Genomic DNA, 43,521 nt, shown 5'->3' with positions numbered 1-43,521 from the left:
GAAGTTGTCCAGCAGCGACCAGAGGAAGTAGCCCCGTACATCCGCCCCGTCGGCCATCGCCCGGTGCGCCGCCGACAGATGCCCGTGCAGGAAGCGGATCCGGTCCGGGTCGTGCACGACGCCCGCCGCGTCCGGCGTGTCCTCGTACGCCGCGCCGTTCTCGGTGATCACCAGCGGTACGTCGGGCGCCTCGCGGGTGAAGCGCATCAGCACGTCGTACAGCCCGGTCGGATCGACCGACCAGCCCATCTCCGTGACCTCGCCCGGCGGCTGATGGAACGTCACGGACTCGGCGCCCGGCCACGGGGACTTCTCGCCCGCGCCGTGCGCGTGGCCGTGGCTGTCGCGGCGGGCGGCGTCCGCGCCGGCGCCCGTCGCTGCCGACACCAGATGCGGCGTGTAGTAGTTGATGCCCAGCCAGTCCAGCGGCTGGTTGATCGTCGCCGGGTCGTCCGCCTTCACGAACGACCAGTCCGTGATCCGGGCGGTGTCCTTGAACAGGTCCTCCGGGTACGCGCCCGCCAGCATCGGCCCGGTGAAGATCCGGTTCGCCAGCGCGTCGATACGGCGGCGCGCGTCCAGATCCTCCGGCGACTGCGAACGGGCCCGCACCGCAGCCGCGTTGTGGCAGACGGTCACCTGCGCGCGTCTGGGCAGCACGGTGCGCAGCGCCTGCGTGGCCAGACCGTGGCCGAGGTTGAGATGGTGCGCGGCCTTCAGCGCGAGCACCGGATCCGTCCGGCCCGGCGCGTGCACCCCGGAGGCGTACCCCAGAAACGCGCTGCACCAGGGCTCGTTGAGGGTGACCCAGCGGTCGACGCGGTCGCCGAGCGCGTCACCGAGGATCCGCGCGTACTCCGCGAACCTGAACGCCGTCTCACGCACCGGCCAGCCGCCCGCCGTCTCCAGATCGTGCGGCAGGTCCCAGTGGTAGAGGGTCAGGACGGGCCGGATGCCGCGCTCCAGCAGGTCGTCGACGAGCTTGCGGTAGAAGTCCAGACCGCGCTGCACGGCCGGGCCGCGCCCGATGGGCTGGACACGCGACCAGGAGACCGAGAAGCGGTACGCGTTCACCCCGAGGTCCGCCATGAGGCGCACGTCCTCGGCCCGGCGGTTGATGTGGTCGGCGGCGGTGTCGCCGGTGTCGCCGTTCTCGACCTTGCCGGGGGTGTGGCTGAAGGTGTCCCAGATCGACGGGGTACGGCCGATGTCCCGCGCGCCGCCCTCGATCTGGTAGGCGGCGGTGGCGGTGCCCCATATGAAGTCGGACGGGAAACTGAGGGACATGGGTGCGCTCCGGTCGGGGAGTGGGCGGGTCGGCCGCGGGTCGGCGACCGGGAGAAACGCGCGGTCAGCCCTTGACCGCACCAGTCATGATGCCACCGACGATGTGCTTGCCGAAGATCACGAAGGCCAGCAGCAGCGGCAGCGTACCGAGCAGGGCGCCGGCCATGATCACCGACTGGTCGGGGATGTAGCCGCGCCCGAGCCCCGTGAGGGCCACCTGCACGGTGGGGTTGCCGTTCTGTGTGAGCGCGATGATCGGCCAGAAGAAATCGTTCCAGGCCAGCACGAAGGTCAGCATCCCCAGCACCGCCATCGCCGGCCGCGCAGCCGGGAAGACGACATGCCACACGACCCGCCAACTGCTCGCACCGTCCACCCGCGCCGCCTCGACCAGCTCGGTCGGCAGCGCCTGGAGCAGATACTGCCGCATGAAGAACACCCCGAACGCGCTGACCAGCGTCGGCAGGACGACGGACTGGAGCCGGTCGGTCCAGGACAGCTCGGCGATCAGCATGTACAGCGGTACGACGCCGAGCTGCGGCGGCACCATCATCGTGCCGATCACCAGCAGCAGAAGCAGATTCTTCAGCCGGAAGCGGAGCTTGGCGAAGGCGAAGCCCGCGAGCGTCGAGAACAGCACCGTCCCGGCGGCCACCGTGCCCGCCACCAGGACCGTGTTGAACAGCGCCGTACCCATGTTGGCGTCGGTCCAGGCGATCCGGAGGTTACGCAGCAGGTTGCCGCCGAACCAGAAGGGCGGGGGAGTCTGCGCCAGCCGCGTCGTGTTGCGGGACGCGGCGATCGCCGTCCATACGAGGGGGAACAGCGAGCCGGCGGCGAACAGCGCCAGTACGGCGTGGCCGATCCAGCCCGCGCGGCGCCCCGGGGTCACGCCCGACATCACGAACTCCTCCGCAGCCGGCGCGCGACGAGCCAGTTCACCGCGCCGATGATCAGCAGGATCAGGAACATCGCCCAGGCGATCGCCGAGGCCCGGCCGAGATGCAGATTCACCCAGCCCTGCTCGTACAGATACAGCCCCAGCGTCTGGAACTGATGGTCGGCGCCGCCCGTCGCGCCCGCGCCGCCGTTGAACAGCAGCGGCTCACCGAAGAGCTGGGTCGCGCCGATCGTCGAGACCACACAGGTGAAGAGGATCGTGGGCCGCAGCGACGGGATCGTCACATGCAGGAACTGCTGATGCGGCGAGGCCCCGTCGAGGGCCGCCGACTCGTACAGCTCGTGGGGGATCGACTGCATCGCCGCCAGATAGATCAGCGCGTTGTAGCCCGTCCACCGCCACACCACGATGGTGGAGACCGCCAGTTGGGACGTCCACGCGCCGTTCTGCCAGTCGACCGCGTCCAACCCGGCCAGACCCAGCGCCCAGTTGATCATTCCGTGGTCGCGGCCGAAGAGCAGCACGAAGACCAGCGTGGCCGCCGCGACACTCGTGGCGTACGGAGTGAGGACGGCCACCCGGAAGAACATCGAGCCGCGCAGCCGCTGGTTGAGCAGATGCGCGACGCCCAGCGCGATCAGCAGCTGCGGGACGGTCGACAGCAGCCCGATGGTCACGGTGTTCGTCAGCGCGTTCCAGAAGAACTCGTCGCCGAGCAGCCGGGAGAAGTTGCGCAGCCCCACCCACTCCATCTCGTCGGGCGCGGTGAGTTCGACCCGGTGCAGCGACGCCCAGCCGGTGTAGAGGAGCGGGAAGAGCCCGAAGACGCCGAAGAAGAGGAAGAACGGGGCGACGAACGCGTACGGGCTCCATCGCAGGTCCCAGCGGTGCAAGCGGCTACGACGTGGCTTGCGCCCGCCTTCGGCCGGTTCCGGGACCGGCGCACCCTCCCACCGGGAGGGCGCCACCGTCGTCGTGTCGCCCGCCATGTCGCTCACTGGTCCAGCGCGTTGTCGATCGCCTTCACCGCGGCGTCCCAGCCCTGCTTCGACGACCGCCCCTTCTGGTCGACCTGGAGCATGCCGACGTCCGCCAGGTTCTGGGCGATGACCAGGTCCTTCGGACCGACGATCTGGACCGGCACGCCCCGCGCCGCGCCCGCGAAGATCCGCCCTATGGGCGCGTTGCCGAAGTACGCGTGCCGGGCGCCGGAGACGGCCGGCAGGTCGTACGCCGCCTTGGCGCTCGGGAAGCTGCCGCGCCTCTCGAACAGCTTCGCCTGCTGCTCGGGCGCGGTCAGCCAGGCGACCAGCCTGGCCGCCGCCGCCGTGTTCCGCCCGGCCGCGGGCACGGTCAGGAACGAACCGCCCCAGTTGCTCGGCCGGGGCGCCGCGGCCACGTCCCACTTGCCCTTCCCCGCCGCGCCCGCCTTGTCCTGGATGTAGCCGAGCATCCAGGCCGGACAGGAGACGGTGGCGAACCGCGCGTTGGCGAAGCCCTGGTCCCAGGCGGGCGTGAACTGCTGGAGCCTGCCGGTCAGCCCGGCGCGGGCGAACTCGGCCGCGGTGTCCCAGGCCCGCCGTACGGCCGGGTTGGTCTTGTAGACGACCTTGCCCTTCGCGTCGTAGAACCGCGTCTCGTTCCCGCCGGTGATCGCCGCCATCACCCCGGCCGCCGAGTCGACGAAGACCGTCCCCTTGGGCGCCCGCGCCTGGTACCGCTTCCCCGCCGCCAGATACTTCCGCCAGTCGCCCGCCCACAGCTTCCCCACGGCCGTACGGTCCGTGGGCAGCCCGGCCTTGGCGAAGAGGTCCCGGCGGTAGCAGATGCCCTGGGGCCCGATGTCCGTGCCGAGGCCGACGGTCCGCCCGTCGGCGGTGGTGGCCTGCGACCACTTCCAGGGCAGGAAGCTCTCCTTCCGTACGCCCTCGGTCCGGCCCAGGTCCACCAGCTTGCGGGCCTGCGTCGCGGTGATCTCGGCGATGTTGTTGACCTCGACGGCCTGGATGTCGGCGAGTCCGCTGCCGCTGCCGAGGTGGGTGAGGAGCTGCGGGTAGTAGTTCTCGTTCCGCTCGATGGACGTCTGCTTGATCACGACGCCCTTGTTGAGCTTCATGTACTCGTCGTACAACCCGGCCTCCTTGAGACCGAACGCGCCGAAGACCCCCACGGTGAGCGTGGTCCCGCCGTCGCGGCCGACACCGCCCGCGGTCGCGACGCCGGCCGCGGCGGGCTCGGCGGGATCCTCGGCGCAACCGGCGACCGTCCCCGCCCCGAGCGCGACGACGACCGCGAGGCCCACCAGCCGACGGGACGCACGGGAATGTGTGCGCATGACGTCCTTCCTTCGACCAGGCATGGGAGCGCTCCCATAGAACGGGTCGAGCGTCCCCGCTCACATGGGAGGTGTCAAGGGACAGGGCGGCGACACGACGAAGGGCCGGTCCGCTCGCGCGAACCGGCCCTTCATTCGTCAGGGTGAGTAACGGGACTTGAACCCGCGACATCCTGGACCACAACCAGGTGCTCTACCAGCTGAGCTATACCCACCATGCCCGGTCAATCCGTGCCCGACCGGCCGAGAAAAAGTGTACAGGGTCCGCGAGGGTGCTCGCGCCCGAGTTATCGGGGGTGCCGGAGGGTGCGGGCGCGGGTCACAGGACGTGCTTCGCCGCGATCGCCCTGGCCGTGTCCGAGTCCGGGCCGGGCTGGGGCACGAAGACCGCCTCGCGGTAGTAGCGCAGCTCCGCGATGGACTCGCGGATGTCGGCCAGCGCCCGGTGGTTGCCGCCCTTCTCCGGGCTGTTGAAGTAGGCGCGCGGGTACCAGCGGCGGGCCAGTTCCTTGACCGACGAGACGTCCACGATCCGGTAGTGGAGGTAGCCCTCCAGCTCCGGCATGTCCCGCAGCAGGAAGCCGCGGTCGGTGCCGACCGTGTTTCCGCACAGCGGCGCCTTCCCCGGCTCCTTGACGTGCTCGCGTACGTACGCCAGCACCCGCTCCTCGGCCTCGGCCAGGGTGGTGCCGGCGGCCAGCTCGTCGAGCAGGCCCGAGGCGGTGTGCATCTGCCGCACCACCTCGGGCATGGTCTCCAGCGCCGCGTCCGGGGGACGCACGACGATGTCGATCCCCTCGCCGAGCACGTTCAGCTCCGAGTCGGTGACCAGCGCGGCCACCTCGATGAGTGCGTCCTCCGTCAGCGAGAGCCCGGTCATCTCGCAGTCGATCCACACCATTCGATCGTTCATGCGCCTTACCCTACGGTGCGCTCCGCTGACCGGGCAGGCTCGGGCGGCCCTGACCTGAGGCGAAGGACTCGGAGTAGGACTTCACCGGCTCCGGCACCGCCGACGAGGCCGTCGCCGAGCCGGCCTGCGCGGCGGCAGCCGCCGCCCGCCGGATCTGCGGGGAGGCCTGTGCCGGTACGTGCTCCACCGGCGCCGACGCGAGCTGGTCCCCGTGCGGACGGCGGGCCCGGTAGGCGGCCCGGTACGCGGCGGGGGACGAGCCCAGCTGACGCCGGAAGTGCCCGCGCAGTGCCACCGGCGAACGGAAGCCGCAGCGGCCGGCGACCTCGTCGACCGAGTAGTCGGAGGTCTCCAGCAGCCGCTGTGCCTGAAGCACGCGCTGCGTGATCAGCCACTGGAGCGGCGCGCTGCCGGTGAGCGAACGGAAGCGGCGGTCGAACGTCCTGCGGCTCATGTAGGCGCGGGCCGCCAGAGTCTCCACGTCGAACTGCTCGTGCAGATGCTCCAGCGCCCAGGCCACGACCTCGGCGAGCGGGTCGGAGCCGATCTCCTCTGGTAAAGACCTGTCCAGATAGCGCTCCTGACCGCCACTGCGCCGCGGCGGGACGACGAGCCTGCGCGCCAGTGCCCCGGCGGCCTCGGTCCCGTGATCCGTACGCACTATGTGAAGGCACAGATCGATTCCGGCCGCTGTCCCGGCGGAGGTGAGCACATCGCCGTCGTCGACGAACAGTTCACGCGGATCCACATGGACGGACGGATACCGCTTGGCCAGCGTCGGCGCGTACATCCAGTGCGTGGTCGCCGGGCGGCCGTCCAGCAGACCGGCCGCGGCGAGCACGAACGCGCCGGTGCACAGTCCGACGATCCGGGCGCCCTCCTCGTGTGCCCGGCGCAGCGCGTCGAGCGCCTCCGGCGGCGGCGGCGAGGTGATCGACCGCCAGGCGGGGACCACCACCGTGCCCGCTCTGCCGATCGCCTCCAGGCCGTACGGCGTGGTGAGTTCGAGCCCGCCGGTGGTGCGGAGCGGGCCTTCCTCCCCACCGCACACGAGCAGCCGGTAGCGCGGAACCCCGGCGTCCTGGCGGTCGATGCCGAACACCGAGAGCGGAATGGAGCTCTCGAAGATGGGCCCACCACTGAACAGCAGCACGGCGACGACTTCCCGGCGGCGACGGCCGGAAAGCTTCCGTACTGACTCCGGTGCGGCAATGGAGTCCTGGCTCATGGCGCTAAGCCCCCCTCGGTGTTCGCGTCTCCCCGTTCGTGTCGGGTCTTTCGCTCCTGCACGATTCCCCTCGGTTTTGCACGGGACCCCAGTCTTCGCTACTCATGATCGAATCTACTGTGTCCCGTGGTGCCGGCGTGACAAGTTCTCCATCCGGCGCTATGTCGACAAGGCAACCTGGCGCGAAGCATTCGATCACGAAGCGTTCCACCCGCACGGCCCACAGGGAAGTACGCCTCGCGCGCATGGCCCGTCCCCGTTGGCTCTTCGCGGCCGGAAAGGGCCTCTCTGCCCTGGTGACAAGGGGGTTGGCAGGCCATTTCGCCAAGGATGGGTCGCAGGGGTGAAGTTGGCTGAAAACTTACGGGTGTGCGGACCGTGAAGCGTCAGTCTCCCGGCGTGCATCTGTCACGCGTCCGCGCGCCCCGATGCGCCCCCTGGGGCCTGGTGTTACCCGCCGTACGTTGGGCACGCAGGGACTGCTCCGAGCGGCGCAGCAGAAGCCGGCAGACCGCCGTCACGGCGAGAAGTCCGAGCGCGGGCACGGCGGCCCCGCCGACAGAAGTGCCGAAAACGACAAGCACCACCGGCACCAGCACACAGCTGAACGCGGCCCACCGGACCACGTCGCTCGCGGACTCGGCGGACGCCGTCGACGCGGACTCCGGCCCCGAGGGGGAGGCGTGGTGGTGCGGTCGTACGGACACGTGAGCTCCCTGGTGACGGGGGTGGCTGTGGTGACTGGAGTGACTGCGTCGACTACGGGGGACCCATGATCAACGAGACGTCCGGTCGTCCGGTCACTGACAACCCCCCGGGTGGCCCGCCCCGCGCGTCCCCGTTCGTGTCACCGCCGGTGTCCCGCTCATGTCCCGGTGTACGTGCCATCCGGCGTTGCGATCCCCGACGGGCTCGGGCATGCTCCCCAAGGACGCCGTGTCCGTGACGGCCGTCCCCGGGCAGAAAAGAGGAGTGTCGCCGTACCCTTGCGGGTAAGGGGTTGGGAAGATGATTCCCAGACACAGCTCCGTTGCCCCGTCAATTGTTGCTCCTTCACACAAGGACCTTCCTCGCCGAGACATCGATGGCCGGTCACGAAATCCCCGAACCCGCTGACCGCGAGCAGTTGACCGACCCCGCGTCGGACCTGCAAGCGGCCGAAGAGACGCGCCACTCCTGTGATCCCGCCTTCCGGCACGGAGTGGTCGTCGGCTTCGACGGCTCGACATCGAGCGAGCGCGCCCTCGCGTACGCCATCGGCATGGCCCGCAGGCTCGGGTCGGCCCTGATCATCGTGCATGTCGCCAACCGGCTGCCCACCACGGTCTGGGCGGGCTGCGAACCCCCGGTCTTCGTGGACGTGCCGGACCACCGCACCGAGGTGCTCGGGCTCGAACTCGCCTGCGCGGACTACCTGGCGGAGGTGCCGTGGATCCTCGTCGAGCGCGGCGGCGACATCTGCCACGAACTCGAAGAGGTCGGCCAGGAGTACTCGGCCGACGCGATCGTCGTCGGCTCCACGCACGGCATCGTCGGACGCATCTTCGGCACGGTGGCGGGGCGGTTGGCACGACGGGCCAGACGGCCCGTCGTGGTCATCCCGTAGCCCCCGCCACCGCGCCGGCCGGCAACTACTCCACCGTCACCGACTTCGCGAGGTTGCGCGGCTTGTCGATGTCCCGGCCCAGCGCCAACGCCGTGTGATACGCGAGCAGTTGGAGCGGGATCCCCAGCAGGATCGGGTCCAGCTCCGTCTCGTTCTTCGGCACCACGATCGTCTGGTCGGCCTTCGGCTGCTCCTGGTGGGCGACCGCCAGGATCCGGCCGCTGCGCGCCTTGATCTCCTCAAGTGCCGCGCGGTTCTTCTCCAGCAGATCGTCGTCCGGCACGATCGCCACCGTCGGCAGCGCGGGCTCGATGAGCGCGAGAGGGCCGTGCTTCAACTCCGAGGCGGGATAGGCCTCGGCGTGGATGTACGAGATCTCCTTGAGCTTCAACGAGGCCTCAAGTGCCACCGGATAGCCGCGTACCCGGCCGATGAACATCATCGACTTCGCGTCCGCGTACTCCTCGGCGACCTTCTTGATGTCCGCCTCGGTCCGAAGGATCTCCGCGATCTGCTCGGGCAGCCTGCGCAGCCCCGCGATGATCCGCCGCCCGTCGGCGACCGACAGATCGCGGATCCGGCCCAGATGCAGCGCGAGCAGCGCGAAGGACACCACCGTGTTGGTGAAGCACTTGGTGGAGACGACGCAGACCTCGGGGCCCGCGTGCACGTACACACCGCCGTCGGTCTCACGGGCGATCGCCGAGCCGACGACGTTGACCACGCCGAGCACCCGGGCGCCCTTGCGCTTGAGTTCCTGCACGGCGGCCAGCACGTCGTACGTCTCGCCCGACTGCGACACGGCGATGTAGAGCGTGTCGGGGTCCACGACCGGGTTGCGGTAACGGAATTCGGACGCGGGCTCGGCGTCCGCCGGGATCCGCGCCAGCGACTCGATCAGCCCTGCGCCGATGAGACCCGCGTGGTACGAGGTGCCGCAGCCGAGGATCTTGATGCGCCGCACCCCGCGCGCCTCACGCGCGTCCAGGTTCAGACCGCCCAGGTGCACGGTCGAGAAGCGGTCGTCGATCCGGCCGCGCAGCACCCGGTCCACGGCCTCGGCCTGCTCGGAGATCTCCTTGTGCATGTACGTGTCGTGGCCGCCCATGTCGTACGACTCGGCCTCCCACTCCACGGTGGTCGGCGTCGCCGAGGTGCGCGAGCCCTCGGTGGTGTACGTACGGAAGTCGTCGGCCTTGATGGTGGCCATCTCGCCGTCGTCGAGCGTGACGACCTGGCGGGTGTGGGAGACGAGCGCGGCGACGTCGGAGGCGACGAACATCTCCTTCTCGCCGATGCCGAGGACGACGGGCGAGCCGTTGCGGGCGACGACGATACGGTCCGCGAAGTCGGCGTGCAGGACCGCGATGCCGTACGTGCCCTCCACCAGCTTCAGCGACTGGCGGACCTTTTCCTCCAGCGTCTCGGCGCCCGAGCGCGCGATGAGATGGGTCAGGACCTCGGTGTCGGTCTCGGAAAGGAACACGACACCATCGGCCTCCAGCTTCGCGCGCAGCTCGGTGGCGTTGTCGATGATGCCGTTGTGGACGAGGGCGACCTTGTTCTCGGGATCGAGGTGCGGGTGCGCGTTCTCGTCGCTCGGGGCGCCGTGGGTGGCCCAGCGGGTGTGGGCGATACCGGTGGTGCCGGCGAAGCGCTTGGGGACCCGCGACTCCAGCTCGCGTACCCGGCCCTTGGCCTTGACCATCTTCAGGTTCGCGGGCTTGCCCGCGGTGGCCTTGCCGGTGATGACCAGCCCCGCGGAGTCGTAACCCCGGTACTCCAGCCGCTGGAGGCCCTCCAGCAGCAGTGGGGCGACGTCGCGCCTCCCGATGTAACCGACGATCCCGCACATATCAGTCTCCGCCCCTCCGTCGATCCGCGTTCAGTGGTGTGCTCAGCCGTAGACGATGCGCCGGAGCTGTCTGAGGGACAGCTCGGGCGGTGCCACCGCGCGGTGCGGCAGCTCGGCCGCGATCCGCTCGAAGATCCGCGGGTTCGTGGCGCCACCGGCCTGCAGCTCGCGGTGCCGGCGCCGGACGAACTCCTCGGTGGTCTCGTCGAAGTACGCCAGAACGTCCAGGACCACCCGGGCCGCCTCGCCGCGCGGGAGCGCGGTGCTGCGGACCAGATGGTCGACGAGGTCGTCGTGGGACGAGGGTGAACGGCGTTCGAGCACCCGTAGATACTGCGGGTGCGTAAGGCTCTTTGCAAGAATCCTGCCCGATTCCGGGCAGGAGTGTCCATGATCTCTGTCAGGGTGCTCTTCAGAGGCGCTTCAGTACGGCCTGCTTGGCGGTCGTGAACTCCTCCGCCGTCAGGATCCCGGCCTGGTGCAGTTCGCCCAGCTCACGCAGTCTGCGCAGCAGCGCGTCATGATCGTCGCCGCTCGCCGGTACGGGCTCCGGGGCGGGCGCGGTGGTGCCGGCCGTCTCGGGGGCCTTGGCCAGGGGGAGGGGCGCGGCGGCGTTCGGGTGCGGCAGCCGGGCGACCACGGCCGCCGCCACCAGTGCCATCAGCGGGTCCTTCTTGAAGCCGTACAGCTCCACGGCGTGCGGGTCGTGCTTCGGCGCCGGGACATTGCCCCGGCCGACCCGGAAGCGCAGGAAGCCGTTCTCCAGCCCGGCGCTCGGCCGCCACTCCACGCTCTCCACGTCGGCGAGCGCGAGGGTGGTGGTGCCCTGCGACGACTTGTGCTCGTCGGTCTTCCAGTTCCACTCCAGCAGGATCCGCTCGCCGTCGAAGGTGGCCGTCCCGTCGCCGGCGCCCATCGTGACCGGCAGCGCGGGGCCGGGCAGCAGATAACGGTCGGTGGGACCGGCGTCGACCCCGTCGAGCAGCAGGGAGTTGCGCACCTCGTCCACGAAGTACTCGGCGACGCCCGTGCGGTCATTGTCCACCGACAGCTGGTACGGGTCGGAGGCGTCGCCCAGCCTGCCCCCGGTGACGCGCGTCAGCGGGTCGGCGCCGTCGCGCAGCCGCAGCCTGAGCCGCCCCGACTTACGGCCCGGCTCGAAGGTGATGGCCGCCAACGCCCCTAGCGGCACGGCGACTTCGCCGAGCGACCTGCGGAGCAGACCCACCCGCTTGTCGTTGCCGGGCACTATGCGCACCGTGTCGCCGTCGAAGGTCCAGGTGCCGTCCGTCTGGATGATTTCCGCCATGGGGCGATTCTTCCATCGGGGCGCCGAAGAGGGTCCCGGCCGCGAAGAAGGCCCCGAAGAAGTGGTCTACACCTTGACCGCGGCCGGGAGCCGGGGTCCGATGGAACGGTTCGGCCGCTCCGCAGCACAGTCGTGGATCCACAGTCGTGAACTCCGTCGAAGGGGCAAACCTGTGAGACAGCACGGAACACCCCCCACCTTCCCCACCTTCCCCGCCTTCCGCCGGCTCTCCGGAACGCTACTCGTCGCCGTCGCCCTGTTCTCCTGCGTGGCCGCCTCCGGGGCCGTCGCCGCTCCCGGGGCCACGGGCTCCGGAGCCGGACCCGGCCCGGCCGCCCGGCCGCTGGGCGACGTCGTCCCCGTACCCGCGTCGGTACGGCCGGGCGGGACGCCGTACACCCTCACCCCCTCGACCCGGATCCGGGTCGACGAGGACTCCCGCGAGGCACGGCGCGTCGGCACCTATCTGGCGGGGCTGCTGCGGCCCTCCACCGGCTACGACCTGCGGATCACCGACGACGACGGCCGGGGCCGGGCGCACGGCCGGGGCGACGACGGCATCCGGCTGCGGCTCTCACCCGGGGACCGCGCGCTCGGCGACGAGGGCTACCGGCTGGAGTCCGGCCGTGCCGGTGTCACCCTCACCGCCCGCGAGCCCGCCGGGCTCTTCCACGCCGTCCAGACACTGCGCCAGCTCCTCCCGGCCGCCGTGGAGCGCGACAGCAGGCAGCGCGGCCCCTGGAAGGTGGCGGGCGGCACCATCACCGACACGCCGCGCTACGCCTACCGGGCCGCGATGCTCGACGTCTCACGGCACTTCTTCACCGTCGACCAAGTCAAGCGCTACATCGACCAGTTGGCGCTCTACAAGATCAACACCCTGCATCTGCACCTCTCCGACGACCAGGGCTGGCGCATCGCGATCGACTCCTGGCCCCGGCTGGCGACGTACGGCGGCTCGACCCAGGTCGGCGGCGGGCCCGGCGGGTACTACACGAAGGCCCAGTACCGCGACCTGGTGCGGTACGCCACGTCCCGCCATCTGGAAGTCGTCCCCGAGATCGACATGCCCGGCCACACGAACGCGGCACTCGCCTCGTACGCCGAGCTGAACTGCGACGGCGTCGCACCGCCCCTCTACACCGGCACGGCCGTCGGCTTCAGCTCGCTGTGCGCGCCGAAGGAGATCACGTACGACTTCGTGGACGACGTGGTGCGTGAGCTGGCCGCGCTGACGCCGGGCAGATATCTGCACATCGGCGGCGACGAGGCGCACTCCACCAGCCACGCGGACTATGTGGAGTTCATGCGGCGCACCCAGGCGACCGTGGCCAAGTACGGCAAGACCGTGGTGGGTTGGCACCAGCTGACCGGCGCCGAGCAGGTGAAGGGCGCCGTCGCGCAGTACTGGGGATACGACGCCACCGGCGCCGCCGAGCGCGCGCAGGTGGCCGAGGCGACGAAGGCGGGGACGAGGCTGATCCTGTCGCCGGCCGACCGGACGTATCTCGACATGAAGTACGACCGGAACACCGACCTGGGCCAGAGCTGGGCCGGTCTGGTGGAGGTGGACCGCTCCTACGACTGGGACCCGGCGGCCTATCTCGCGGGCGCCGGGGTCGACCCCGGCGCGGTGCTGGGCGTGGAGGCGCCGCTCTGGTCGGAGACGCTGTCGACCAGCGACCACATCGAGAGGATGGCATTCCCGAGGCTGCCGGGGGTCGCGGAGATCGGCTGGTCCCCGCAGTCGGCGCGGGACTGGGACACGTACAAGGTGCGTCTGGCGGCGCAGGGGCCGCGGCTGACGGCGCTGGGGATCGACTACTACCGCTCGCCGGTGGTGCCGTGGCCGGCGGAGTAGCGCGACGCCGTCGGCTTCGTCGATGAGGAGGCGGGCGCCCGTGAAGGACCGTGCATGAGCACGGGCGCCCGCCCGCCGGGTCCGGGAGGCCGACCAGGTGTCGGTGAGTCCCGGTAGGGTGCCGCGCATGTCTGTGAACGTTCACCTCACGCTGCGCGTCGACAATCTCGAATCCCTCACCGAGGCGGAGTTGGTGAAGACGGCGCTCGCGGAGGTGCTGCGGGCGCACGGGCTCGACGGGCAGGTGAATCTCCGGAAGTTCCGTGAGCCGATATCGGTGAAGGTGACAACGGGGAAGTGGCCGGTCAGCGTTCGGGGATTCGGCACATGGAGCGACGCGTTCGAGAAGGACGCGAAGGCGGCGGTCGCCGGCGCGGCGCCGGCCGCCGCGATGGATCTGGAGTGGGGCCACCCGGACGACGACTAGGGCCTGTCGTTTGGATCAGGCCGGATGAGTGCGCGGTGCCGGGGCACGCGAGCCCGGCAAGATCTAAAAGACAGGCCCTAGGCGCTGTCGGCGGATCCGGCCCGGCGGTCGTGGCGTGCGGGGTGGGTCCGTGGAGGTGGGGTTGAGTACCTGTACTCACGCCGCCCCGCCGCGCTTCCGGCGACCATGGGAGCCGGCAACCACCGTCCCGTACCGCCGCTTTCGGAGGCATCACATGCTCAGCCGCACGGCCGCCGCCCTGGTGCCCCTCTTCGGGCGACTCACGGTCACGCTGGACGGGGACGCCGAGTTGGCGCCCGGGAGCATCGTCGCCGCCAATCACACCTCGCTCAGCGACCCGGCGATCGTGCTCGCCGCGCTGCGCCGGGTGGGTGTCGAGCCGGTCGTGATGGCGGCGGCCGGGCTGTGGCGCGTACCGCTGCTCGGGCGGGCGCTCACGCGTGGCGGGCACGTGCCCGTCCACCGGGCCGACCCCCGGGCCGCCCGCTGCCTCGAAGACGCCGCCGCCGCGCTGGCCCGTGGGCGGCTCGTGCTGATCTACGGCGAGGGCGGCATACCGGACTTCGAGAGCGCCACCGAGACGCCTCCCCACCGGTTCCGCAGCGGCCTCGCCCGGCTCGCCGCCGCCACCGGCGCCCCCGTCGTCCCGCTCGGACAGGCCGGGGCGCGGCGGCTCATGTCGGGCGGTGGCCCCAGGCAGTTCGCGAACCTGGCGAGCGCGCCGCTGCGCCGCCCCGGCCTGCGGGTGCACATCGGCACCCCGGTGCGGCTGACGGGCGACCTGCCGACCGCCACGGCCCAGGCCCGGCGGGCGGTCACGGCGGCGTGGCTGACGGCGACCGGCCGGGCCGATGAGCCCTCAGGGGGTGTCCTGCCGGCCCTGCGTGAGCGGCAGGACGCCTAGTTATGACTCCTTCGCCGCCTCGTCCCGCAACTGCTCCTCGCTCAGCCCCCGCCGCCAGTAGCCCACGAACGTGACGTGCCGGCGGTCCAGGCCCCGCTCGCGTACGAGATGGCGGCGCAGCTCCTTCACCGCGCCCGCCTCGCCCGCCAGCCACGCGTACGGCGCTGTGCCGGGCAGCTCGGCCTCGCGGACCGACTCCAGGGCCGACGGGGCGTTCTCGTCGCGCGCCAGCCAGTGGACGGTGGCGTCGGCCGCCGTCGGCAGGTCCATGCGGTCGGCCGCGTACGGCACGTCCAGCCACACCCGCGCCGTCGTTCCGGCGGGCAGCCACTCCAGGATGGCGGCTGCCGCGGGCAGGGACGTCTCGTCGGCCCAGATCAGTACGGAGTCGGTGCCGGCCGGGGGCCGGAAGCGTACCGCCGCGTTGTCGGCGACGGCCGGCCCGAGGACGAGCACGCGGTCGCCTGGCGCCGCCCCGCCCGCCCAGCGGCAGGCCGGTCCGCCGTCGGGGTGCAGGGCGAAGTCGATGTCCAACTCGTCCGGTTCGTGGCGCTGTTCGCGTACCGTGTACGAGCGCATCACGGCCCGCACGCCGTCGGGCAGCGCCCGCCAGGCCGCCCACCAGCCGTCGCCCTCATCGACGGGGACCACGGGCGCCGGCTGCCCCGGCAGGGGCAGGAAGAGCGACAGGCTCTGGTCGCGCCCGCCGGCGGCGAAGCCGGTGTGGCCCTGACCGGACCGACCGTCGCCCCCGAACGTGACGCGGACGAGCGACGGCCCGAGGCGCCGTGTCCGCAGGACCTCGAGCGCGAAGAAACGGAACGGCGCGGTCGGCACGGGTCAGGCGACCTTCCTGGCCTTCTCGATGGCCGCCGCGAGATCGTCCAGGATCGGCGCACACTTGTCGTACGAGTAGATGGGCTCCGTGACGCGGGGGACGACCTGGCCGGCCTTGACGGCGGGCAGCCGCGCCCAGGTCGGCTTCGAGGTGAGGGCGTCCGGCTGGAGGGCGGAGGAGCGGTTGTCCATCATGATGATGTCGGCCGGGTACTTGTCGATGTTCTCCCAGCTCAACTCCTCGAAGAAGCCCTGGGAGTTCACCTTCGGCTCCACGAACTTCACGCCCAGTTCCTGGAAGTAGAGGGTGTCGGCGGACATCTTGGCGAGCGAGACGTAGAACAGGTCCTGGCTGGCAGACCCGACCAGCACCCGGATCTCCGGCTTGGACTTCGCGGCCGCCCGCAGCCGGCCAGCCGCCTTCTCGAACCTGGCCTTGGCGTCGGTGACCTTCGCGGACTTCAGGTCCGCGCCCAGGGACCCGGCGAGGTCCGCGTGCCGCTGGACCGCCTTGGGGACGGTGGTCTCCGCCGCCCAGAGCGCCACGCTGGGGGCCAGCTTGAGGATCTTGTCCTTGGACTGCTCGGGGACGTACCAGAGTTCGCCCTCGACCCACTGCGCGGTGACGAGCAGGTCCGGCGCGAGTGCCGCGTACTTCTCGACGTTGAACTCGCCCCAGACGTTGCCGAGTATCTCGACCTTCGTCACGTCGAGGTCGCCCGCCTGGATGTCCGGCTTGCCGTCCTTGGTGGTGGTCGGCCCGAAGACGCCCTTGACCTCGATCCCGTAGTCGTGGAGCGCGGCGGCGGTGCCGGTGAAGGCGACGATGCTCTTCGGGACGCTGTCGGCCTTCGCCGTCTCGCCGCGGTCGTCCTCGAAGGACCAGGGTCCCGCCTTCGCGTCGCCGCCCGCGCCCGCGTCCTTTGCGCCGTCGTCGCCGCTCCCGCAGGCGGCGAGCGCGACTCCGAGACCGACGGCGCCGCCGGCGGCGAGGACGCCGCGACGGCTGAGGGGCGAGCTGAGGGCGTTGGGCATGTCGTTGTCCGCTTTCGTGCGCGCAGGAGACCGGCCGATGAGCCGGTGGAGGTAGGTTAGCCTAACCTTGCTTACTGTCGCGTGCGGGGGCGAGTGTCAGTGGCCCGAGGCAGAGTGGGGGTGTCGTCACCACTCACCCACAGGAGTCAGCGATGTCCGTTCACCGCGTCGTGCCCAACGCCCAAGTGCGGCCCGAAGAGCTGGAGCAGAGCCGCGAGTTCTACGGACTGCTGGGTCTGGAGCAGGTCATGAACCAGGGCTGGATCATGACGCTCGCCTCGCCCTCCGTCCCCACCGCGCAGGTCAGCTTTCTGACCGAGGACGCGACCGCGCCCGTCGTCCCCGACCTGAGCATCGAGGTGGCGGATGTGGACGCGGTGCACGAGGCCGTGCTGGCGAGCGGCGCGGAGATCGTGCACACCCTGCGGGACGAGGCGTGGGGCGTCCGCCGCTTCTTCGCCCGCGACCCCGGCGGCCGGGTCGTCAACGTGCTGGGTCACCGCTGACGACCTGCCGGGCCTGGTACGTCCCTGTCCACGCGGGCTTTTCCACGCGGGCTGCCGTGGGGCGGTCAGTGGTGGTCGCCCTGCCGGCCGAGGGTGGTCTCGGGGCCCGCGCCGGGGCGGGTCCACTGCGGCGCGGGGCGGCCGGTCGGGCCCCAGGTGGCGTTCCCGTCCACGTCCGTGCGCCAGTACCAGCACGCGTGCCGGCCCTCCGGCCGGCCCTCGGGGTTGTCCTCCCACGCCTCGCCGCGGCCGTACGGAGTCGAGTCGAGCAGCCCGAACGAGCCGCTGAACCGCTCGTTGCCGCGGCCCGTCGTGGAGTAGGTGAGGAACGTGCGGTCGCCGTCGCGCAGATAGGAGGTGAGATACCCCATGTCACCGCCGACCGGCTCCGCCACGCCGCGTACCGAGTACCAGGGCTGGGTGTAGCCCATGAACTCGACGAAGGGGGCCACCTCGTCCCACCGGCCCGTGGTCACGATGGCCAGGGACACGCCACGGGCGTTGAGGTAGACGGCGTCCCTCAGGTGCCAGGCGCTGACGGTGCAGCCCTCGCACTGCCCCTGGTGCGGGGCGCCGTCCCACCACATGTGCTTGTAGACCAGCAGCTCGTCGCGGCCCTGGAACAGATCCAGGAACGGGACCGGTCCCTCGGGCCCGACCACCTCGACCGTCCCGTCGAACTCCACCATCGGCAGGCGCCGGCGGGCCGCGGCGATGGCGTCGCCCTCGTGGGTGTGGGCCTTCTCCCGGACGAGCAGTTCGTCACGGGCGGTCTGCCAGGTGGCCAGGTCGGTGATGGGCGGGGTCGTCATCGTGTGCTCCGTGGGGTCTCGTGCCGGGGCCCGTCGTACGTCGTCGTACGACGGTCACCCTTACGGTCACCAACACAGACTCCGGACCCGGCCGGAACTCATCGCGGCTCGGGCCCCGGCGCGCCGATTTCACCCATGAGGCGGCGTACGACGACCCCGACACCCGTACGGCGACACCCGCGCGACGGAACCCCGCGCGTCAGAGACCCAGCTCCCTCGCGATCAGCATCCGCTGGACCTCGCTCGTGCCCTCGCCGATCTCCAGGATCTTGGAGTCGCGCCACATCCGGGCCACCGGATACTCGTTCATGAAGCCGTAGCCGCCGTGGATCTGGGTGGCCTCGCGGGCGTTGTCCACCGCGACCGTGGAGGAGTACAGCTTCGCCAGCGCCGCCTCCTTCTTGAACGGCTCACCGTGCACCAGACGGGACGCCGCGTCGCGCCAGCCCAGGCGCGCCGTGTGGGCCCGCATCTCCATGTCGGCGATCTTGAACTGGATGGCCTGGTTCGCGCCGATCGGCCGGCCGAAGGCGTGGCGCTCCTTGGCGTACTTCACCGACTCGTCCACACAGCCCTGCGCGAGACCCGTCGCCAGCGCGGAGATCGCGATACGGCCCTCGTCCAGGATGCGCAGGAACTGGGCGTACCCCCGGCCCTCCGTACCGACCAGGTTCGCCAGCGGCACGCGGACGTCGGAGAAGGACAGCTCGCGGGTGTCCGACGCGTTCCAGCCGACCTTCGAGTACGGGGCCGCGACCGTGAAGCCGGGGGTGCCGGACGGGACGAGGATCGAGGAGATCTCCGGGCGCCCGTCCTCCTTGCGGCCGGTGACCGCCGTGACCGTGACCAGGCCGGTGATGTCCGTGCCCGAGTTGGTGATGAAGCACTTCGAGCCGTTGACGACCCACTCGTCGCCGTCCCGTACGGCCGTCGTGCGCGTACCGCCCGCGTCCGAACCGGCGTCCGGCTCGGTCAGGCCGAAGGCGCCCAGGATCTCGCCCGAGCACAGGCGCGGCAGCCACTCACGCTTCTGCTCCTCCGTGCCGAAGAGATACAGCGGCATCGCGCCGAGCGAGACCCCGGCCTCCAGGGTGATGGCCACGGACGAGTCGACGCGCGCCAGCTCCTCCAGGGCGATGCCGAGCGCCAGGTAGTCACCGCCCATGCCGCCGTACTCCTCCGGGAAGGGCAGGCCGAACAGGCCCATCCGGCCCATCTCGCGCACGATCTCGTACGGGAACTCGTGCCGCTCGTAGAAGTCGCCGATCTTGGGTGCGACGACGTCCTGCGCGAACGCCTCGACGGTACGGCGCAGTTCGTCGTGCTCCGCGGACAGCCGGTGGTCCAGGGACATGGCTAGGGCTCCTTGTGGGAGAGGGCGCTGACGGTACGTGAGGGGCTGGGTCGCCCCAACTGTTCGGCCATCCACACGCTGGTGGCGGTCAGAAGGCCGAGATCGACCCCGGTGTCGATACCGAGGCCTTGCAACATCCACAGGAGGTCTTCGGTGGCGAGATTCCCCGTGGCGCTCTTCGCGAACGGACAGCCGCCCAGACCGCCTGCGGACGCGTCGACGGTCGTCACTCCGAGCTGGAGCGCCGCGAGGGTGTTGGCGAGCGCCTGGCCGTACGTGTCGTGGAAGTGCACGCCGACCTTCGAGACGTGCACGCCTTCCTCGATGAGGGTGGCGAGCAGGCTCTGCACATGGCCGGGGGTCGCCACGCCGATCGTGTCGCCGAGGCTCACCTCGTCGCAGCCCATGTCGACCAGTCTCCGTACGATCCGGGCGACCTGGTCGACGGGGACGGGTCCCTCCCACGGGTCGCCGAAGCACATCGACAGATAGCCGCGGACATGGAGCCGCTCCGCGCGGGCGCGCTCGACGACCGGTTCGAACATGGCCAACGACTCGTCCAGCGACCGGTTGAGATTGGCCTTGGCGAAGGACTCGGTCGCGCTGGCGAAGACGGCCACCTGACGGACGCCGAGGGCCAGCGCCCGGTCGAGACCGCGGTCGTTCGGTACAAGGACGGGCAGCCGTACGCTCTCCAGGTCGCGCACCATCGGGAACAGCCGCTCGGCGTCGGCCAGTTGGGGCACCCACTTGGGGTGGACGAAGCTGGTCGCCTCGATGGTGGTGAGCCCGGCGGCGGCGAGGCGGTGGATGAACTCCGCCTTGATCTCGGTCGGGACGATCGTCGCCTCGTTCTGGAGGCCGTCGCGCGCGCCCACCTCGTGGATCCGGATCCGGGTCGGCAGACCCTCGTCCATGACGGTCATCGGGAGCGTCATCTCTCCTCCTCGGAAGACGCGGGAGCCTCGACGGAGGCGGCCGGGGCGACGACGGCCAGCACCTGGTCCATGGCGACGGTGGAGCCCGGTGTGACGTCCAGCTCCGTGACGGTGCCGTCGTGCGGGGCGGAGACCACGTGCTCCATCTTCATCGCCTCGACCACCAACAGGCCCTGGCCCGCGACCACTTCGTCCCCGACCGCCACCTTGACCACCGTGACCGTGCCGGGCATCGGGGCCGTGAGCGCGTCCAGGCCGCCCGCGCCGGCGGCGCCGAGCAGCGCCGCCTCGACCGGATCGTGGTCCTGTACGTGCCAGCTGTCGCCGTCCCTGCCGAGCCAGTCGTCCGCGCGGTGGAAGGTGTGCGTCACCCCGTCGACGGTGACGGTCACCCGGCCGGGCTCCACATGCGCCGACGGGCCGGCGGTGAGCAGTCGGTGAGTGACGGGTTCATGTCCCGTTACTCGCAGATGGTGGGTGACGGGGACGGGCGCGGCGCCCATCCGCCAGCCGCTCGGTACGGAGAACGGGTCGGTCCAGCCGGTGGCCGGGGCGGGAGCGGGGGCCAGGGCCGACTCCCGTACCGCCGCCGCCGCTTCGTACACCTCCGGCGGCACCTCCGCCGGCACCAGCGACTGCGCGTCCCTCTCCACCAGGCCCGTGTCCAGATCGCCCGCCACCACGGCCGGGTGGGCGAGCAGCCTCCGTAGGAAGCCGGCGTTCGTCGGGACGCCCAGCGTCACCGTCTCCGCCAGAGCCGCCCGCAGCCGGCGCAGCGCCGTCGCGCGGTCCGGGCCGTGCACGATCACCTTCGACAGCATCGGGTCGTACAGGCTGCCGACCTCGGTGCCCTCACTCAGGCCCGAGTCCGTACGGACACCGTCGCCCGCCGGCTCGCGCAGCGACAGCACCCGGCCGCCCGAGGGCAGGAAGCCGCGCGCGGGGTCCTCCGCGCAGATCCGGGCCTCGATCGCGTGCCCGGTGAGGGTGATGTCGTCCTGGGTGAACGTCAGCCGCTCACCGGCGGCGACGCGCAGCTGCCACTCGACCAGATCCAGGCCGGTGACCAGCTCGGTGACGGGATGCTCCACCTGGAGGCGGGTGTTCATCTCCATGAAGAAGTACGACTCCGGGTCGTCGCCCGGGACGATGAACTCGACCGTCCCCGCGCCCTCGTAGCCGCAGGAGCGCGCCGCCTGCACGGCGGCCTCACCCATCGCCGCGCGCGTCTTGTCGTCCAGCAGGACGGACGGCGCCTCCTCGATGATCTTCTGGTGGCGGCGCTGCAACGAGCACTCGCGCTCGCCGAGATGGACCACATTGCCGTGCCCGTCGGCCAGCACCTGGATCTCGATGTGGCGCGGCCGGTCGATCCACCGCTCCACGAGAAGCGTGTCGTCGCCGAAGGACGCGCGGGCCTCGCGCCGGGCCGCCGCGATCTCGTCGCGCAGGGCCGACTCCAGGCGGGTGAGCCGCATGCCCTTGCCGCCGCCGCCCGCCGACGGCTTCAGCAGCACCGGCATGCCGATCTCCCGTGCCGCGTCGGCCAGTTGGTCGTCGGTCAGTCCGCTGCCCGAGGAGCCCGGCACCACCGGCACACCGGCCGTCGCCACGGTCTCCTTGGCGCGGATCTTGTCTCCCATCAGTGAGATGGCGGACGCGCTGGGCCCGATGAAGACCAGCCCGGCGTCGGCGCACGCCCGCGCGAACGCCGCGTTCTCCGCGAGGAAGCCGTAGCCCGGGTGGACCGCCTGCGCGCCCGTACGCGCCGCCGCCTCCAGCAGCCGCTCACCGACCAGATAGCTCTCGGAGGCGGACGCGGGGCCGATCCGGACGGCGGTGTCCGCCTCCCGTACATGCCGGGCGTCCGCGTCGGCGTCGCTGAAGACCGCGACCGAACGGATGCCGAGCGCGCGCAGCGTACGGATGACGCGGACCGCGATCTCGCCGCGGTTCGCGACGAGGACGGTGTCGAACATGCTGTTCCTGTGCAGGGTGGTCATCTGTCACTCACATCCGGAAGACGCCGAAGCCGGGGGCGGTGCTGTCCTTCTGGGGAAGCGGTGCGTTCGCGCAGGCCGTCAGCGCCAGACCGACCACCTGACGGGTCTCCAGCGGATCGATCACGCCGTCGTCCCAGAGCCGCGCCGTCGCGTAGTAGGCGTTGCCCTGCGACTCGTACTGCGCGCGCACCGGGTCCTTGAACGCCTCTTCCTCCTCGGCCGGCCACTGCTCGCCGCGCCCCTCGATCTGGTCACGCTTGACCGTCGCCAGGACCGAGGCGGCCTGCTCGCCGCCCATCACCGAGATCTTGGCGTTGGGCCACATCCACAGGAAGCGGGGGGAGTAGGCCCGGCCGCACATCGAGTAGTTCCCCGCGCCGTACGAACCGCCGACCACGACGGTGAGCTTCGGCACGCGCGCGCACGCCACGGCCGTCACCATCTTCGCGCCGTGCTTGGCGATCCCGCCCGCCTCGTACGCCTTGCCGACCATGAACCCCGAGATGTTCTGGAGGAAGAGCAGCGGGATGCCGCGCTGGTCGCACAGCTCGATGAAGTGCGCGCCCTTCTGGGCGGATTCGGAGAACAGGATGCCGTTGTTGGCGACGATCCCCACCGGGTGGCCGTGGATCCGCGCGAAGCCGGTGACCAGCGTCGTACCGAACTCGGACTTGAACTCCGCGAACCGCGAGCCGTCCACGAGCCGCGCGATGACCTCCCGCACGTCGTACGGCGTGCGCGAGTCGACCGGCACCGCCCCGTACAGCCCCATGGGGTCGACCTTCGGCTCCTCCGCCGGCTCGACCCGCCAGGGCAGCGGGCCGCGCTCGGGGAGCGTCGAGACGATCGTGCGGACGATCCGCAGCGCGTGCGCGTCGTCCTCGGCGAGATGGTCGGTGACCCCCGACGTACGGGAATGGACCTCGCCGCCGCCCAGCTCCTCGGCGGTGACGACCTCGCCGGTCGCCGCCTTCACCAGCGGCGGGCCGCCCAGGAAGATCGTGCCCTGCCCGCGGACGATCACCGCCTCGTCGCTCATCGCGGGCACGTACGCGCCGCCCGCCGTGCAGGAGCCGAGGACGGCCGCGATCTGCGGGATGCCGGCGCCGGACATCCGCGCCTGGTTGTAGAAGATCCGGCCGAAGTGGTCACGGTCGGGGAAGACCTCGTCCTGCATCGGCAGGAAGGCGCCGCCCGAGTCCACGAGATAGACGCACGGCAGTCTGTTCTCCAGCGCGACCTCCTGGGCGCGCAGATGCTTCTTCACCGTCATCGGGTAGTACGTCCCGCCCTTGACCGTGGCGTCATTGGCGACCACGACCACCTCACGGCCGCCGACCCGGCCGATCCCGGCGATCACGCCGGCGGCCGGCGCCTGCCCGCCGTACATGTCCTCGGCCGCCAGCGGGGCGAGCTCGAGGAAGGGCGAGCCCGGGTCCAGCAGGGTGTCCACCCGGTCGCGGGGCAGCAGCTTGCCGCGCGCCACATGGCGGGCACGGGACTTCTCGCCGCCGCCGAGCCGGGCGGCGGCGAGCCGGGCGCGCAGCGCGTCGGAGAGCTCCTGATGCCCCGCCTCGTTGGCGCGCCAGGCCTCCGACGCCGGGTCCGCGGCGCTCGCCAGCACGGGTGCCTGCTGCATCGGTCGAGCTCCCTCGCTCGGTTAATAAGCGTTAACGTAGCGCTCCCAGGTTAACGACCGCTAACCGTCCTGTCTAGAATGGATTTCCATGAGCACCAGGACCGCGGCACCGACGCGCCGCGAGCAGATCCTCAACGAGGCCGCCAGGCTCTTCGCCGAGCGCGGTTTCCACGGGGTGGGCGTCGATGAGATAGGGGCGGCCGTCGGCATCAGCGGGCCGGGCCTGTACCGCCATTTCGCGGGCAAGGACGCCATGCTCGCCGAACTGCTCGTCGGCATCAGCGGCCGGCTGCTGGACGGCGGCAGGGAGCGCGTGGCGGCCTCGACCGGCGACCCGGCGGCCGTGCTCGCCTCGCTGATCGACGGCCATATCGACTTCGCCCTGGACGACCGCCCGCTGATCACGCTGCACGACCGCGAACTGGACCGCCTCAGGGACAGCGACCGCAAGCTCGTACGGCAGCTTCAGCGGCAGTACGTGGAGCTGTGGGTCGCCGTCGTACGGGAGATCCACCAAGACCTGCCCGAGCCGGTCGCGCGCGGCGCCGTGCACGCCGTCTTCGGCCTGCTGAACTCCACGCCCCACCTGAGCCCCACCGGGCGCGGCACCCCCCGGCGCGCCGTGGCGGAAACGCTCCTGCGGCGCCTCGCGCACGGCGCGTTCGCCGCCCTCGGCGACCCGGACTCCGATCCCGACCCCGGCTCGGGCCACCGGGCTGTCAGGCCCTGAGACCGGCCAGCTCCCTGGCCAGCGTGTCCACCGGCTGGAAGGTCGCGCCGAGCAGTGCCACATGCTTCCAGTGCAGCGTCCCGTCCGGTGCGATCAGGAAGACCGCGCGGCGCAGCCCGATCCCGGGCGCGGCGATCCCGAACGCCCGGGCCACCGTCCGGTCGGTGTCGGCGAGCAGCGGGATCCGCAGGCCGTACTTGCGGGCGAACGCCTCGTGGCTGTCGACGTCCTGCGGGCTGATGCCCCACACCTCGGCGCCCAGCTCGGTGAAGGTCTCCAGGCCGCTGGAGTACGAGCACAGCTGCTTGGTGCAGACGCTGGTGTCGTCACCGGGGTAGAAGGCCAGGACCAGCGGGTGGCCCCGCCGCTCGTCGAGGCGGTACTCCCTCCGTACGAAGGTGTCGTCCCCGTCGGTCACCTTTTCGAGCACCCCGCCGGGCAGGGTGAAGTTCGTGACGGGACGGCCGGGACCGGGTGCTGCTGCCACAAGGGGCTCCTTCGTCGGTCTGTGCGCGCGTGTTCGCGTGTTCGCGTCTTCTTCGGTACGGAGGCCGGCGCGGATTGCGCCGCCGGGTCCGGTCCTGGTCCGGTCCGGGTCCAGCCTCCGGGACGATCGTCGGGACGAGCGGCACCGCGCGTACATCTGACGGCACAATGGGCTCATGCCGATACCCAGCCGCGAAGCTCTCGTCGACCACCTCGTCCGCACGCGCATCGCCGGAAACGTGGCCACACCCAGGGACAACAACCTCTCCCACTATCGCAAGCTCGCCAACGGCGACCGCCACTTCTGGCTGGGCCTGGAGCTCGGGGACCGCTGGACCGACGAGCAGGACGTGCTCGCCGTGATGGCCGAGCGGTGCGGGGTCAACGACGATCCGGAACACCGGCACGGCCAGGACACCATCGACCCGGAGCTGACCGTCGACGCCCTGGGGCGGATGGCGGCGCGGCTGCGCAAGGCGGCGGCGGGCCGCGAGAGCGTGCTGTTCGCCACCGGCCACCCCGGCGGCCTGCTCGACGTGCACCGGCAGACCGCGGACGCGCTGCGGCTGGCGGGCTGCGAGATCATCCGGATCCCCGGCGGCCTCACGGCCGACGAGGGCATGGTCTTCCAGTTCGCGGGCGTCGCGATGCTGGAGCGCGGGGCGACGCTCTGGCACACCCACTCGCCCGAGCCGATGCGGGCCATCCTGGACGGCCTGGAGCGCGACGGAAGACCGCAGCCGGACCTGGTGCTCGCCGACCACGGCTGGGCGGGCTGCGCGGGCCAGCGGGGGCTCGACTCCATCGGGTACGCGGACTGCAACGACCCGGCCCTGTTCATCGGCGAGGCCGAGGGCACGCTCCAGGTGACGGTCCCGCTGGACGACCATGTGACGGACCCGCGTTTCTACGACCCGATGACGGAGTACCTGCTGCACGAGGCCGGCCTCACGAACACCGTCTGAGCACGGAACACCGTCTGAGCGCGAACACCGCCTGAGTACGAACGAGCGGCACCACGGCACCACAGCGGGCCCGGCGCTGAGGACATGAACAGCGGCCGGGCTCAGTCGCGCCCCGGCCCGGGGCCGCTGCCCCGGCCTCGTGGCACGCGCATGACGCCCTCCTGGATCACCGAGATCGCCAGATCCCCGTCCCGCGTGTAGATCCGCGCCTGGCCGAGCCCGCGCCCGCCGGACGCGGACGGCGACGTCTGGTCGTACAGCAGCCACTCGTCCGCCCGGAACGGGCGGTGGAACCACATGGCGTGGTCCAGACTCGCCCCGACGATGTCACCGCTCGCCCAGCCGCCTCTGCCGTGCGCGAGCAGCACCGAGTCGAGCAGCGTCATGTCGGAGACGTACGTCGCCAGGCAGACGTGCAGCAGCGGGTCGTCGGCGAGCTTGCCGGCCGTACGGAACCACACCTGCGAGCGCGGCTCACGCACCTGCCCGGCCGTGGCGTACGGCGGGGCGTCCACGTACCGCAGGTCCACCGCGGCGCGCGTCTCAAGGAGCCGGTCGACCACGGACGGGTCGACGAACCGGTCCGTGTGCCGGGGCAGCAGCTCGGCCGCGGTGGGCAGCGACTCCGGATCCGGCGCGGGCGGCATCGCGGCCTGGTGCTCCAGGCCGTCCTCGTACGTCTGGAAGGACGCGGACAGGTGGAAGATCGGCTGGCCGTGCTGGACGGCCACGACCCGGCGGGTGGTGAAGGACCGGCCGTCGCGGATGCGGTCGACGGTGTAGACGATCGGCGCGCCCGGATCGCCCGCGCGCAGAAAGTACGCGTGCAGGGAGTGGGCGGAGCGGTCGGCGGGGACGGTACGGCCGGCGGCCACCAACGCCTGCGCGGCGACCTGGCCGCCGTAGACGCGCGGGACGGCCGTCGGGCGGCTGAGACCGCGGAAGATGTCCTCCTCGATCCGCTCCAGGTCGAGCAGATCGAGAAGGGACTCCAGTGCGTCCATGGCGGCGTGCCGGTCCCGCGTCCTTACAGACCCATGGACTTGGCGATGATCATCTTCATGACCTCGCTGGTGCCGCCGTAGATGCGGTTGACGCGGTTGTCGGCGTACAGGCGGGCGATCGGGTACTCGTTCATGTAGCCGTAGCCGCCGTGCAGCTGAAGGCACTTGTCGATCACGCGGTGCGCGACCTCCGTACAGAAGAGCTTCGCCGACGCGGCCTCGGCGGCCGACAGCTCGCCCGCGTCGTGGGCTTCGAGGGCGCGGTCGCAGACGGCCTCGGCGGCGTCGACCTCGGCCTTGCAGGCGGCCAGTTCGAACTTGGTGTTCTGGAAGGAGGCGACGGTCTTGCCGAAGACGGTGCGTTCCTGGACGTAGTTCTGGGCGAACCGGATGGCGGCCGACGCCTGCGCGTAGGCGCCGACGGCGATCCCCAGGCGCTCCTGCGGCAGATTCTGGCCCAGGTAGGAGAAGCCCTTGTTCTCCTCGCCGAGCAGGTCGCCGACGGGCACCTTGACGTCGCTGAAGGACAGCTCGGCGGTGTCCGACGACTTCAGCCCCAGCTTGTCGAGCTTGCGGCCGACCGCGTACCCCTCGGACTTGGTGTCCACGACGAAGAGCGAGATGCCGTGCCTGCGGTCCTCCGGGCTCGGCGGGGCGGTGCGGGCGCAGACGATGACGCGGTCGGCGTGCACACCGCCGGTGATGAACGTCTTGGCGCCGTTGAGGACGTAGTGCGAACCGTCGGCGGAGAGCTTCGCCGTGGTCTTCATCCCCGCGAGGTCGGACCCGGTGCCGGGCTCGGTCATGGCGATGGCGTACATGCTCTCGCCGGTCACGAAGCCGGGCAGCCAGCGCTTCTTCTGCTCGTCGGTGGCGTACGCCTTCACATACGGCAGACAGAGCGCCACGTGCACGCCGGACCCTCCGAAGGAGACACCCGCGCGGGCGCACTCCTCGGAGACGATCGCCTGGAACTTGAAGGACTCCTCGCCCGCGCCGCCGAACTCCTCCGGCACCTCGATACCGAAGATGCCCAGCTCGCCGAGCTTGTAGTAGAACTCGCGGGGCACCAGGCCCTCGGCGTACCACTCGTCGTAGACGGGAACGACCTCGGCCTCGATGAAGGCGCGGAGGGTCTCCCGGAACGCCTCGTGGTCCTCGTTGTACACGCTACGGCGCACGGAAGCCCTCTCCTTCGGTCTGGGTCGCAATGTCTAAGCGCTTGCTCAGTCCAAGTTACCGGGGGGTTCGCAAGGGTGTCCAGAGAGCTGTGGTGTCAGCGGCGTCACAGCCTTCTTGGGATGACGCGATCCCCGGCGGGGCAACAAGCCCATGGGGCAAGGTGATTGCCACGGAAGCCGACAGAGGGCGGGGCAAGGATGAGGGTGCGGATCTCCGTCGAGGATGACGCGCTGTCCGTCGCCGATCTGCGGTCCTGGCTGGGACAGGACCCGGGCACGCGCCGCATCCCGGTGACGGTGGAATCGTCCGCGAGGGGCGAGATGAGCGCGTTCGACGTGCTCGAAGTGGCGCTCGGCAACGGCATCGCGGCGGCGAACCTGGCGGTGGCCGTCGCCGCGTGGCGTACGGCGCGGGGAGCCGCACTCGGCGGTCGTACGGTCCGCCTGGAGCACGGGGGTACGACCGTGTCCGTCACGAACGAGTCCGCCGAGGAGATCGACCGGATTCTGCGCGCCCTGCGAGAGGGCGACAGCGAGGGCGGGGACCCGCGGGGGGACGCCGGGTGAGACCGGCGGATCCGGGTTCGTCCAGGGCCGTCCTGATCGGCGCGCACACCTTCCGGCACCTGCCACCCCTGGGACCTGTCGAAGCGAACGTGACCAGGCTCGGGCGGTTGCTGACGAGTGACGACGTCGGCGGCCTGGCCCCCGAGCACCGCCTGGAGCGGCTGCGAGCCGCCGACCCGGGCGACGAACGGCAGTTGTATCCGGCACTGCCGGACTCGGAGTCGACAGGGAAGTGGTACCGGACGCCGCGGTACGCCGACGTCCGCGACAGGCTTCGGCATCTCGAAGACTGCTGAGTCGGAGACCCCGCGGCGCCACCGTGCGGGCCGCTACGCTCCTGTGTCGTGGAGCAGACGCGTCTCGACACCGGTCGGATACGGGCGGCCAGGCGGCTGATCGATCCCGTCTTTCTCGACACTCCGCTCTACCGCTGCGAGGCGCTGGAGCCCGGGCTCGGGTGTGCCGTGAGTGTCAAGCTGGAGACGGCGAACCCCGTGCGCAGCTTCAAGGGGCGCGGGACCGAGGTGGTCGCGAGTCTGCTTGGTGGCGAGGGGGCGCGGGAGGTGGTCTGTGCCAGTGCGGGGAATCTTGGGCAGGCCCTCGCCTGGTCCGGTCGTGGCCGGGGGCTCGGCGTGCGGGTCGTGGCGTCGCGCTTCGCGACGCGGGCCAAGCTCGACCGGATCCGCGCGCTGGGCGCCACGCTGGAACTGGTGGACGGTGACCACGAGTTGGCGCGTGAGCGGGCCGCGGAGATCGCGCGGTACGACGGGATCCGGCTGGTCGAGGACAGTCTGGACATCGAGACCTGCGAAGGCGCGGCGACCATAGGTCTGGAACTGGCGGACGCCGCCCCGTCGTTCGACGCCGTCCTGATCGCTCTCGGCGGCGGGGCGCTGGCCACCGGGGTGGGGCATGTGCTGAAGGCCCTGGCGCCCGGTGTCGAGGTGATCTGCGTCCAGCCGCTGGGCGCACCGGCGATGACGCGTTCGTGGCGTCAACGGCGCGTCGTGACAACCGAGTCGGCCGACACCATCGCCGACGGTGTCGCCGGCCGATTCCCCATCCCGGCCGTCCTGGACGATCTCCTCCTGGTCGCCGACGACGCCGTCCTGGTCCAGGAGGCGTCGATCATCGCCGGTATGCGGATGCTCCACGACCACGCCGGCCTGATCGTCGAACCGTCGGCCGCGCTCGGCATCGCGGCCGTTCTCGAAGACCGCGACCGCTTCGCCGGCCGGCATGTGGCCACCGTCGTGTGCGGCGGCAACGTCGACATGGACGCCTACCGCCGCTGGATCGGCGCCGGGGGGAAGACATGACGGACGACGGCCGGAGCTGGGGCGCGACGCGCGCCTGGGTGGAGAAGCGGCTGCCCCCGGCGGAGCGCGTCGAAGACGTCGTGCGCCTGCGTGGGGGCTGGACGTCCGAGATGCGCCGGCTGGACATCCGCGGGCCGGGAGGACGGCGTTCGCTGGTGCTCCGGTCCTTCGTCAAGCCGTTCTACGTCCGGCACGCCGAAGGGCTGCTGACACGCGAGGCGAGCGTCCAGCGGCTGCTCGAAGCCACCGGTGTGCCCGCCGCCCGGCTCGTGGCCGTCGACGCCACGGCCGAGCACTGCGACCACCCCTCGTTGCTCATGACCCTGCTGCCGGGCACGGTCCGGCTGACCGACGAGGGATCGGACCGGCGAGCCGAGCTGCTGGCCCGTCAACTGGTGGGCATCCACCGCGTACGGGTGAGCGAGGAGACCCGGCCGCGGACCTACGAGGCATGGACCGCCCCCGAGCGGGTGACCGTGCCCCCGGCCACCGGGCGCCCCGAGCTGTGGCGGCGCGCCGTGGACGTCATCCGGCGCGATCCGCCCGGCTGCCGGCCCCGGTTCCTGCACCGCGACTTCCACCCCGGCAACGTCCTGTTCGACGGTGCGGGCGACGACCAGCGAGTCAGCGGCGTGGTCGACTGGGTGGAGACCTCCTGGGGACCGGCCGACCTGGACGTGGCGCACTGCTCGACCGCCCTGGCGCTGCTGCACGGCGTCCCTGCGGGCATGAGCTTCGCCGACCGCTACACCGAAGCGGGCGGCTCACTGGACGAGGACCGCGCCGCGCACCTGTACTGGCGCCTGCTGGACGCGCTGGCCTTCGCACCGGACGCCGAGAAAGTCGCCGTGCCCTGGCGGGAGTCGGGGCGCACCGACCTGACCCCGACCGTGCTGGCCGGCCGACTGGAGGCTTACGTCGAGGCGCTGCTGGACCGCTACGCGTGAGGCCGGCCCGCCTGCCGCAGCCACACCCCGTCGCGCATGACGACCCGCCCGCGCAGCTCCGGCTCGCCGCGCCACGCGCGTACCGTCCTCGGGACCACGCGTACGTACACGAAGGAACCCTCCTCCGCGCGCGGATCCCAACCGAACTTGCCGGCGAACGCGTCCGCCGCCTCCGCGGGCACCTCCCGGTCCGGGAAGCACCGTGCCTCCCCCTGGAGGAGCACCACGTCGAAGGTGTCCGGCAGCGACAGGCGCACGCGCGGCTCCTCGCGGACGTTTCGCACCGTCACCGACGTGGCGCCCGTGCACATCCACACCGCCTGCCCGTCCCACAGGAACCACAGCGGCACCTGGTGCGGACCGTGATCGGGGTGGGCCGTCGACACCCATACATCCCGCTCGGTGGTGAGCCGCGCCAGAGCGTCGCGTATCCGCTCCGCCGGCTCGCGGCCGACGGTTCCCGTGGTCTCCATGAGGACCGACCCTAGCCAGGCGTCGCGGATCGCGCCTGGGGCGCGGGACCTACTCCCAGCGACCGATGAGCCCAGGTCGCAGACGAGTTGACCGCCGAACAGGAGGAGGCGGGGTCGCCGCGCGGACGGGCGGAGCCGGGTGGCTAGAGTGGCGGGGGAGAGGCGGTGACCGATGGGGCGAACAGTGGCGCGTACGGCGGCGCCTGTGAGCCGTGGTCTGCTGGCTCTGCTCGTCGGGGTCGTCACCCTGCTGTGCGTCCTGGGACCCGCACGGGCCGGCGCCGTGGAAAGCCCGCCGGTCGCCGGCGGTCCGGCGTACGCCGTGAACGCTTCGGCCGATCTCGCGGACCAGCCGGGCGGTTCCGCCGCTCCCTGCGGGAAGAAGGCCGTCCTCGAGACCGGCCCCCAGCGCGCCGACAGCGGCCCGAGGGTCTCTCCGCTTCCCGCCTCGCACGTCGCCGACACCGGGCTGACGCGTCCCTTCGCCGAGGAGGGCCGCTGCCGGCCGTCGGGACCCGCCCCGCCCGCTCCGATACTCCCGCTGCACTCCGTTCTCAGGATCTAGACCGACGCGTCACGCGTCGGTCCAACACCCCCGAATCCTTGAAAACGGAGTAACTCCAGCATGTCCGCTTCCCCGCGCTCCGCGCGCCGGGCGGGTCTCGCGCTGCGCGAATGGCGGTCCGGCCAATGGGCCGTGGCGGCCGTCGGCGCGCTGCTGACGGCGCTCGCCGTCGGGGCGCCGACCGATGTGGTGCCCAACCCGCTGTTCTCCCGCTCGGTTCCCGTCCAGTGGTGGAACTACCCGGCCCTCGCCCTCACCGCCGTACTGGCCGGGATCGTCCTGAGCACCTTCGTAGGACGCCCCCTGTCCACGCGACAGCGCCCCGACGGCGGCCGGCTCGGCGCCGTCGGAGGGATCCTGTCCTTCCTCGCGGTGGGCTGCCCCGTCTGCAACAAGCTCGTCCTGCTGCTGCTCGGCACCTCCGGCGCCCTCACGTACTGGGCGCCCGTGCAGCCGTTGCTGGCGGTCGCCTCCGTCGTGCTGCTCGCGGAGGCCGCGCTGCGCCGGCTGAACGCACAGGGCGCCTGCCCGGTGCCCGCGTCGGTGCCGATCTCCCGCTGACCTTCAGGTCCTTCGGGTCCTTCGTTCTGTTCTTCTTTCTTCCTCCTCTTCAGGAGAGGTGCGTCTTGACCGTACGAACCCCTTCCTCCCGCCGCCCCGACCGCCGGCGGATCATCGCCGGCGCCGTCCTCGTCGCCGCCGCCGCGACGGCGGCCTTCGCCCTGACCCTGGGCGGCTCCGACGACGGCGACTCCCCGGCCCGGGGCCCCGCGGCGGCCGTCGAGACCGGTGCGCCGGCGCCCGCCGACGAGCGCCTGCTGGCCCTCGCCCGGCGCGACGCGTCGGACACGCTGGCCGTCGGCCGGGCCGACGCCCCGGTCGTCATGATCGAGTACAGCGACTTCCAGTGCCCCTTCTGCGGGCAGTTCGCCCGCGAGACCAAGCCGGAACTGATGCGCTCCTACGTGGACAAGGGAATCCTGCGCATCGAGTGGCGCAACTTCCCCCTCTTCGGCGAGGAGTCGGAGCAGGCCGCGCTGGCGGGCTGGGCGGCCGGCCGGCAGAAGAAGTTCTGGGAGTTCCACGATGTCGCCTACGCCGAGAAGCGCGAGCGCAACACCGGGGAGTTCAGCGAGGACCGGCTGGTCGCGATGGCCCGTACGGCGGGCGTGCCCGACATCGAGCGGTTCAAGACCGACCTGGCGTCCGAGAAGGCGCGCGGCGCGCTGGGCCGGGACCAGGAGGAGGGCTACGGCCTGGGGGTGACCAGCACCCCGGCGTTCCTCGTCAACGGCACACCGATCCTCGGCGCGCAGCCCGCCGAGACCTTCCACGAGGCCGTCAAGGCCGCCGCGAAGGCGGCGAAGACGGCGGACCCCCATGAGTGACGCCACGCTGGCGGTCGCCCTGCTGGGCGGGCTGCTGGCCCTGCTCAGCCCGTGCAGCGCGCTGCTCCTGCCCGCCTTCTTCGCCTACTCGTTCACCAGCCGCACCAGGCTCCTCGGCCGCACGGTCGTCTTCTACGCGGGCCTGTGCACCACGCTGGTGCCGCTCGGGGTGGCGGGCTCGTTCACGAGCAGGCTCTTCTACGGCAACCGCGATCTGCTCGTGCTCATCGGCGGCTGGACGGTCGTCGCGCTCGGCGTCGCGCAGATCCTCGGGCTCGGCTTCGGTTCGCGGCGCATCGCGCGGGCGGCGGGAACGCGCCGCTCCGGGTCGGCGCTGTCGGTGTTCGCCCTCGGCGCGGTGTACGGACTGGCCGGATTCTGCGCGGGGCCCATCCTCGGTGGGATCCTCACGGTCGCGGCCGTCGGCGGCGACCCCTGGCACGGCGGGGCGCTGCTCGCCGTCTACGCCCTCGGCATGGCCGTGCCGATGTTCGTCCTGGCCCTGCTGTGGGACCGGTTCGAGCTGGGCCGCAAACGGTGGCTGCGAGGCAGGGAGATCAGGGTGGGACGGCTGTCGCTGCACAGCACGTCACTCGTCGGCGGGAGCCTGTTCGTCGTCCTCGGCGTGGCCTTCCTGGTCTTCGACGGCACCTCCGCCCTGCCGTCCCTCCTCAGTACGGATGCCGAGTTCACCCTGGAGCGGCGGCTGTCGGATCTCGGCGCGGCGGTGTCCGACCGGCTCGTCCTGCTGGCCCTGGCCGGTGTGGCCGCCGTCGCCGCTGTCGTCGTCCTGCTGCGGCCACCGCGCGAGCGGGCGACGGACACCGCAGAAAGTGAGCTGCCCGCGGGCCGGTGAAGCTCACAGCCACCGCAGCGCGAACCACAGCTCCATCCGTACGTCCGCCTCGTCCAGGTCCGCGTCCAGCAGCGTCGCGCAGCGGGCGACACGCTGGCGCACCGTGTTGCGGTGGACCGCCAGGGCCACCGCCGTACGGTCCCAACTGCCGTGCAGGGAGAGCCAGGTCCGCAGGGTCTCCGTCAGCGCGGGGGACCCGGCGAGCGGGGCCAGCCGGGAACGGGCGTGCGCCGCCGCCTCTTCAGGAGGTACGAGCGCCGTCAGGGCGTCCGGGCCGGGCTCGTGGTGGTGCACGAGGTCGGCCCGGGTCGCCTCCGCACGGCGCAGCGCGCGGGCCGCCTGGGCGTCGGCCTCCGGCAGCGCTGCGGGGGCGGCCGGCGCGCTCACGCCCAGCGCCCAGCCCGGCTGCGCGGTGACCGGGCGGTCGGTGAGGACGCGGACCGTCGTGCCGTCCGTCTCGGCCAGCGCGCTGCCGAGCGCCGCCGCCAGCGCCGACGCCGCGAACGGCGTGTCGCCGCCGTGCCCGTGCACCACGCTCCACGGGCCGGGACCGAGCAGCGGCGCCGCCTCGGTGGGTGCCGCGCCCAGCAGGAGCCGTACGAGCGCCGCCGAGCGCGCCGCCTCCGCCGCGCCCTGGTGCGGGGCCGTGAGCAGCGACAGCAGGACGACGGCCACGCCCGTGACGGTGTGGTCGCCCGCCTCCCTGCGGCCGGCGGCGACCCCCAGGACCAGGCCCTGGCCGCCGCCCAGCGCGTACGCGGCCAGGCGCGCGCCGCCCACCGTGTCGGCGGCCGTGCCGTGCGGCGGGTTCACCAGGCGCGACAGCCGGGCCAGCGCCGTACGGGATCCGGGCGCCGGGTCGCTGCCCGTGGCGTGCAGCTCCGCGCCGTCCGGGGCGTACAGCACCGCGCGCCCGCCGAGCCGCACCGCGAGCTGGCGCAGCACCGCCGGGACCGGGTCCGGGCGGGCGGCAGCCGCCGCGAGGCCCTGCTGGGCCTCGGTGACCCGGCGCAACTCGCGGTGGCGGGCCTCGGCCATCAGCCGCCACACCCCGCGCGCCACGGTCGTGAACGGGGTGCGCGGCGGGATCTCCAGCAGCGGCAGCCCATGGCGGTCGCACGCCTCGACCAGACCGGCCGGGACCGTGTCGTACACCGGCGCGACCCCGAAGCCGAGCGCCGTCGCGCCCGCCTCGACGACCCTCCTCACATAGGTGTCGGCGTGCGCGTCCGTCAGCTGCACGCCCGCGGTCAGCAGCAGCTCACCCCCGAGCAGATACGGGTACGGGTCGGCCATCTCCGAGGTGTGCACCCAGTGGACGGCCACACCCTCCGCGCCCTCGCCCCGCGCGTCCGGCAGGCCCGCGATCAGGCGCAGGCCGAGCGTGGCGTCGGCGAGCAGTGCGGCCAGCGGGACCGGCGGGGTGGGCGGAGCGGAAGGTTCCGGCATGGATGATCCATCCATCAGCGGTGAAAAGAATGGATGAAACGTACACTTCAGCGTTGCTTTCCGGCCACCTACCGTCGACACGCACAAGAGCAGCACCCCGGAGTTGATCAGTAGCAGGAGGAAGCCCCATGGCTGTGGACTACGCGGTGATCGTCGTCTATCTCGCCGGCATGCTCGCCATGGGCTGGTGGGGCATGCGCCGCGCCAAGTCCAAGAGCGAGTTCCTGGTGGCGGGCCGCAGGCTCGGCCCCTGGATGTACTCCGGCACCATGGCCGCCATCGTCCTCGGCGGCGCCTCCACCATCGGCGGCGTCGGCCTCGGCTACAAGTACGGCCTCTCCGGCGCCTGGATGGTCTTCACCATCGGTCTCGGACTCCTGGCCCTGTCGGTGTTCTTCTCCGCGCGCATCGCCCGGCTGAAGGTCTACACCGTCTCCGAGATGCTCGACCTTCGGTACGGAGGACGCGCCGGCATCATCTCCGGGCTCGTCATGTGGGCCTACACACTGATGCTCGCGGTCACCTCGACCATCGCGTACGCCACGATCTTCGACGTCCTCTTCGACATGCACCGCACCGTCGCGATCATCCTGGGCGGCGCCATCGTGGTGGCGTACTCCACGCTCGGCGGCATGTGGTCGATCACGCTCACGGACATGGTGCAGTTCGTCGTCAAGACGATCGGTGTGCTGCTGCTCCTGCTGCCCATCGCCGTCGTGAAGGCGGGCGGCTTCAGCGAGATGAAGGAGCGGCTTCCCACCGAGTACTTCGACCCGCTGGGCATCGGCGGCGAGACGATCTTCACGTACGTGCTGATCTACACCTTCGGCATGCTGATCGGGCAGGACATCTGGCAGCGCGTGTTCACCGCGCGCGGCGACAGGACGGCCCGCTGGGGCGGCACCGTCGCCGGTACCTACTGTCTCGTCTACGCGATAGCCGGAGCCGTCATCGGCACCGCAGCCAAGGTGCTCTACCCGAAGCTGCCGAGCGCCGACGACGCGTTCGCCACCATCGTCAAGGACGAACTGCCGCCCGGCGTACGGGGACTGGTGCTGGCCGCCGCCCTCGCCGCCGTGATGTCGACGTCGTCCGGAGCGCTGATCGCCTGCGCCACCGTCGCCAACAACGACATCTGGGCGCGGCTGCGCAGCCTCGTCGGGCAGCGCGAGGGGCGGACGGACACGGTGGGGGAGCGGGACGAGGTGAAGGACAACCGCGCCTTCATCCTGGTCATGGGCCTCGCCGTCATCTGCATCGCCATCGCGCTCAACGACGTCGTCGGGGCACTGACCGTCGCCTACAACCTCCTCGTCGGCGGACTGCTGGTGCCCATCCTCGGCGGCCTCCTGTGGAAGCGCGGCACCGTGCAGGGCGCGCTCGCCTCGATGATCGTCGGCGGACTCTCGGTGATCGGCCTGATGACCGCGTACGGCATCCTGGCCAACGAGCCCATCTACTACGGGCTGATCGCCTCGCTGGTCGTCTACGTCGTCGTCAGCCTGGCGACGAAGCCGACGGACGCGGCCGTGCTGGCCGCGTGGCGCCGCCGCCTCGCAGGCGAGGGCGGGGACGGGGACGGCGAGGGTCCGGACGAGAGCGGCGACGCCGCCCGGCCCGGCTCCGTCCCGGCGGGCAGCGCGGGCTGACCCCGGGTCCCGGCGGCGCCCGCCGGGAGGCTCCGGGAGGGGTCCGGGAGGGCGCCGCACCCATTGTCAGTGGCCAGGGGCATGCTGGACACGTACACGCACCACGAGAGGGCTCGACAGGCATGAGCAGCGCAGCAGGACCCGACAACACCGCCGCCACCGGCCGGGACGGCGGCCCGCGAGGGCCCGTCGACTCCTCCCGCGTGCCCCGGTACGCGGGCCCCGCCACCTTCGCCCGCCTCCCCAGGCTGGACGAGGTCGGGGCCGCCGATGTCGCCGTGGTCGGGGTCCCCTTCGACAGCGGCGTGTCCTACCGGCCCGGCGCCCGCTTCGGCGGCAACGCCATCCGCGAGGCGTCCCGGCTGCTGCGCCCGTACAACCCGGCCCAGGACGCGTCGCCGTTCGCGCTCGCCCAGGTCGCCGACGCCGGTGACATCGCCGCCAACCCGTTCAACATCAACGAGGCCGTCGACACGATCGAGGCGGCGGCCGACGACCTGCTCGGCACCGGCGCCCGCCTGATGACGCTCGGCGGCGACCACACCATCGCGCTGCCCCTGCTGCGCTCCGTCGCCAAGAAGCACGGCCCCGTCGCCCTGCTCCACTTCGACGCGCACCTGGACACCTGGGACACGTACTTCGGCGCCGAGTACACCCACGGCACCCCGTTCCGCCGCGCCGTCGAGGAAGGCATCCTCGACACGGAGGCGCTGTCGCACGTCGGCACCCGCGGGCCGCTCTACGGCAAGAAGGACCTGGACGACGACCACCGGATGGGCTTCGGCATCGTCACCTCCGCCGACGTCATGCGGCGCGGCGTGGACGAGGTCGCCGACCAGCTGCGGCAGCGCATCGGGGACCGACCGCTGTACATCTCCATCGACATCGACGTGCTCGACCCGGCGCACGCGCCCGGCACCGGCACCCCCGAGGCGGGCGGGCTCACCTCCCGCGAACTCCTCGAAATCCTGCGGGGACTGGCCTCCTGCCACCTCGTGTCCGCCGACGTGGTCGAGGTCGCCCCCGCGTACGACCACGCGGAGATCACCTCCGTCGCCGCCTCCCACACGGCGTACGAGCTGACCACGATCATGTCCCGCCAGATCGCGGAGGACCGCGCGAAGTGACTCACGACCACCACCACGAGATCCCCCGGTACACCCCCGAGCAGACCGAGCTGGCCCTGAACCCGCCCGCCGGGCGCAACGGCGGCGACCTCGTCGTGGAGACCCTCCACGGCCTCGGCGCCACCACCGTCTTCGGTCTGCCGGGCCAGCACGCGCTCGGCATGTTCGACGCGCTGCGCCGCTCCGACCTGGACTACGTCGGACTGCGCGTCGAGAACAACGCCGGGTTCGCCGCCGACGCCTACGGCCGCGTCACCGGCGAGGTCGCGCCCCTGCTGCTCTCCACCGGGCCGGGCGCGCTCACCTCACTCGCCGCGCTCCAGGAGGCCGCCGCCGCGTCGTCGCCCGTGCTCGCGATCTCCAGCCAGATCCCGTCGGCCGGCCTCGGCGGCGGCCGGCACGGCTACTTGCACGAACTGCGCGACCAGCAGGCCTCGTTCCGCGACATCGTCAAGTCCGTCCACCTCGTCCGTACGGCCTCCCAGATCCCGTCCGCGATCGCCGCCGCCTGGGAGTCCGCGCTCACCGCTCCGCACGGACCCGTCTGGGTCGAGATCCCCCAGGACATCCTCCTCAAGGAGACGACGCTCCCGCTCGTCACCGCCGTCGACGCCACCCCGCGCGAACTGCTGCCGCGCCCCGAACTGATCGCCGTGGCGGCGCACGCCCTGTCGCACGCCCTGCGCCCCGTGATCATCGCGGGCGGCGGAGTCGTACGGGCGGACGCGGCCGGCAAGCTGCGGGCCCTCGCGGAGAAGCTCAACGCCCCCGTCGTCACCACCTTCGGCGGCAAGGGCGCCTTCCCGTGGGAGCACCCCCTGTCGCTCCAGTCCTGGCTGGAGGACCGGCACACCACCGACTTCCTGGAGGACGCCGACGTCGTGCTCGTCGTCGGCTCCGGGCTCGGCGAACTGTCCTCCAACTACTACACCTTCCGCCCCCGCGGCCGGGTCATCCAGATCGAGGCCGACCTCGGCAAGCTGGAGTCCAACCTCCCGGCCCTCGGCATCCACGCCGACGCCCGCGAGGCGCTGTCCGCGCTCCTGGAGTCCGTGACCGGCAGAAAGGGCGCCGAGGCCGCGCGGGACGCCGTCCGTACGGTCCTGGAGAAGGTACGCGCCCGGCTCGACGCCCAGGACCTCGCCCTGGAGCAGCGGGTGCTCGCCTCCGTAAGAGAGGCGCTGCCCGCCACCGCGCCCAGCTTCTGGGACATGACGATCCTCGCCTACTGGGCCTGGTCCGCCTGGCCGGGCCCGATGCACTCCGGCCAGGGCGCCGGCGGGCTCGGCTACGGCTTCCCGGCCGCCATCGGCGCGGCGGCGGCCGACGCCACGAAGCCCGTCCTCGCGGTCTCCGGCGACGGCGGCGCGATGTACTCGATCGCCGAGCTGGCCACCGCCCGCCAGTACGACCTCCCCGTCACCTGGCTGATCGTGGACGACGGCGGCTACGGCATCCTGCGCGAGTACATGACGGACGCCTTCGGCGAGACCACCGGCACCGAGCTGGCCCGCCCGGACTTCGTCGCCCTCGCCGAGTCCTTCGGCGTCCCCGCGGTCCGTACGAGCCCCGAGACGCTGCGCGAGGACCTGTCGAAGGCGCTGGCGGCCCCCGGACCGTCCGTGGTGGTGCTCCCGGCGCTCCTGAAGCTGTTCGCCCCCACCCACCTGACCTGAGAAGCCCCCGCCGTACTCGGTCATCAGTCCTGGTCCCTCCGACGGGCGACTGCGACCAGCGACGGGTATTTGTTGCGGTGGGATGAAATCCGCACGTGGACGCGTTGATGCCTTCCGGCAGGGGTCCACGGGGGATGCCCGCGTACCGACAAAAACGGCAGGGCGACGGAGGGGCGGCGACAGTGGCGGCGGAGCGGACAGACCCGCGGGACGACGAGGCACAGGAGACGGCGGCGAGCGGCGGCGACGCCGGCTGGGCCCGCCGTCTGATGGGCTACGCCTGGCGCTACCGGCGCAACGTCGTCCTCGCCCTCGGCTCGTCCCTCGCCGGCATGGCCGTCATGGCGCTCGTCCCCCTCATCACCAAGGTCGTCATCGACGACGTGATCGGCACCGGCACCCGGTCCATCGCCGTCTGGACCGGCCTGCTGATAGCCGCGGCCGTCGTCATCTACGCCATGACCTACATCCGCCGCTACTACGGCGGACGCCTCGCCCTGGACGTCCAGCACGACCTCCGTACGGAGATGTACGGCACCATCGCGGGGCTCGACGGCCGCCGCCAGGACGAACTGTCCACCGGACAGGTCATCGGCCGCGCCACCAGCGACCTCCAGCTCATCCAGGGCCTGCTCTTCATGCTGCCGATGACGATCGGCAACGTCCTGCTCTTCGTCATCTCCCTCGTGATCATGGCGTGGCTGTCGCTGCCCCTGACCCTCGTCGCCCTCGCCGTCGCCCCCGCCCTCTGGTACATCGCCCGCCGCAGCCGCACCCGCCTGCACCCCGCCACCTGGTACGCCCAGTCGCAGGCCGCGACCGTCGCGGGAGTCGTCGACGGGTCCGTCTCCGGCGTACGCGTCGTCAAGGGCTTCGGCCAGGAGGAGCAGGAGACCGGCAAGCTGCGCGCCGCCGGCCGCAAACTGTTCGCCGGCCGGCTGCGTACGATCAGGCTCAACTCCCGCTACACCCCCGCCCTCCAGGCCGTACCAGCCTTCGGACAGGTCGCGATGCTCGCCCTCGGCGGCTGGCTCGCCACCCGGGGCCAGATCACCCTCGGCACGTTCGTCGCCTTCTCCACCTACCTCGCACAGCTCATCGGGCCCGTCCGGATGCTCGCCATGGTCCTGACCGTCGGCCAGCAGGCCCGCGCGGGTGTCGAGCGCGTCCTCGAACTCATCGACACCGAACCGTCCATCCAGGACGGCACGAAGGACCTCCCCGCCGACGCCGAGGCATCCGTCGAGTTCGACGACGTGACGTTCTCCTACGGAGACGGCCGCACCGTCCTCGACGGCTTCTCCCTGGAGATCCGCCCCGGCGAGACCGTCGCCGTCGTCGGCTCGTCCGGCAGCGGCAAGTCCACCGTGTCGCTGCTCCTGCCGCGTTTCTACGACGTCACGCACGGCGCCGTCCTCGTCGGCGGCCACGACGTACGCGAACTGACCCTCGACTCCCTGCGCTCCGCCATCGGACTCGTCCCCGAGGACAGCTTCCTCTTCTCCGACACCGTCCGCGCCAACATCGCCTACGGCAGACCCGACGCCACCGACGAGGAGATCGAACGCGCCGTCCGCGCCGCCCAGGCCGACCGCTTCATCGCCGACCTGCCCGCCGGCTACGACACCGCCGTCGGCGAACAGGGCCTGACCCTCTCCGGCGGCCAGCGCCAGCGCATCGCCCTGGCCCGCGCCATCCTCACCGACCCCCGGCTGCTGCTCCTGGACGACGCCACGTCCGCCGTCGACGCCCGCGTCGAACACGAGATCCACGAGGCGCTGCGCTCGGTGATGGCCGGCCGTACGACGCTGCTCATCGCCCACCGCCGCTCCACCCTCGGCCTCGCCGACCGCATCGCCGTCCTGGACGAGGGACGGCTCGCCGACATCGGCACCCACGACGAACTCCAGGAACGCTCCGCCCTCTACCGCCGGCTGCTCACCGACCCGGACGAGCTGGGCGGCGTCTCCCCGGGCCACGTCCCGGCCGTCGTGGGCCCCGCGTCCGCGCCGGACGACCGCACCGTCCAGGAGGAACTGGACGCCGAGTTCGACGCCGAACGCGGTATCACCCCCACCCTGTGGGAACGCGCGGAGGCACCCGCCGAGGAGTCCGCCGCGCCCGGCGCGACGCCCGAACTCCTCGCGCAGGTCGAGGCGCTGCCCCCGGCCACCGACGTCCCGGCCGTCGACGAGGCCCGCGCCGTCGCCGCCGAGTCGTCGTACGGGCTCAGGCGCCTCCTGCGCGGCTTCGGACTGCCACTGGCCGCCAGCCTCGCCCTCGTCGCGGTCGACGCCGGTATGGGCCTGCTGCTGCCGGTCCTGATCCGGCACGGCATCGACGAAGGCGTGGAACAGCTCGCGCTCGGCGCCGTGTGGGCGGCGTCCCTGCTCGGTCTGCTGGTCGTGTCCGTCCAGTGGATCGCCCAGATCGGCGAGACCCGGATGACCGGCCGCACCGGTGAACGCGTCCTGTACTCGCTGCGCCTGAAGATCTTCGCCCAGCTCCAGCGGCTCGGACTCGACTACTACGAACGCGAGTTGACCGGCCGCATCATGACCCGCATGACGACGGACGTCGACGCGCTGTCGACCTTCCTGCAGACGGGGCTCGTCACCGCCTTCGTCTCCGTCGTCACCTTCTTCGGCATCCTCGTCGTGCTGCTCGTCATCGACGTGGGGCTGGCACTGGTCGTCTTCGCGACACTGCCCGTGCTGATCGTCGGCACCGTCTTCTTCCGCCGCAAGAGCGTCAAGGCGTACGAGCTGGCGCGCGAACGCGTGAGCGTCGTCAACGCCGACCTCCAGGAGTCCGTGTCCGGGCTGCGCATCGTCCAGGCCTTCGGCCGCGAGAAGGACGGCGCGGAGCGCTTCGCCGGCCGCAGCGACCACTACCGGCAGGCGCGGGTACGCGGTCAGTGGCTGATCTCCGTCTACTTCCCCTTCGTCCAGCTGCTGTCCTCCGTGGCGGCGGCGGCCGTGCTGATCGTCGGCGCGGGCCGGGTGGAGGCGGGGACGCTCACCACCGGCGCGCTCGTCGCGTATCTGCTGTACATCGAGCTGTTCTTCGCGCCCGTGCAGCAGCTGTCGCAGGTCTTCGACGGCTACCAGCAGGCCACCGTCTCGCTGGGGCGCATCCAGGAGCTGCTGCGCGAGCCGACCTCCACGGAGGCGGCGACGAAGCCGCTGGCCGTGGAGTCTCTGCGCGGCGAGATCGCCTTCGAGGACGTGCACTTCGCGTACGGGACCCTGGAGGGCGGCCTGGTGGAGGGCGGCGGCGCCGGCGACCCGGACGAGGCCGTCGTACCTGTCGCGGGCGGGGAGGCCGTCGTACCTGTCGCGGGCGGGGAGGCCGTCGTACTGACGAAG

41 protein-coding genes and 1 tRNA gene are annotated in these 43,521 nt (G+C 71.6%); 19 read left to right on the top strand and 23 right to left on the bottom strand.

Annotated features, from left to right (window positions below):
• From BHU15_RS22720 to BHU15_RS22685, 8 genes are all read right to left on the bottom strand, one after another.
• The coding region (locus BHU15_RS22720; RefSeq protein ID WP_069628895.1) for a glycoside hydrolase family 1 protein at window positions 1-1,287 on the bottom strand (1,287 nt) is incomplete at its 3' end.
• Between the two features lie 64 nt (window positions 1,288-1,351).
• Window positions 1,352-2,188, bottom strand: a complete 837-nt coding sequence (locus BHU15_RS22715) for a carbohydrate ABC transporter permease (protein WP_079128310.1) — start codon at window positions 2,186-2,188, stop codon at window positions 1,352-1,354.
• Window positions 2,188-3,177, bottom strand: coding sequence for a carbohydrate ABC transporter permease (locus BHU15_RS22710; RefSeq protein ID WP_079128309.1), 990 nt, complete (start codon window positions 3,175-3,177; stop codon window positions 2,188-2,190). The genes BHU15_RS22715 and BHU15_RS22710 overlap by 1 nt, the downstream gene beginning before the upstream one ends.
• Before the next feature lie 5 nt (window positions 3,178-3,182).
• The gene (locus tag BHU15_RS22705; RefSeq protein ID WP_069628893.1) at window positions 3,183-4,523 is read right to left on the bottom strand and encodes an ABC transporter substrate-binding protein; all 1,341 of its coding nucleotides are present in this window, start codon (window positions 4,521-4,523) and stop codon (window positions 3,183-3,185) included.
• Window positions 4,524-4,665: 142 nt separating this feature from the next.
• Window positions 4,666-4,738, bottom strand: a tRNA-His gene (locus BHU15_RS22700).
• A gap of 104 nt (window positions 4,739-4,842) precedes the next feature.
• Entirely contained in the window at window positions 4,843-5,436 is a 594-nt protein-coding gene (gene orn, locus BHU15_RS22695) for an oligoribonuclease (RefSeq protein WP_069628892.1), read from the bottom strand.
• A gap of 10 nt (window positions 5,437-5,446) precedes the next feature.
• Window positions 5,447-6,664: a GlxA family transcriptional regulator gene (locus tag BHU15_RS22690; protein WP_069628891.1), complete on the bottom strand. Its 1,218-nt coding sequence runs from the start codon at window positions 6,662-6,664 to the stop codon at window positions 5,447-5,449.
• Between the two features lie 386 nt (window positions 6,665-7,050).
• Complete coding sequence (locus tag BHU15_RS22685; protein WP_069628890.1) at window positions 7,051-7,371, bottom strand: hypothetical protein; 321 nt, start codon at window positions 7,369-7,371, stop codon at window positions 7,051-7,053.
• A 377-nt stretch (window positions 7,372-7,748) separates the two neighbouring features.
• Between BHU15_RS22685 and BHU15_RS22680 the strand changes: the two genes are divergently transcribed.
• On the top strand, window positions 7,749-8,270 hold the full coding sequence (locus BHU15_RS22680; protein ID WP_023541541.1) for a universal stress protein: 522 nt from the start codon (window positions 7,749-7,751) through the stop codon (window positions 8,268-8,270).
• A gap of 25 nt (window positions 8,271-8,295) precedes the next feature.
• On the opposite strand, the gene glmS is transcribed toward BHU15_RS22680, so the two are convergent.
• The 3 genes from glmS to BHU15_RS22665 all read right to left on the bottom strand — a co-directional run bounded on the left by glmS (window position 8,296) and on the right by BHU15_RS22665 (window position 11,434).
• Window positions 8,296-10,125: a glutamine--fructose-6-phosphate transaminase (isomerizing) gene (gene glmS / locus BHU15_RS22675; protein WP_069628889.1), complete on the bottom strand. Its 1,830-nt coding sequence runs from the start codon at window positions 10,123-10,125 to the stop codon at window positions 8,296-8,298.
• A 42-nt stretch (window positions 10,126-10,167) separates the two neighbouring features.
• The gene (locus BHU15_RS22670; RefSeq protein ID WP_023541543.1) at window positions 10,168-10,449 is read right to left on the bottom strand and encodes a hypothetical protein; all 282 of its coding nucleotides are present in this window, start codon (window positions 10,447-10,449) and stop codon (window positions 10,168-10,170) included.
• 88 nt (window positions 10,450-10,537) lie between these two features.
• Window positions 10,538-11,434 carry a DUF4429 domain-containing protein gene (locus tag BHU15_RS22665; protein WP_069628888.1) on the bottom strand — a complete coding sequence of 299 codons (897 nt, stop codon included), beginning with the start codon at window positions 11,432-11,434 and terminating at the stop codon, window positions 10,538-10,540.
• A 100-nt stretch (window positions 11,435-11,534) separates the two neighbouring features.
• On the opposite strand from BHU15_RS22665, the gene BHU15_RS22660 reads away from it, so the two are divergent.
• The 3 genes from BHU15_RS22660 (at window position 11,535) to BHU15_RS22650 (ending at window position 14,647) form a co-directional block, all read left to right on the top strand.
• On the top strand, window positions 11,535-13,295 hold the full coding sequence (locus tag BHU15_RS22660) for a beta-N-acetylhexosaminidase (RefSeq protein ID WP_079128308.1): 1,761 nt from the start codon (window positions 11,535-11,537) through the stop codon (window positions 13,293-13,295).
• Window positions 13,296-13,422: 127 nt separating this feature from the next.
• Window positions 13,423-13,722: a hypothetical protein gene (locus BHU15_RS22655; RefSeq protein WP_141726860.1), complete on the top strand. Its 300-nt coding sequence runs from the start codon at window positions 13,423-13,425 to the stop codon at window positions 13,720-13,722.
• A 235-nt stretch (window positions 13,723-13,957) separates the two neighbouring features.
• Window positions 13,958-14,647, top strand: a complete 690-nt coding sequence (locus tag BHU15_RS22650; protein WP_069628885.1) for a lysophospholipid acyltransferase family protein — start codon at window positions 13,958-13,960, stop codon at window positions 14,645-14,647.
• On the opposite strand, the gene BHU15_RS22645 is transcribed toward BHU15_RS22650, so the two are convergent.
• Together BHU15_RS22645 and BHU15_RS22640 are read right to left on the bottom strand one after the other, a co-directional pair.
• The gene (locus BHU15_RS22645; protein WP_069628884.1) at window positions 14,648-15,484 is read right to left on the bottom strand and encodes a siderophore-interacting protein; all 837 of its coding nucleotides are present in this window, start codon (window positions 15,482-15,484) and stop codon (window positions 14,648-14,650) included.
• 3 nt (window positions 15,485-15,487) lie between these two features.
• On the bottom strand, window positions 15,488-16,519 hold the full coding sequence (locus BHU15_RS22640; RefSeq protein WP_069628883.1) for an ABC transporter substrate-binding protein: 1,032 nt from the start codon (window positions 16,517-16,519) through the stop codon (window positions 15,488-15,490).
• Between the two features lie 152 nt (window positions 16,520-16,671).
• On the opposite strand from BHU15_RS22640, the gene BHU15_RS22635 reads away from it, so the two are divergent.
• Window positions 16,672-17,025: a VOC family protein gene (locus BHU15_RS22635; RefSeq protein WP_023541550.1), complete on the top strand. Its 354-nt coding sequence runs from the start codon at window positions 16,672-16,674 to the stop codon at window positions 17,023-17,025.
• Between the two features lie 65 nt (window positions 17,026-17,090).
• On the opposite strand, the gene BHU15_RS22630 is transcribed toward BHU15_RS22635, so the two are convergent.
• From BHU15_RS22630 to BHU15_RS22610, 5 genes are all read right to left on the bottom strand, one after another.
• On the bottom strand, window positions 17,091-17,837 hold the full coding sequence (locus BHU15_RS22630) for a DUF899 family protein (RefSeq protein WP_069628882.1): 747 nt from the start codon (window positions 17,835-17,837) through the stop codon (window positions 17,091-17,093).
• Window positions 17,838-18,036: 199 nt separating this feature from the next.
• Window positions 18,037-19,191, bottom strand: a complete 1,155-nt coding sequence (locus BHU15_RS22625) for an acyl-CoA dehydrogenase family protein (RefSeq protein WP_069628881.1) — start codon at window positions 19,189-19,191, stop codon at window positions 18,037-18,039.
• 2 nt (window positions 19,192-19,193) lie between these two features.
• Complete coding sequence (locus BHU15_RS22620; protein WP_069628880.1) at window positions 19,194-20,129, bottom strand: hydroxymethylglutaryl-CoA lyase; 936 nt, start codon at window positions 20,127-20,129, stop codon at window positions 19,194-19,196.
• A complete protein-coding gene (locus tag BHU15_RS22615) occupies window positions 20,126-22,108 on the bottom strand; it encodes an acetyl/propionyl/methylcrotonyl-CoA carboxylase subunit alpha (protein ID WP_107422911.1) in 1,983 nt (660 codons plus the stop codon). The genes BHU15_RS22620 and BHU15_RS22615 overlap by 4 nt, the downstream gene beginning before the upstream one ends.
• A gap of 31 nt (window positions 22,109-22,139) precedes the next feature.
• Entirely contained in the window at window positions 22,140-23,771 is a 1,632-nt protein-coding gene (locus BHU15_RS22610) for a carboxyl transferase domain-containing protein (protein WP_069628878.1), read from the bottom strand.
• Window positions 23,772-23,859: 88 nt separating this feature from the next.
• Here BHU15_RS22610 and BHU15_RS22605 point away from each other — a divergent pair, with 88 nt between their 5' ends.
• Window positions 23,860-24,501, top strand: a complete 642-nt coding sequence (locus tag BHU15_RS22605; protein WP_069628877.1) for an SACE_7040 family transcriptional regulator — start codon at window positions 23,860-23,862, stop codon at window positions 24,499-24,501.
• On the opposite strand, the gene BHU15_RS22600 is transcribed toward BHU15_RS22605, so the two are convergent.
• Window positions 24,491-24,988 carry a peroxiredoxin gene (locus tag BHU15_RS22600; RefSeq protein ID WP_069628876.1) on the bottom strand — a complete coding sequence of 166 codons (498 nt, stop codon included), beginning with the start codon at window positions 24,986-24,988 and terminating at the stop codon, window positions 24,491-24,493. The genes BHU15_RS22605 and BHU15_RS22600 overlap by 11 nt on opposite strands.
• A 175-nt stretch (window positions 24,989-25,163) precedes the next feature.
• On the opposite strand from BHU15_RS22600, the gene BHU15_RS22595 reads away from it, so the two are divergent.
• Window positions 25,164-25,952: a phosphatase gene (locus BHU15_RS22595; protein ID WP_023541558.1), complete on the top strand. Its 789-nt coding sequence runs from the start codon at window positions 25,164-25,166 to the stop codon at window positions 25,950-25,952.
• 101 nt (window positions 25,953-26,053) lie between these two features.
• Here the strand turns inward: BHU15_RS22595 and BHU15_RS22590 are convergent, their stop codons facing one another.
• Together BHU15_RS22590 and BHU15_RS22585 are read right to left on the bottom strand one after the other, a co-directional pair.
• Window positions 26,054-26,956 carry an acyl-CoA thioesterase gene (locus BHU15_RS22590; RefSeq protein ID WP_069628875.1) on the bottom strand — a complete coding sequence of 301 codons (903 nt, stop codon included), beginning with the start codon at window positions 26,954-26,956 and terminating at the stop codon, window positions 26,054-26,056.
• Window positions 26,957-26,979: 23 nt separating this feature from the next.
• Window positions 26,980-28,137 (bottom strand): acyl-CoA dehydrogenase family protein, encoded by a 1,158-nt coding sequence (locus tag BHU15_RS22585; protein ID WP_031231526.1) that lies wholly within the window; start codon window positions 28,135-28,137, stop codon window positions 26,980-26,982.
• Window positions 28,138-28,341: 204 nt separating this feature from the next.
• Here BHU15_RS22585 and BHU15_RS22580 point away from each other — a divergent pair, with 204 nt between their 5' ends.
• Genes BHU15_RS22580 through BHU15_RS22565 form a run of 4 tightly spaced genes read left to right on the top strand, consistent with a single transcriptional unit; the run spans window position 28,342 to window position 30,970 of the window.
• The gene (locus BHU15_RS22580) at window positions 28,342-28,704 is read left to right on the top strand and encodes an effector-associated constant component EACC1 (RefSeq protein WP_069628874.1); all 363 of its coding nucleotides are present in this window, start codon (window positions 28,342-28,344) and stop codon (window positions 28,702-28,704) included.
• Window positions 28,701-29,000, top strand: a complete 300-nt coding sequence (locus tag BHU15_RS40890) for a hypothetical protein (protein WP_069628873.1) — start codon at window positions 28,701-28,703, stop codon at window positions 28,998-29,000. The genes BHU15_RS22580 and BHU15_RS40890 overlap by 4 nt, the downstream gene beginning before the upstream one ends.
• Window positions 29,001-29,048: 48 nt before the next feature.
• Window positions 29,049-30,023 (top strand): threonine ammonia-lyase, encoded by a 975-nt coding sequence (locus BHU15_RS22570; protein WP_069628872.1) that lies wholly within the window; start codon window positions 29,049-29,051, stop codon window positions 30,021-30,023.
• The gene (locus BHU15_RS22565) at window positions 30,020-30,970 is read left to right on the top strand and encodes a phosphotransferase family protein (RefSeq protein ID WP_069628871.1); all 951 of its coding nucleotides are present in this window, start codon (window positions 30,020-30,022) and stop codon (window positions 30,968-30,970) included. Before BHU15_RS22570 ends, BHU15_RS22565 begins: the two co-directional genes overlap by 4 nt.
• Here BHU15_RS22565 and BHU15_RS22560 read toward each other — a convergent pair.
• A complete protein-coding gene (locus BHU15_RS22560; RefSeq protein WP_069628870.1) occupies window positions 30,961-31,443 on the bottom strand; it encodes a pyridoxamine 5'-phosphate oxidase family protein in 483 nt (160 codons plus the stop codon). The two genes, BHU15_RS22565 and BHU15_RS22560, sit on opposite strands and share 10 nt — an antisense overlap.
• Before the next feature lie 205 nt (window positions 31,444-31,648).
• Between BHU15_RS22560 and BHU15_RS22555 the strand changes: the two genes are divergently transcribed.
• From BHU15_RS22555 to BHU15_RS22540, 4 genes are all read left to right on the top strand, one after another.
• Window positions 31,649-32,008: a hypothetical protein gene (locus tag BHU15_RS22555; RefSeq protein WP_069628869.1), complete on the top strand. Its 360-nt coding sequence runs from the start codon at window positions 31,649-31,651 to the stop codon at window positions 32,006-32,008.
• 60 nt (window positions 32,009-32,068) lie between these two features.
• Window positions 32,069-32,569 carry a hypothetical protein gene (locus BHU15_RS22550; RefSeq protein WP_069628868.1) on the top strand — a complete coding sequence of 167 codons (501 nt, stop codon included), beginning with the start codon at window positions 32,069-32,071 and terminating at the stop codon, window positions 32,567-32,569.
• Between the two features lie 65 nt (window positions 32,570-32,634).
• Complete coding sequence (locus BHU15_RS22545) at window positions 32,635-33,396, top strand: DsbA family protein (RefSeq protein WP_069628867.1); 762 nt, start codon at window positions 32,635-32,637, stop codon at window positions 33,394-33,396.
• Window positions 33,389-34,252: a cytochrome c biogenesis CcdA family protein gene (locus BHU15_RS22540; protein WP_069628866.1), complete on the top strand. Its 864-nt coding sequence runs from the start codon at window positions 33,389-33,391 to the stop codon at window positions 34,250-34,252. Before BHU15_RS22545 ends, BHU15_RS22540 begins: the two co-directional genes overlap by 8 nt.
• A gap of 3 nt (window positions 34,253-34,255) precedes the next feature.
• Here BHU15_RS22540 and BHU15_RS22535 read toward each other — a convergent pair whose 3' ends face one another.
• Window positions 34,256-35,701, bottom strand: a complete 1,446-nt coding sequence (locus BHU15_RS22535) for a PucR family transcriptional regulator (RefSeq protein WP_069628865.1) — start codon at window positions 35,699-35,701, stop codon at window positions 34,256-34,258.
• A 128-nt stretch (window positions 35,702-35,829) separates the two neighbouring features.
• Here BHU15_RS22535 and BHU15_RS22530 point away from each other — a divergent pair, with 128 nt between their 5' ends.
• From BHU15_RS22530 to BHU15_RS22515, 4 genes are all read left to right on the top strand, one after another.
• Window positions 35,830-37,350 carry a sodium:solute symporter family protein gene (locus BHU15_RS22530; protein ID WP_069628864.1) on the top strand — a complete coding sequence of 507 codons (1,521 nt, stop codon included), beginning with the start codon at window positions 35,830-35,832 and terminating at the stop codon, window positions 37,348-37,350.
• A 122-nt stretch (window positions 37,351-37,472) separates the two neighbouring features.
• The gene (gene speB, locus BHU15_RS22525; protein ID WP_069628863.1) at window positions 37,473-38,477 is read left to right on the top strand and encodes an agmatinase; all 1,005 of its coding nucleotides are present in this window, start codon (window positions 37,473-37,475) and stop codon (window positions 38,475-38,477) included.
• Complete coding sequence (locus BHU15_RS22520) at window positions 38,474-40,153, top strand: thiamine pyrophosphate-binding protein (RefSeq protein ID WP_069628862.1); 1,680 nt, start codon at window positions 38,474-38,476, stop codon at window positions 40,151-40,153. The genes speB and BHU15_RS22520 overlap by 4 nt, the downstream gene beginning before the upstream one ends.
• A 269-nt stretch (window positions 40,154-40,422) precedes the next feature.
• Window positions 40,423-43,521 (top strand): ABC transporter ATP-binding protein (locus BHU15_RS22515; RefSeq protein WP_107422910.1); only part of this gene is annotated, 3,099 nt, incomplete at its 3' end.

This window comes from Streptomyces niveus (assembly GCF_001723055.1).
In the GTDB taxonomy this organism is placed as follows: domain Bacteria; phylum Actinomycetota; class Actinomycetes; order Streptomycetales; family Streptomycetaceae; genus Streptomyces; species Streptomyces niveus.
Note: the sequence above shows the minus strand (reverse complement) of the source record. Positions and strands in the feature narration are given on the sequence as shown.

Coding starts and splice junctions, on each gene's coding strand:
- BHU15_RS22715 (WP_079128310.1), bottom strand. CDS start 2,188: ATGTCGGGCGTGACCCCGGGGCGCCGCGCGGGCTGGATCGGCCACGCC.
- BHU15_RS22710 (WP_079128309.1), bottom strand. CDS start 3,177: ATGGCGGGCGACACGACGACGGTGGCGCCCTCCCGGTGGGAGGGTGCG.
- BHU15_RS22705 (WP_069628893.1), bottom strand. CDS start 4,523: ATGCGCACACATTCCCGTGCGTCCCGTCGGCTGGTGGGCCTCGCGGTC.
- orn (WP_069628892.1), bottom strand. CDS start 5,436: ATGAACGATCGAATGGTGTGGATCGACTGCGAGATGACCGGGCTCTCG.
- BHU15_RS22690 (WP_069628891.1), bottom strand. CDS start 6,664: ATGAGCCAGGACTCCATTGCCGCACCGGAGTCAGTACGGAAGCTTTCC.
- BHU15_RS22680 (WP_023541541.1), top strand. CDS start 7,749: ATGGCCGGTCACGAAATCCCCGAACCCGCTGACCGCGAGCAGTTGACC.
- glmS (WP_069628889.1), bottom strand. CDS start 10,125: ATGTGCGGGATCGTCGGTTACATCGGGAGGCGCGACGTCGCCCCACTG.
- BHU15_RS22665 (WP_069628888.1), bottom strand. CDS start 11,434: ATGGCGGAAATCATCCAGACGGACGGCACCTGGACCTTCGACGGCGAC.
- BHU15_RS22660 (WP_079128308.1), top strand. CDS start 11,535: ATGGAACGGTTCGGCCGCTCCGCAGCACAGTCGTGGATCCACAGTCGT.
- BHU15_RS22655 (WP_141726860.1), top strand. CDS start 13,423: ATGTCTGTGAACGTTCACCTCACGCTGCGCGTCGACAATCTCGAATCC.
- BHU15_RS22650 (WP_069628885.1), top strand. CDS start 13,958: ATGCTCAGCCGCACGGCCGCCGCCCTGGTGCCCCTCTTCGGGCGACTC.
- BHU15_RS22640 (WP_069628883.1), bottom strand. CDS start 16,519: ATGCCCAACGCCCTCAGCTCGCCCCTCAGCCGTCGCGGCGTCCTCGCC.
- BHU15_RS22635 (WP_023541550.1), top strand. CDS start 16,672: ATGTCCGTTCACCGCGTCGTGCCCAACGCCCAAGTGCGGCCCGAAGAG.
- BHU15_RS22630 (WP_069628882.1), bottom strand. CDS start 17,837: ATGACGACCCCGCCCATCACCGACCTGGCCACCTGGCAGACCGCCCGT.
- BHU15_RS22625 (WP_069628881.1), bottom strand. CDS start 19,191: ATGTCCCTGGACCACCGGCTGTCCGCGGAGCACGACGAACTGCGCCGT.
- BHU15_RS22620 (WP_069628880.1), bottom strand. CDS start 20,129: ATGACGCTCCCGATGACCGTCATGGACGAGGGTCTGCCGACCCGGATC.
- BHU15_RS22615 (WP_107422911.1), bottom strand. CDS start 22,108: ATGTTCGACACCGTCCTCGTCGCGAACCGCGGCGAGATCGCGGTCCGC.
- BHU15_RS22610 (WP_069628878.1), bottom strand. CDS start 23,771: ATGCAGCAGGCACCCGTGCTGGCGAGCGCCGCGGACCCGGCGTCGGAG.
- BHU15_RS22605 (WP_069628877.1), top strand. CDS start 23,860: ATGAGCACCAGGACCGCGGCACCGACGCGCCGCGAGCAGATCCTCAAC.
- BHU15_RS22595 (WP_023541558.1), top strand. CDS start 25,164: ATGCCGATACCCAGCCGCGAAGCTCTCGTCGACCACCTCGTCCGCACG.
- BHU15_RS22590 (WP_069628875.1), bottom strand. CDS start 26,956: ATGGACGCACTGGAGTCCCTTCTCGATCTGCTCGACCTGGAGCGGATC.
- BHU15_RS22565 (WP_069628871.1), top strand. CDS start 30,020: ATGACGGACGACGGCCGGAGCTGGGGCGCGACGCGCGCCTGGGTGGAG.
- BHU15_RS22560 (WP_069628870.1), bottom strand. CDS start 31,443: ATGGAGACCACGGGAACCGTCGGCCGCGAGCCGGCGGAGCGGATACGC.
- BHU15_RS22550 (WP_069628868.1), top strand. CDS start 32,069: ATGTCCGCTTCCCCGCGCTCCGCGCGCCGGGCGGGTCTCGCGCTGCGC.
- BHU15_RS22540 (WP_069628866.1), top strand. CDS start 33,389: ATGAGTGACGCCACGCTGGCGGTCGCCCTGCTGGGCGGGCTGCTGGCC.
- BHU15_RS22535 (WP_069628865.1), bottom strand. CDS start 35,701: ATGCCGGAACCTTCCGCTCCGCCCACCCCGCCGGTCCCGCTGGCCGCA.
- BHU15_RS22530 (WP_069628864.1), top strand. CDS start 35,830: ATGGCTGTGGACTACGCGGTGATCGTCGTCTATCTCGCCGGCATGCTC.
- speB (WP_069628863.1), top strand. CDS start 37,473: ATGAGCAGCGCAGCAGGACCCGACAACACCGCCGCCACCGGCCGGGAC.